Source organism: Paenarthrobacter sp. NPDC089675, from assembly GCF_044749185.1.
Lineage (GTDB): Bacteria > Actinomycetota > Actinomycetes > Actinomycetales > Micrococcaceae > Arthrobacter.
In genome coordinates this window covers 1-55797 of record NZ_JBIVHM010000009.1, presented here as the reverse complement: position 1 = coordinate 55797, position 55797 = coordinate 1, and the positions used below count along the sequence as shown (strand labels likewise).

55 protein-coding genes and 1 pseudogene (1 of these 56 only partly in view) are annotated in these 55797 nt (G+C 63.9%); 28 read left to right on the top strand and 28 right to left on the bottom strand.

Going from position 1 to position 55797, the window contains the following annotated elements:
• Positions 1-730 carry the 5' portion of a prephenate dehydratase gene (locus tag ACIPY2_RS17680; protein ID WP_400267702.1) on the bottom strand. The gene continues 128 nt to the left of window position 1, outside the view, so 730 of the gene's 858 nt are visible here — the first part of the coding sequence; it begins with the start codon at positions 728-730; its stop codon lies beyond the left edge, outside the window.
• Positions 731-885: 155 nt separating this feature from the next.
• The gene (locus tag ACIPY2_RS17675) at positions 886-2298 is read right to left on the bottom strand and encodes an aldehyde dehydrogenase family protein (RefSeq protein WP_400267815.1); all 1413 of its coding nucleotides are present in this window, start codon (positions 2296-2298) and stop codon (positions 886-888) included.
• 177 nt (positions 2299-2475) lie between these two features.
• On the opposite strand from ACIPY2_RS17675, the gene ACIPY2_RS17670 reads away from it, so the two are divergent.
• A complete protein-coding gene (locus ACIPY2_RS17670) occupies positions 2476-3111 on the top strand; it encodes a LysE family translocator (RefSeq protein WP_400267701.1) in 636 nt (211 codons plus the stop codon).
• Here the strand turns inward: ACIPY2_RS17670 and ACIPY2_RS17665 are convergent.
• From ACIPY2_RS17665 to ACIPY2_RS17655, 3 genes are all read right to left on the bottom strand, one after another.
• A complete protein-coding gene (locus ACIPY2_RS17665) occupies positions 3108-3599 on the bottom strand; it encodes a hypothetical protein (protein WP_400267700.1) in 492 nt (163 codons plus the stop codon). The genes ACIPY2_RS17670 and ACIPY2_RS17665 overlap by 4 nt on opposite strands.
• A 34-nt stretch (positions 3600-3633) precedes the next feature.
• Positions 3634-4317 (bottom strand): helix-turn-helix domain-containing protein, encoded by a 684-nt coding sequence (locus tag ACIPY2_RS17660; RefSeq protein WP_400267699.1) that lies wholly within the window; start codon positions 4315-4317, stop codon positions 3634-3636.
• Positions 4318-4437: 120 nt separating this feature from the next.
• A complete protein-coding gene (locus tag ACIPY2_RS17655; protein ID WP_400267698.1) occupies positions 4438-5028 on the bottom strand; it encodes a TetR/AcrR family transcriptional regulator in 591 nt (196 codons plus the stop codon).
• A 121-nt stretch (positions 5029-5149) separates the two neighbouring features.
• Between ACIPY2_RS17655 and ACIPY2_RS17650 the strand changes: the two genes are divergently transcribed.
• The 4 genes from ACIPY2_RS17650 to ACIPY2_RS17635 all read left to right on the top strand — a co-directional run bounded on the left by ACIPY2_RS17650 (position 5150) and on the right by ACIPY2_RS17635 (position 9707).
• Positions 5150-7096, top strand: a complete 1947-nt coding sequence (locus ACIPY2_RS17650; RefSeq protein ID WP_400267697.1) for a primary-amine oxidase — start codon at positions 5150-5152, stop codon at positions 7094-7096.
• 2 nt (positions 7097-7098) lie between these two features.
• A complete protein-coding gene (locus tag ACIPY2_RS17645; RefSeq protein ID WP_400267696.1) occupies positions 7099-7536 on the top strand; it encodes a hypothetical protein in 438 nt (145 codons plus the stop codon).
• Positions 7537-7624: 88 nt separating this feature from the next.
• Complete coding sequence (locus ACIPY2_RS17640; protein WP_400267695.1) at positions 7625-8920, top strand: APC family permease; 1296 nt, start codon at positions 7625-7627, stop codon at positions 8918-8920.
• Complete coding sequence (locus ACIPY2_RS17635; RefSeq protein WP_400267694.1) at positions 8895-9707, top strand: hypothetical protein; 813 nt, start codon at positions 8895-8897, stop codon at positions 9705-9707. The genes ACIPY2_RS17640 and ACIPY2_RS17635 overlap by 26 nt, the downstream gene beginning before the upstream one ends.
• Positions 9708-9800: 93 nt before the next feature.
• Here the strand turns inward: ACIPY2_RS17635 and ACIPY2_RS17630 are convergent, their stop codons facing one another.
• Positions 9801-10676 carry a sigma-70 family RNA polymerase sigma factor gene (locus ACIPY2_RS17630; protein WP_400267693.1) on the bottom strand — a complete coding sequence of 292 codons (876 nt, stop codon included), beginning with the start codon at positions 10674-10676 and terminating at the stop codon, positions 9801-9803.
• 17 nt (positions 10677-10693) lie between these two features.
• Positions 10694-11152, bottom strand: a complete 459-nt coding sequence (locus ACIPY2_RS17625; RefSeq protein ID WP_400267692.1) for a carboxymuconolactone decarboxylase family protein — start codon at positions 11150-11152, stop codon at positions 10694-10696.
• Positions 11153-11236: 84 nt separating this feature from the next.
• Between ACIPY2_RS17625 and ACIPY2_RS17620 the strand changes: the two genes are divergently transcribed.
• Positions 11237-12274 (top strand): zinc-dependent alcohol dehydrogenase family protein, encoded by a 1038-nt coding sequence (locus ACIPY2_RS17620; RefSeq protein WP_400267691.1) that lies wholly within the window; start codon positions 11237-11239, stop codon positions 12272-12274.
• Positions 12275-12304: 30 nt separating this feature from the next.
• On the opposite strand, the gene ACIPY2_RS17615 is transcribed toward ACIPY2_RS17620, so the two are convergent.
• Positions 12305-12928, bottom strand: a complete 624-nt coding sequence (locus ACIPY2_RS17615; protein ID WP_400267690.1) for a TetR/AcrR family transcriptional regulator — start codon at positions 12926-12928, stop codon at positions 12305-12307.
• 121 nt (positions 12929-13049) lie between these two features.
• Here ACIPY2_RS17615 and ACIPY2_RS17610 point away from each other — a divergent pair, with 121 nt between their 5' ends.
• From ACIPY2_RS17610 to ACIPY2_RS17595, 4 genes are read left to right on the top strand one after another with little or no spacing between them, the layout of a single operon-like run.
• Complete coding sequence (locus ACIPY2_RS17610; RefSeq protein WP_400267689.1) at positions 13050-13970, top strand: SDR family NAD(P)-dependent oxidoreductase; 921 nt, start codon at positions 13050-13052, stop codon at positions 13968-13970.
• A complete protein-coding gene (locus tag ACIPY2_RS17605; protein WP_400267688.1) occupies positions 13967-15154 on the top strand; it encodes an acetyl-CoA C-acyltransferase in 1188 nt (395 codons plus the stop codon). The genes ACIPY2_RS17610 and ACIPY2_RS17605 overlap by 4 nt, the downstream gene beginning before the upstream one ends.
• Before the next feature lie 55 nt (positions 15155-15209).
• The gene (locus tag ACIPY2_RS17600; protein ID WP_400267687.1) at positions 15210-16589 is read left to right on the top strand and encodes an MFS transporter; all 1380 of its coding nucleotides are present in this window, start codon (positions 15210-15212) and stop codon (positions 16587-16589) included.
• Between the two features lie 4 nt (positions 16590-16593).
• Positions 16594-18222 carry a long-chain fatty acid--CoA ligase gene (locus ACIPY2_RS17595; protein ID WP_400267686.1) on the top strand — a complete coding sequence of 543 codons (1629 nt, stop codon included), beginning with the start codon at positions 16594-16596 and terminating at the stop codon, positions 18220-18222.
• Positions 18223-18231: 9 nt separating this feature from the next.
• Here ACIPY2_RS17595 and ACIPY2_RS17590 read toward each other — a convergent pair whose 3' ends face one another.
• From ACIPY2_RS17590 to ACIPY2_RS17525, 14 genes are all read right to left on the bottom strand, one after another.
• On the bottom strand, positions 18232-19458 hold the full coding sequence (locus tag ACIPY2_RS17590; protein ID WP_400267685.1) for a pyridoxal phosphate-dependent aminotransferase: 1227 nt from the start codon (positions 19456-19458) through the stop codon (positions 18232-18234).
• A gap of 43 nt (positions 19459-19501) precedes the next feature.
• Positions 19502-20437 carry a PASTA domain-containing protein gene (locus ACIPY2_RS17585; RefSeq protein WP_400267684.1) on the bottom strand — a complete coding sequence of 312 codons (936 nt, stop codon included), beginning with the start codon at positions 20435-20437 and terminating at the stop codon, positions 19502-19504.
• A 36-nt stretch (positions 20438-20473) separates the two neighbouring features.
• Positions 20474-20950, bottom strand: coding sequence for a hypothetical protein (locus ACIPY2_RS17580; protein WP_400267683.1), 477 nt, complete (start codon positions 20948-20950; stop codon positions 20474-20476).
• On the bottom strand, positions 20943-21467 hold the full coding sequence (locus ACIPY2_RS17575; protein ID WP_400267682.1) for a phage tail protein: 525 nt from the start codon (positions 21465-21467) through the stop codon (positions 20943-20945). Before ACIPY2_RS17575 ends, ACIPY2_RS17580 begins: the two co-directional genes overlap by 8 nt.
• Entirely contained in the window at positions 21460-24069 is a 2610-nt protein-coding gene (locus ACIPY2_RS17570; RefSeq protein ID WP_400267681.1) for a baseplate J/gp47 family protein, read from the bottom strand. The genes ACIPY2_RS17575 and ACIPY2_RS17570 overlap by 8 nt, the downstream gene beginning before the upstream one ends.
• Complete coding sequence (locus tag ACIPY2_RS17565) at positions 24066-24500, bottom strand: GPW/gp25 family protein (protein WP_400267680.1); 435 nt, start codon at positions 24498-24500, stop codon at positions 24066-24068. Before ACIPY2_RS17565 ends, ACIPY2_RS17570 begins: the two co-directional genes overlap by 4 nt.
• A gap of 13 nt (positions 24501-24513) precedes the next feature.
• Positions 24514-24852: a hypothetical protein gene (locus tag ACIPY2_RS17560; protein WP_400267679.1), complete on the bottom strand. Its 339-nt coding sequence runs from the start codon at positions 24850-24852 to the stop codon at positions 24514-24516.
• Positions 24853-24859: 7 nt separating this feature from the next.
• Positions 24860-26380 carry a phage baseplate assembly protein V gene (locus ACIPY2_RS17555; RefSeq protein ID WP_400267678.1) on the bottom strand — a complete coding sequence of 507 codons (1521 nt, stop codon included), beginning with the start codon at positions 26378-26380 and terminating at the stop codon, positions 24860-24862.
• Positions 26377-27135: a hypothetical protein gene (locus ACIPY2_RS17550; RefSeq protein WP_400267677.1), complete on the bottom strand. Its 759-nt coding sequence runs from the start codon at positions 27133-27135 to the stop codon at positions 26377-26379. The genes ACIPY2_RS17555 and ACIPY2_RS17550 overlap by 4 nt, the downstream gene beginning before the upstream one ends.
• 1 nt (position 27136) lies before the next feature.
• Positions 27137-27292 (bottom strand): hypothetical protein, encoded by a 156-nt coding sequence (locus tag ACIPY2_RS17545; protein WP_400267676.1) that lies wholly within the window; start codon positions 27290-27292, stop codon positions 27137-27139.
• Between the two features lie 802 nt (positions 27293-28094).
• Entirely contained in the window at positions 28095-28574 is a 480-nt protein-coding gene (locus ACIPY2_RS17540) for a phage tail protein (protein ID WP_400267675.1), read from the bottom strand.
• Between the two features lies 1 nt (position 28575).
• Positions 28576-29847: a phage tail sheath family protein gene (locus ACIPY2_RS17535; protein ID WP_400267674.1), complete on the bottom strand. Its 1272-nt coding sequence runs from the start codon at positions 29845-29847 to the stop codon at positions 28576-28578.
• Positions 29848-29882: 35 nt separating this feature from the next.
• Positions 29883-30536 carry a hypothetical protein gene (locus tag ACIPY2_RS17530; RefSeq protein ID WP_400267673.1) on the bottom strand — a complete coding sequence of 218 codons (654 nt, stop codon included), beginning with the start codon at positions 30534-30536 and terminating at the stop codon, positions 29883-29885.
• A 218-nt stretch (positions 30537-30754) separates the two neighbouring features.
• Positions 30755-32335 carry an alkaline phosphatase D family protein gene (locus tag ACIPY2_RS17525; protein ID WP_400267672.1) on the bottom strand — a complete coding sequence of 527 codons (1581 nt, stop codon included), beginning with the start codon at positions 32333-32335 and terminating at the stop codon, positions 30755-30757.
• Positions 32336-32519: 184 nt separating this feature from the next.
• Between ACIPY2_RS17525 and ACIPY2_RS17520 the strand changes: the two genes are divergently transcribed.
• On the top strand, positions 32520-33578 hold the full coding sequence (locus tag ACIPY2_RS17520) for a YhcG family protein (protein WP_400267814.1): 1059 nt from the start codon (positions 32520-32522) through the stop codon (positions 33576-33578).
• Here ACIPY2_RS17520 and ACIPY2_RS17515 read toward each other — a convergent pair.
• Positions 33567-34499 carry an NAD-dependent epimerase/dehydratase family protein gene (locus ACIPY2_RS17515; protein ID WP_400267671.1) on the bottom strand — a complete coding sequence of 311 codons (933 nt, stop codon included), beginning with the start codon at positions 34497-34499 and terminating at the stop codon, positions 33567-33569. The genes ACIPY2_RS17520 and ACIPY2_RS17515 overlap by 12 nt on opposite strands.
• Positions 34500-34635: 136 nt before the next feature.
• On the opposite strand from ACIPY2_RS17515, the gene ACIPY2_RS17510 reads away from it, so the two are divergent.
• From ACIPY2_RS17510 to ACIPY2_RS17480, 7 genes are all read left to right on the top strand, one after another.
• Positions 34636-35355, top strand: a complete 720-nt coding sequence (locus ACIPY2_RS17510; RefSeq protein WP_400267670.1) for a TetR/AcrR family transcriptional regulator — start codon at positions 34636-34638, stop codon at positions 35353-35355.
• A gap of 22 nt (positions 35356-35377) precedes the next feature.
• Positions 35378-36178 carry an oxygenase MpaB family protein gene (locus ACIPY2_RS17505; RefSeq protein ID WP_400267669.1) on the top strand — a complete coding sequence of 267 codons (801 nt, stop codon included), beginning with the start codon at positions 35378-35380 and terminating at the stop codon, positions 36176-36178.
• Positions 36171-37064 (top strand): DUF817 domain-containing protein, encoded by an 894-nt coding sequence (locus ACIPY2_RS17500; RefSeq protein ID WP_400267668.1) that lies wholly within the window; start codon positions 36171-36173, stop codon positions 37062-37064. The genes ACIPY2_RS17505 and ACIPY2_RS17500 overlap by 8 nt, the downstream gene beginning before the upstream one ends.
• A 216-nt stretch (positions 37065-37280) precedes the next feature.
• Positions 37281-39146, top strand: a complete 1866-nt coding sequence (gene dnaK, locus ACIPY2_RS17495) for a molecular chaperone DnaK (RefSeq protein ID WP_400267667.1) — start codon at positions 37281-37283, stop codon at positions 39144-39146.
• Between the two features lie 2 nt (positions 39147-39148).
• Positions 39149-39820, top strand: coding sequence for a nucleotide exchange factor GrpE (locus ACIPY2_RS17490; RefSeq protein WP_400267666.1), 672 nt, complete (start codon positions 39149-39151; stop codon positions 39818-39820).
• Between the two features lie 106 nt (positions 39821-39926).
• Positions 39927-40901: a DnaJ C-terminal domain-containing protein gene (locus tag ACIPY2_RS17485; RefSeq protein ID WP_400267665.1), complete on the top strand. Its 975-nt coding sequence runs from the start codon at positions 39927-39929 to the stop codon at positions 40899-40901.
• Positions 40902-40911: 10 nt separating this feature from the next.
• Positions 40912-41349, top strand: coding sequence for a heat shock protein transcriptional repressor HspR (locus ACIPY2_RS17480; RefSeq protein ID WP_400267664.1), 438 nt, complete (start codon positions 40912-40914; stop codon positions 41347-41349).
• Here the strand turns inward: ACIPY2_RS17480 and ACIPY2_RS17475 are convergent.
• On the bottom strand, positions 41346-41729 hold the full coding sequence (locus tag ACIPY2_RS17475; protein ID WP_400267663.1) for a hypothetical protein: 384 nt from the start codon (positions 41727-41729) through the stop codon (positions 41346-41348). The two genes, ACIPY2_RS17480 and ACIPY2_RS17475, sit on opposite strands and share 4 nt — an antisense overlap.
• A gap of 274 nt (positions 41730-42003) precedes the next feature.
• Between ACIPY2_RS17475 and ACIPY2_RS17470 the strand changes: the two genes are divergently transcribed.
• A complete protein-coding gene (locus ACIPY2_RS17470) occupies positions 42004-42318 on the top strand; it encodes a DUF3040 domain-containing protein (RefSeq protein ID WP_400267662.1) in 315 nt (104 codons plus the stop codon).
• Here ACIPY2_RS17470 and ACIPY2_RS17465 read toward each other — a convergent pair.
• Together ACIPY2_RS17465 and ACIPY2_RS17460 are read right to left on the bottom strand one after the other, a co-directional pair.
• Positions 42263-42691 carry a hypothetical protein gene (locus ACIPY2_RS17465; RefSeq protein ID WP_400267661.1) on the bottom strand — a complete coding sequence of 143 codons (429 nt, stop codon included), beginning with the start codon at positions 42689-42691 and terminating at the stop codon, positions 42263-42265. The two genes, ACIPY2_RS17470 and ACIPY2_RS17465, sit on opposite strands and share 56 nt — an antisense overlap.
• 96 nt (positions 42692-42787) lie before the next feature.
• Entirely contained in the window at positions 42788-43438 is a 651-nt protein-coding gene (locus ACIPY2_RS17460) for a hypothetical protein (RefSeq protein ID WP_400267660.1), read from the bottom strand.
• A 125-nt stretch (positions 43439-43563) separates the two neighbouring features.
• On the opposite strand from ACIPY2_RS17460, the gene ACIPY2_RS17455 reads away from it, so the two are divergent.
• The 7 genes from ACIPY2_RS17455 (at position 43564) to ACIPY2_RS17425 (ending at position 48333) form a co-directional block, all read left to right on the top strand.
• Positions 43564-43908, top strand: coding sequence for a hypothetical protein (locus ACIPY2_RS17455; RefSeq protein ID WP_400267659.1), 345 nt, complete (start codon positions 43564-43566; stop codon positions 43906-43908).
• A gap of 210 nt (positions 43909-44118) precedes the next feature.
• Positions 44119-44919: a GNAT family N-acetyltransferase gene (locus ACIPY2_RS17450; protein ID WP_400267658.1), complete on the top strand. Its 801-nt coding sequence runs from the start codon at positions 44119-44121 to the stop codon at positions 44917-44919.
• A 187-nt stretch (positions 44920-45106) separates the two neighbouring features.
• The gene (locus ACIPY2_RS17445) at positions 45107-45772 is read left to right on the top strand and encodes a GntR family transcriptional regulator (protein WP_400267657.1); all 666 of its coding nucleotides are present in this window, start codon (positions 45107-45109) and stop codon (positions 45770-45772) included.
• Positions 45769-46944: an MFS transporter gene (locus ACIPY2_RS17440; protein WP_400267656.1), complete on the top strand. Its 1176-nt coding sequence runs from the start codon at positions 45769-45771 to the stop codon at positions 46942-46944. Before ACIPY2_RS17445 ends, ACIPY2_RS17440 begins: the two co-directional genes overlap by 4 nt.
• Positions 46945-46987: 43 nt before the next feature.
• On the top strand, positions 46988-47761 hold the full coding sequence (locus ACIPY2_RS17435; RefSeq protein WP_400267655.1) for a hypothetical protein: 774 nt from the start codon (positions 46988-46990) through the stop codon (positions 47759-47761).
• Between the two features lie 99 nt (positions 47762-47860).
• On the top strand, positions 47861-48166 hold the full coding sequence (locus ACIPY2_RS17430) for a hypothetical protein (RefSeq protein ID WP_400267654.1): 306 nt from the start codon (positions 47861-47863) through the stop codon (positions 48164-48166).
• On the top strand, positions 48163-48333 hold the full coding sequence (locus ACIPY2_RS17425) for a hypothetical protein (RefSeq protein WP_400267653.1): 171 nt from the start codon (positions 48163-48165) through the stop codon (positions 48331-48333). The genes ACIPY2_RS17430 and ACIPY2_RS17425 overlap by 4 nt, the downstream gene beginning before the upstream one ends.
• An 863-nt stretch (positions 48334-49196) precedes the next feature.
• On the opposite strand, the pseudogene ACIPY2_RS17420 reads toward ACIPY2_RS17425, so the two are convergent.
• Positions 49197-49925, bottom strand: a pseudogene (locus tag ACIPY2_RS17420) (FG-GAP repeat domain-containing protein); the annotation flags it as partial.
• A 145-nt stretch (positions 49926-50070) separates the two neighbouring features.
• Positions 50071-53472: an SNF2-related protein gene (locus ACIPY2_RS17415; RefSeq protein ID WP_400267652.1), complete on the bottom strand. Its 3402-nt coding sequence runs from the start codon at positions 53470-53472 to the stop codon at positions 50071-50073.
• A gap of 165 nt (positions 53473-53637) precedes the next feature.
• Between ACIPY2_RS17415 and ACIPY2_RS17410 the strand changes: the two genes are divergently transcribed.
• Positions 53638-54486, top strand: a complete 849-nt coding sequence (locus tag ACIPY2_RS17410; protein ID WP_400267651.1) for a hypothetical protein — start codon at positions 53638-53640, stop codon at positions 54484-54486.
• Positions 54487-54643: 157 nt separating this feature from the next.
• Entirely contained in the window at positions 54644-55591 is a 948-nt protein-coding gene (locus tag ACIPY2_RS17405; protein ID WP_400267650.1) for a hypothetical protein, read from the top strand.
• The last annotated feature ends 206 nt before the right edge of the window (positions 55592-55797 follow it).

Below are 55797 nucleotides of genomic sequence, written 5' to 3'. Positions count from 1 at the left end.
CCACATCGGAGATGAACATCGTGGCGGCGAACTCGTTGCCCACCATGTAGCTCTCCAACCGGGTCATGTTGAGCCCATTGGTGGCGAATCCACCCAGTGCCTTATAGAGGGCCGAGGGGACGTTCCGGACGCGGAACACGAATGTGGTGATGGCGGGCCCGGGCAGTTCTTCCTTGGAGGGCAGAGCTTGTTCCCGCGCCAGGACCACGAACCGGGTTGTGTTGGTGGGATCATCCTCGACGCCGGAGGCCAGGACGTCGAGTCCGTACAGGCCGGCCGCCAGCGGTGGAGCGAGTGAGAGCTTGCGGGGATCGTTCCAGTCCCTGACTTCGCGGGCAGACCCTGCGGTGTCCCCGGCGATCACGGGCTTCAGGCCGGCCTCGCGGATGATGCGTCGGCATTGGCCCAATGCATGGATGTGGCTGTGGACTTCGGTAGCGCCCTCGATGGTGCTGCCCGGGATGCCCAGGAGGTCGAAGCGGATCGGGAGGAAGTATTCGCCAACGATCTGCAGGTTCGATTGGGGAAGAAGGATGTGGATGTCCGCCACGCGTCCGGCGATGGAGTTCTCGATGGGGATCATCGCAAGGTCCACGGCGCCGGTGGAGACGAGTTCAAAGGCGTCCTCGAAGCTGGCGCAGGGCACGCTTTCGAGTTCGGGGAACATTTCCTTGCATGCGAGGTCCGAGTTGGCTCCGGGCTCGCCTTGGTACGCGATCTTTTGGGACATGGTGCTCATGGTTTCATGCGGGGCGTATGGCTGCGCAAAAGCGTCCACCGTATGGCCAACGCCGTGGTTGGCGCCCAAGTAGGGGACAGATAACGCTGCTACGAGGGCTCGTAACGACGTAATCTGTCCCCCAGTTGGGTGACGCGGGGGCGGGGTCAGCCGTTGATGATCTGCGGAACACCCAGGTGCTTGAGGCCTTCGGCGCCGAATTCCAGCCCGTAGCCGGACTGCTTCGCGCCACCGAAGGGCACTCGGGGGTCCACGGCGCCGTGTTTGTTGATCCACACCGTTCCGGCCTGGATGCGGGCTGCGACTTCGCGGGCGGCGGCCGGGTCGGAGGACCAGACTGAGGCGCCGAGTCCGACGTCGAGCGCGTTCGCCTTGGCGACGGCCTCATCAACGGTGCTGTACTTGATGATCGGCAAGGCCGGGCCGAACTGTTCCTCGGCGACGAGCGGGTTGTCGTTGTCGATGTCCGCCACGAGGGTGGTCGGGTAGAAGTTACCGGGCCGGTCGGCGTCAGGGTTGCCGCCCAACAGGATCCGGGCGCCGGATTCGCGGGCGGCGTCAACCAGGCGGGCGACGATGTCGTACTGCTGGCGGTTCTGCAACGGGCCAAGGACGTTGTTTTCGTCCAGCCCGTTGCCCATCGGCATTGCGGAGGCCACTGCAGTGAGCTCGGTGCACACGGCCTCGTACTGGGACTCGTGGACGTAGAGGCGCTTGAGGGCGGCGCAGGTCTGGCCCGTGTTGATGAAGGCGCCCCAGAACAGGCCCTCGGCGATGGCTTTCGGATCCGAATCGGGCAGGACGATGCCGGCGTCGTTCCCACCGAGTTCCAGCGTGAGCCGCTTGACGGTGTCCGCGGAGGAACGGATGATCGCCTTGCCCGTGGCGGTGGAGCCGGTGAACATGACCTTGCCGATGGCCTCATGTTCCGCCAACCGGGCCCCGACGTCGCGCCCGCCGGACACTACAGTGAGCAGGCCCTCGGGAAGTTCCTGGTTGATGATGGAGATCAGCGCGAGCACGGACAACGGCGTGTATTCGGAGGGCTTGACCACTACGGAGTTGCCCATCCGCAGGGCCGGGGCGATCTGCCAGACGGTGATCATCATGGGCCAGTTCCAGGGGCCAATGGCGCCCACGACGCCGATCGGCCGGTAGTGCAGTTCGGCTCGGGTTTCGCCGTCGTCAACTACCACTTCGGGTTCCAGCGGAGTGCCGGCGGTAGCGCGCAGCCACGCGGCGCAGGCGCCGACTTCGAAGCGGGCGTTCGGGCCGTTCAGCGGCTTGCCTTGCTCGCGGGAGAGCAGTTGGGCGAGTTCTTCGGCGGAGCGTTCGACGGCGTCGGCTGCTTTCAGGAGCGCAGCGGACCGGGCCTTGTGGCCCGAGGCAGCCCACTCGGGTTGTGCGGCGGCAGCAGCGGCGATGGCGGCTTCGAGGTCCTCGACGGTGTGGACCGGGGCCTCGCCGACGGCTTCACCCGTGGCGGGATCGAAAATGGTGCGGCTGTTCTGGCCGGGGGCTGCGGTGATCGAGGCCAGCAGGGCGTCGTAAGTCTCCATTGGTACTCCGCTCAGGTAGTAAGTCTTGGCGGCCGGTGAGGCGCGCGGCGATGTCTCCAGTGTGGTTGGCGTCACGTGGGGTGGTCTTGTCATTGGACGAACAAGCCTTGACGGCAAGCGAACGCTTTAGGTTCCCTTGGCTTTCACTACCCGCCGGTATGCCCGACAATCGGTCTTGTGACTCTCGCTTCCCTCGCTGCTTTCGCCGGTCTTTGCCTTATCCTCTCCGTGACTCCCGGCCCGGACACTTTCCTGGTGCTGCGCATTGCGTTGAACAGACCTTCAGCGGGAATTGCCGCGGCTGCCGGTTCCGCGGGTGCGGCGATTGTGTGGGCCGCGCTGGTGGGAGTGGGCCTGGCTGCGATCCTGGAGCAGTCGGCGGAGTTGTTCCGCTGGATCAAGATCGCCGGCGGGTTGTACTTGCTGTACTTGGGTGTGTCTTCGTTCATCAAGTCCCGACGCGCTGCGAAGGCAGAGGCGTCTTCCGCAGAAGCACCCCTGCCCTACAGCAGGCTCTCTGCGCTTGGTGCCGGAGCCCTGTCCACGCTCCTCAATCCAAAGGTGGGCTTGTTCTATCTGGCCGTGGTCCCGCAGTTCATCCCGCACGGTGGCGACACGATGGGCACCTCGTTGATCCTTGGTGTGGTGGTGGCTGTGATCGCCTTCGCGTATCTTTCGATGATCGCCGTCGTGGCCTTCAAAGCGATGCGGTGGTTGAAGAAGCCCAAGGTGAGCACGGTCGTCGAACGTACATCCAGCGGAATTATTGCGGGACTGGGCGTTGGAGTGGTGGCGTCGGGGGCTACGAGCTAGCTCAACGAGAGACGCAGACGTTCCACTCCCTCGGCACCTTCAGGCACCCGGTCGATAAGCCCCGGTTCATTGGCGAGGCGCCCCAACATATTTGCAAGGTGGTCCCGTTCAGCCGGCTTGTAAGTCACTCCGCGAAGGTCGGACGCCCGGACAACAGAGGCCAAGGTAAGGAAATCGTCGATGTGCCGCTGCCTGCCGGGGTCGTTGATGATGGTCAGCGCTGCGGCCTTACCGATGAGGCTGCCCATGAGCGTAGGCCGGATGACGCTGCCGGTCGCTGATCCTGCCTGAACGGCAACGGTCTCCGAACGCTCGAGCGCTTGCTGGCTGGCTGGTGCAGCAATTGTGGTCCCACCCGTAACGCCGCGTCCTTCGTAGCCCGCACGGTCGGAGCTCCTCGCTCCACGGCGTGCAGGAAGACGGCCTGGCCGCCGACCAAGACCCAGCCGTCGGGCATGGAGCCATGGATTTCGAAGACCGCCTGCCATGCTTCCTTTTGTTCGGGGGGGCATCGCCGGGAGCTCAATGGGCATGAATGCTCCCAAGGATTTCGCGTGCGGCCTGTTGTTCGCGGACGCCGGGCCGCTCTGCAAGGTCTGCCGCCACAGCAAGTGGTGGAAGTTCGTCAGGGATTTGATCAGCTGCCCTAAGAATGACATTGGGTCTCTTGCCGGAGGCCGGTTCAACCAGGAACCAGTCCTTGACGACGCTCTCTAGTTGGTCGCGTCGCACGTAGGCCTCCAACTCTGAGTTTGCCAGCAGACCGGACCGGGGGTGTGAAACCCCGGAGGGGTGGACTCGTTTGTCTTCACGAAGCTCGGCTATATCTGCCGGGTTGGAGGTGAACTCGAACTTTTCTGCGCGATTGGCGAGCCATGCAGCGAGGAGGTACTGGGGATCGAGAGAGTCCTGGAGCCGCCTGATCCGTTCGTTGAGGCGATGCCTTTCGATGGGTGAGAGCCCGGAGTATGCAAGGACAGAGCGCGGGCCTTCGTCCCACAATGAGGACATGAGCAACCAGGCGCTTCGCTCGGAAAGCGGGCGGCCCGCAGGTCTCCCCGGGCGGTATTGCGCGGCGTCGGCTTCCTCAACTATCCAGCGTCCACCGACCCGTTGCCCGCGTATGCGTCCGGAATTGACGAGATGGCGTGCTCGGCTCTCGTTCACATGGAGGCGGCTGGCCAATTCGGGGATGCTTAGCGCCATTTCATAATGGTAGCGGTATCGCTATGAATATGTAATGCCTCTCGGTGCAGCTTGTGGAAATTACACATTCATAGCGCTTCCGCTAGGAATGTGTAATCGAGCGCATGGGCCGCCGTTGCCTCACCCGGCCAGCAGCGCCAGATAGTTGTCCAGCTGGCCTTCAAGGTCCTGCGAAAAATGCTCTGCCGGCGATAGTGCTGCCACGATTTGGGCGCCCAGCATCATGTTGAGCAAGTGATCGGCGACGGCGGCATCCGCCAGTGGGGTAGCGATCTCGCCGGCCGCCCGGGCTGCTGCCGTGTGGGCGGTAATGGTGGTGTGCCATTGGCTCATGGATTCGCTGTGAAGGGCCGCCATGTCGGCATCGTTGAGTGCTTTTTGCCAGAACGGGATCACGATCCGGGCTTCATTGACGCGTTCCTCGTCCAGCGGGAGTACCTCGGTACAGAAGGCCCGCAGTGCGGCGAGTCCCGAGAGCCCCTCCGTCACGAGCGCGATGCGCTGGTTGGTCCGGTTGAACACGTGCCCGAACGCGGACGTGAGCAGGAGGTCCTTGGTGGGGAAGTAGGGCTTGAGGGCGCCGTTGGCAAAGCCGGCTTCCTCGGCAATTTCGCGCATGGTTGCGCCCTCCATGCCAAGCCGCGCGATGATCCGCCAGGTTGCGTCCACCAGTTCGAGGCGTCGCTGATCGTGATCGACAATCTTTGGCACGGAGGGGGCTCCCGGAAAATAATCGGCGGACAGGTCTTGTGACCCATCTTACGTTTTGGTTATTCTCTACAGCAATAGAAAATAAACCCCGACCCTCCACGATCCCGGACAAGAGGCAACCATGACGCCCACAGCAACTGATGTTTCCGCCCAATACGGCCTTGCCACCGCTGAAGAGATCACCACGGTGCAAGGCATCCTGCAGGCCTCCGGACACCTCGGGGACGCCAAGCGGATCGCTTACCTCGGCCTGGTGGATCCGTCCCGCAACACCTCCGCCGAGGTAGACCGCAGGTTCCGGGTGTTCATCCACGACATTTCCGGAGGCGCCCCCAAGGACGTACTCGTTTCCGCCACCCGCGGCGAGATCCTGTCCGCCGTCGAGCTTGATACCAAGGTCTCCGGCGAGCTGCCGGTCCTCGAGGAAGAGTTCGAGGTAGTCGAGACGCTACTGGCGACCGATGAGCGCTGGCTCGCCGCCCTGGCTGCGCGGAACTTGGCCGTGGAAAAGGTCCGCGTAGCACCGCTTTCCGCCGGGGTCTTTGAGTACGAGGAAGAGCGCGGACGCCGGATCCTCCGTGGGCTGGCGTTTGTCCAGGACTTCCCGGAAGACAGCGCCTGGGCCCACCCGGTCGACGGCCTGGTGGCCTACGTGGACGTGGTGAACAAGGAAGTCACCCAGGTCATCGACCTTGGCGTCATGCCGATCCCCGCCGAGCACGGAAACTACACCGACCCCGAGCTGACGGGGCCGCTCCGCGAAACCCAGAAGCCCATCAGCATCACCCAGCCCGAAGGCCCGAGTTTCAGTGTTACCGGCGGCAACCACGTCGAGTGGGAGAAGTGGAGTGTGGATGTCGGCTTCGATGTCCGCGAAGGAGTCGTCCTCCACAACCTGGCCTTCCAGGATGGGGGCAAGAAGCGGCCCATCATTAACCGGGCCTCGATCGCCGAAATGGTGGTCCCCTACGGTGATCCCTCGCCGATCCGGTCGTGGCAGAACTACTTCGATACCGGCGAATACCTCGTGGGCCAGTACGCCAACTCCCTGGAACTTGGCTGCGACTGCCTAGGGGACATCACCTACCTCAGCCCCGTGATCAGCGACGCATTCGGCAACCCCCGGGAGATCCGCAACGGCATCTGCATGCACGAGGAAGACTGGGGCATCCTCTCCAAACACTCGGACCTGTGGACGGGCATCAACTACACCCGCCGCAACCGCCGCTTGGTGATCTCCTTCTTCACCACCATCGGCAACTACGACTACGGCTTCTACTGGTACCTCTACCTGGACGGCACCATCGAGTTCGAAGCCAAGGCGACCGGCATCGTCTTTACCTCCGCGTTCCCGGAAGGCGGCTCGGACAACATCTCCCAACTGGCTCCGGGCTTGGGGGCACCCTTCCATCAGCACCTGTTCAGCGCCCGCCTGGACATGGCCATCGATGGCTTCACCAACCGGGTCGAAGAAGAGGACGTGTTCCGTCAGGCCATGGGTCCGGGCAACGAGCGCGGCAACGCGTTCTCCCGGAAGCGCACTGTCCTGACCAGGGAGTCCGAAGGTACCCGCGAAGCCGACGCGAAGGTTGGACGGACCTGGATCATCTCCAACCCGGAGTCGAAGAACCGCCTGGGCGAACCCGTCGGCTACAAGCTCCACGCCGAGAACCAGCCCACGCTCCTGGCCGACCCAGGCTCCTCCATCGCGAAACGCGCAGCCTTCGCCACCAAGGATGTCTGGGTCACCCGCTACGCGGACGACGAGCGGTACCCCACCGGCGACTTCGTGAACCAGCATTCCGGCGGCGCGGGACTCCCGGCCTACGTGGCCCAGGACCGTGACATCGACGGCCAGGACATCGTCCTGTGGCACACCTTCGGCCTGACCCACTTCCCGCGCGTGGAGGACTGGCCGATCATGCCCGTGGATACGGTCGGCTTCAAACTGCGTCCCGAAGGATTCTTCGACCGGAGCCCGGTGCTGGACGTGCCAGCAAATACCTCCGGACCGAACTGCCACGCCGCCGCCTCGGAAACCGGGTCTGACGCCGGGCACTGCCACTAGCCGTGGCGATCATTGCAGGGCGGGTCCGCGCCAACGGACCCGTCCTCCATCCCCGGATCTGCGCGGCCCTGACGGCCGTCTCCTGCGTGACTCACATCTGGCTCGCCGCCTCCGGCCACCACGAAGCCTGGATCGGTGCGCTGATGATTGCCCTCGCGGCGGTGTGCGTCCCCTGCACCGGACACATTTGGCGCCACAGCCCCGTCGGCGCGCTCCACCAGGTCACCGGCTCGGCCCTTGCCATGGTCGCCCTGCACGCTGTCCTGCTGCTCGGCGCGGGTGGTGCGGGACACGCGCACGGCGGCAGGCCGGCGTCGGGCGCTGTTGACACAAGTGGGGCAGCGCAACTGCTGCTGGTGATCGGCTTGGAAATCACGACGGCGTTGCTCGCCGCCACGCTGGTAGCCCGGCTCCGGCGTCGCGCGGCTGCGGCGAACTGACGAAGGACCGGAAGTTCGGCAGAATATTGCTGCTGGAAGGCAGTTTCCCCGCTTGTTGGCCCTACTCCGAACAGTGTTCAGTATGTAGGTGAGCAAAGCTGTCAGTAGTTCGGGCCTTGGGTTGTTCAGGGCGACCGGCATATATGTAGGCGCCATCCTGGGTTCGGGAGTGCTGGTCCTCCCGGCAATCGCCGCGCAGGTGGCCGGTCCGGCGTCGTTATTGGCATGGGCGCTCTTGCTCGTGTTCTGTACACCGGTGGCCTTCAGCTTCGCCGAAATGTCCCGGCAACAGCCCGACGCCGGTGGGATCGCGACGTTCGTGACCCGCGCCTTCGGAAGGCGGGCCTCAGTGGTGGCTGGCTACCTCTTCTACTTCGCCATTCCGTTCGGGGCGCCCGCGACGGCCGTGATCGGCGGGGACTACATCGCCCACGCGCTGGGCGGCGGACGGGAGACGGCGCTGATTGCGGCGGGGCTGATACTTGCGGCAGGTTTCCTGAGCAACGCGGTGGGGATCCGTGTCTCAAGCAAGCTGCAGCTGGGGCTGATGGTCCTGCTGGTGGCGCTCCTGGCCTTGGCCGTCGGGGTTGCGGCTCCGTACGCCAAGGCTGAGAACTTCACGCCGTTTGCCCCACACGGCTATTGGGCAGTGGGAGGCGCGGCGAGCCTGCTGTTCTTCTGCTTCGCAGGGTGGGAGGCCGTGACGCACTTGGCCGGGGAGTTCCGCAACCCCGAGCGCGACCTGAAGCGGGCAACGTGGCTGACGCTCGTGGTCGTCGGCGTGATCTACATCGGCCTGGTGGCGGCGTGCGTGGCAGTCCTTGGTTCCGGCCTCGCGGGAAGCAACGTCCCGGTCGCCGAATTGCTGGCCAAGGGGCTCGGGCCGGCGGCCGCTCCAGTGACCGCCGTGGCTGCGGCGGTTCTGACGTTTGGGCCGCTGAACACTTTTGTTGCCGGTGCCAGCAAGCTCGGGGCCCGCTTGGCGTCCGACGGCGTGCTGCCGCGGGCATTGGCGCGTGGCGCCGGGCCGGGGGAGGTCCCCTCGGTGAGCCTCGGAGTCCTGGGAGTGTTGGCGTCAATCTCCTTTGTTCTGGCTGCGACCGGGCTGCTGAGCATGGAGTTCCAGATCGGAGCGGCCTCGGCATGCTTCACCGCTGTGACGGCCTTTGGCTTGGCGGCCGGGGTGGTCCTGCTCCGCCGGGGAACTCCGGCGTGGTACGGGGTGATCGTGGCGGCGGTGGTGATGCTGGTGGTGCTCGTGTTCAGCGGCTGGGCACTGCTGGTCCCGGCCGGTCTGGGAGTGACGGCGTTGGTGGCAGGGCGCTTGTATTTGAAACCCCCGGTGCCACAATTGACGCATGGCCGCAGCGTGGTCAATTCGTGAAGGGTTCCGCAGCGGGCCGGATTCCGATGCCCTGCGTCGTCCCTTCTTCATAGCGGCCGTCGTCGTCTTCGCCCTGGTAGTCCTGGTGGAGGTGGGCATGTCGCTGGTACTCGGCCAAACCGCCGTCGAGCCTGTGTCCGCCGGAGATGCCAACAAACTGGGCGTTCCGCTTGATGTATTCCTCAAGACGCAGAAAGCCGATGCCGATCCTCCGGGTGCGGGCATCGGCTTTCTGGCGTTCCTGGATGGATTGTTGCTGTTCACGGTGGTGATGCTGGGGCTCAGCCTCATGATGGACCTGCGGACGTACGGACGGGTGCAGGGGATTGCGACGCTGATCGTGACCCTGCTGTGGGTGATCGCGGCGTTCCTGACGGCCATGCTCGCGTTGGCCAAGCTGTTCCTGATGATCGGGCTGTTCGTCGCCACGCCGTTCGGGACTCTGGCGTACTTGGCATTGTGGGGGAGCTTTCCGAAAGGGCAGGCCGCGGCGATCCTTGGGTTGTTGCTGCTGCTGAAGATTGTGTTCGCGGTGCTGCTGATCCTGAGCCAGCCGAAGTTCCTCAAAGTCACGGGGCTGGTGGTGCTCCTGGTGGTCTCCGTGCTGCTCCAAGTGATCCTCGGCGCGATTCACGGATTCCTGCCGGGACCGCTGGTGTCCATCGGGGACCAGTTCTGGGCTGTGGTGACTGTGGTGGTGGCGCTGGTGTGGGCGCTGATCATGCTGATCGGGTCCATCCCGGCGATCATCAATGCACTGCGGGTCAGTGGCTCGGCGGGGGATTAGTTCCCGCCTACCCGACGAGTTCGCGGGAAGCCTGCCTGTTCGCACGGAAGCTTCCCTGCGAGCGGGCAGCTTTCCCGCGGTTTCGCGGCCAACTCAGAGCGAGACCCGCGTCAACTTGTCCGGATTGGAGATCTGCCGCAACCCGCGGATGCTGCCGTCAGGGGCGCCGTCGAGCACCAAGACGTCGGCCCTGCCTGAATGCCTGAGCACCACCGCCGGTCCGCCGTTGACGTTGATGAGGTCCGCGGTAACAGGGTGCACGGCGGCAGCCTTGCCGAAGATGCTGGCGAAGAAACGGGCGATCCTGGCGGCGCCGAACAACGGGTTCATGGCGCTCTTGACCTTGCCCCCGCCGTCTGCCCACAGAACAGCATCCCGGTCCAACATGGCCACGACTGTCTCGATCTCACCGTTCTCAATCGCACGCACCAGCTTCTCCAAGGCCGCACGGTCCTTGGCCCGAGGGGCCGGCGCGTCCGGATCGATGTCCAATCGGCGTTCGGAGCGCGAAATCATCTGCCGGACCGCAGCCGGGGTCTTCTCGAGGATCTCGGCGATTTCCGGCGCCGACATCCCGAAGGCACGGTGCAGCACCAGGGCCGCCCGCGCCTCGGGAGCCAGTTGCTCGGCAAGATGCAGCAAGGTCAGGGACAGGAGCTCTCGGTTGGCCAGTGTCTCCTCGGGCAGCAGGGATGTGTCCACCGGTTCGGGCAGCCAAGGCCCGGTGTAGTCCTCCCTCAGCGCCGCGAGTTGGCGAACCCTGTCCACGGACCGGCGGACACACACCGTGGTCAACCAGGCCGGCCACGAGTCCACGCCGGAACGCCTCTCCTGCCGGACGGCGTCAATGGCCACTTCAGAAACCACGTCCTCGGCATGGCCAAAGTCACCGAGCATCCGGTACGCGATGCCCAGTAGCCGGTTCCGTTCGCTTTGCCACGCCGCCGTTGCTGACACCGCAAGAGTCATGCCCACCACGCTACCCCTCAGGCAACCGGGTTCTTCTCATCCACCGGCGGTTCCATTTGTGTGCTCACGGCAATCCGGTTCCAGACATTGATCGTGGAGATGGCCAGGATCAGGGCGCCCATTTGGCCGTCGTCGAAGTGGGTTGCGGCAGCGTTCCAGATCTCGTCGGTGACAGTGTCCGGTCCGAGCTGCGTGACGGCATCCGTCAGTGCCAGCACGGCTTGCTCCCGGGCGTCGAAGAACACCTTCGAGTGCTGCCAAGCGGCAACGGCATGAAGTTTGCGGGACGGGATGCCGCGCTTGGCGCCCTCGGTTGCGTGCATGTCAACGCAGAAACCGCAGCCGTTGAGGATGGAAGCGCGGAGCTTGATGAGTTCGTAAAGTTCGGGGTCCACCGACTTGCGGGCGTAGCCTTCCAAACCGATGACTGCGGCGTAACCGAGCTTGTTGCTGCGGCCCATGTTGATGCGTGGCATTGCGTCTCCTTCTTCGAAGTGGTGCCTTACAGCAGGTATGTCGGACGGGAGTCCGGAAGTGTGACACCTTGTAGAGTCGAGGACGTGCGAGCAGTGATCTTTGACGAAGTCCGTGGCCAGCCCGAGGTAAGGGACGTTCCGGTTCCCGAAGCACCGGTGGGCGGAGTAGTGGTGCAGGTTCTTGCCACAGGCATGTGCCGCAGCGACTGGCATGCTTGGGCCGGACATGACGACATCGCCCTGCCCCACGTCCCCGGCCACGAGCTCGCCGGGGTGATTGCCGCCGTCGGGCATGGCGTGCGGAACTGGAAGGTGGGCGACCGTGTGACCGTTCCCTTCGTGTGCGGTTGCGGAAAATGCGAATGGTGCCTTGCCGGCGATGCCCAAGTGTGCCCCGCCCAGGAGCAGCCCGGCTTCACCCATTGGGGTTCGTTCGCCGAGTACGTGGCCCTGCACGCCGCCGACAGCAACCTGGTTGCCCTTCCGGACAACGTGGAATTCACGACGGCGGCAAGCCTCGGCTGCCGCTTTGCCACCGCGTACCGCGCACTCGCTGCCCGGGCACAGGTCCATGCAGGGGAATGGGTGACTGTTGTGGGCGTGGGGGGTGTTGGGTTGAGCGCTGTGATGATCGGCAAGGCCATGGGTGCCCGCGTTGTTGCCGTGGACAGGAATCCCGAGGCGTTGGCCGTTGCTGCCCGCCTCGGCGCTGAACACACCGTGCTTGCGGATGGCTCGGACATTCCGGAAGCCGTCAACCGCCTGACCGACGGTGGCAGCCATGTGGCGATTGACGCCGTCGGAAGTGAACAGACCTGCGCCGACGCGATCCTGAGCCTCCGCAGGCGTGGGCGGCACGTCCAAATCGGCTTGTTGCCCTCCATCGACGGCAACCCCCAGGTGCCCATGTCCCGCGTGATCGGCTGGGAACTGGACCTCCTGGGGAGCCACGGAATGGCCGCCGTCGACTATCCGGGCATGATGGCGCTCATCGAACAGGGTGCGCTGCAGCCGCAATTGCTGATCGAGCGGACCATCGGGCTTGAGGAAGCCGCAGAGTTGCTGCCCACCTTTGATACAGCGACGGTTGCGGGCATGACCATGATCGACCCGGCGCTTTAGTCCCGGTGAGTTCTGCACCTGGCGGTCGCGTCAGGGGGCGGCGACTCCACCGAGGATGAGGTCAACCACGTCCCCGGCCAGGGCACGGATGCCCTCCGCGTGCTGTTTCTCCTGCTCGCGGTACCAGACATCGACGGCGTTGAGGCTGCTCAGCAGAACACGCGTGGCAAGGGGTGGATCGAGCTTACGGAGCGATCCGTCGGTGACGCCTTCTTCCACCACGCGACGGAATAGGAGCTCGTAGTCTTTCCTGAGCTGGTTGAGGTTCACCAGGGCTTCACGCTGACCCACTGTGAGCGACTCCGAAGACTGGTCCCGCACCCCTTGATGCACCACGTGGTGGTAGTCCACGTCCTCCATCAGGTTGATCACGTGGGCGGTCGCCATGCGCTTGAGCCGCTCAAGCCCGGATCCGGGTGAATCGGCCAAGGGTTCCACGACTGCCTTCACCTTGTGCATGCCGAGCTCGTACGCCGCCAGGAAGATGTCGAACTTCGACCGGAAGTGATAGTAGACCAGGCCTTTGGTGGCCCCTACCGCCATGGCGATGTCGTCGATCGTCGTCTTCGCGAATCCCCTGCGTGCGAACGCCGAAGCGGCCGCATCCAGGACTCGCGCCCTGATGCCGGGGTCGGTGTCGGCAGTACTGGTCACTTATCCTCCATCACGCGTTGGTCCCAAACATCATGCCATCGCTTCTCCTCGGTCCCTTGACGCTGCTGTGATCTCCACAACATAATACTGAGTAGTATGTTGGACTACGAAGGAGACATCTGTGGGCATCGACTTCCGCGGGCAAGTGGCGATCATCACCGGAGCTGGTGCTGGGCTGGGGCGGGCACACGCATTGGCCTTGGCGGAGCGGGGGGTCAAGGTTGCCATTAACGACGTCGGCGGGCCGGCAGGTGACCCCGCCAGCCAGTCCGCTGCCGCCGGGGTTGCGCAGGAGATCCAGGATGCAGGCGGCGAGGCCATGGTGGCACTGTGCGACGTCTCGGACGAAAAGGCTGTCGCCGGGATGGTTGCCCAGGTCATCGACGCGTGGGGGCGCGTGGACATCCTCATCAACAACGCAGGCATCCTGCGGGACAAGTCCTTCGCGAAGTCGGACCTCCAGGCATTCCGCACAGTAATGGATGTCCATCTGATGGGGTCGGTGAACTGCTCCCACGCCGTCTGGCGGCACATGGTCGAGCAGGGGTACGGGCGGATCCTCATGACCACATCGGCTTCCGGTATTTATGGCAATTTCGGGCAGGCCAACTACGGCGCGGCCAAATCAGCCGTTGTTGGGTTGATGAATGTTCTGGCGATCGAGGGGGAGAAGAAAGGCATCCGGGTCAACTCCCTCGCCCCCACCGCGGCGACGCAAATGACCGAAGACCTGCTTGAACCCCATGAGCTTGCACTGTTGGCGCCTGAAGCCGTGGCTCCCGGAGCAGTGTTCATGGTCTCCCCCGAGGCTCCGACCAAGACCATCCTCGCGGCGGGCGCGGGAGTGTTCGCCGTTGCACGGATGGAGGAATCGGGCGGTGTCTACCTGCCGGAGGGCCTGCGGACCCCCGAACAGATTGCCCTTGAATGGTCACGGGTGAGCGACATGTCCGCTTCCGTAGTCACCCAAAGCGCTTTTGAACAGACGCGCCGCTACATCGCAATCGCCCGGCGTGACGCTGATGCTGAGGCAATGCTGTGAGGGAAGCAGTAGTCGTTTCGACGGCGAGAACGCCCATTGGCCGTGCGTACAAGGGAACGCTGGCTTCCACTACCGGTCCCGCGCTGGCCGCCCACGCCATTGCAGCCGCCGTCGAGCGTGCAGGCGTGGAACCCGAGGAGGTCGAGGACGTCGTTCTCGGGTGCGCCATGCAGGAAGGCAGCACGGGATTCAACGTTGCCCGGCAATCCGTGCTCCGTGCCGGGCTCCCCGATTCCGTACCGGCCATGACCATCGACAGGCAGTGCGCCTCGGGTCTGATGGCAGTGGCAACAGCGGCCAAGCAGATCGTTGCGGACGGTATGTCCATTGCGGTTGGGGGCGGCGTTGAGTCCATTTCGCTGGTCCAGAACGAGCACCAGAACCGATACCTCGCCCAGGATCCGTGGTTGCTGGAGCGTCGCCCGTCCATGTATCTGTCCATGCTTGAGACGGCGGAAATCGTCGCTGAGCGCTACGGGATCGGCCGGGACGCGCAAGACGGGTTCGCCCTGCTGTCCCAGCAACGGACTGCAATCGCGCAAGCCTCCGGCCTTTTCGACGACGAAATCGTTCCGTTCACTGTTTCGGCAGCCGGGCAGGGCGGTGACGTGGGGGAGGGCATCACCTTGGCCCGCGACGAGGGCAACCGTCCCTCCACCACCAAGGAGGGACTGGCATCCCTGCGCCCGGTGCTTGCCGATGGCCAGGCATCCCGCTCGTCGACGGTCACGGCCGGGAACGCCTCCCAGCTTTCCGACGGCGCTGCAGCCTTGGTCCTTATGGAGGCCGGCGCCGCGCGCAGCCGCGGGATTGAACCTCTCGGCATCTACCGTGGCATGGCGGTGGCCGGCTGCGAGCCTGGTGAAATGGGCATCGGGCCGGTCTTCGCGATCCCCAAGCTCCTCCGGGAACAGGGGCTGCGGGTAGGGGACATAGACCTGTGGGAACTCAATGAGGCGTTCGCCTCGCAGGCCCTCTATTGCCGGGACCGGTTGGGGATTGACCCCGACCGGATGAACGTCAACGGAGGAGCCATCTCCATCGGCCACCCCTACGGAATGACCGGTGCCCGGATGGTGGGCCATGCCCTCCTGGAGGGTCGCCGCAGAGGCGCGCGCTACGCCGTCGTGACCATGTGCGTCGGCGGCGGAATGGGAGCCGCCGGTCTGTTCGAGATCTGCTGACCTCCCACCCTTTCAAGGCACAACCAAGACCACTCCGAGCGAGGATCAAGGCACCATGACCGAACCATCTCTGCGTACCGACGTCGTTCACGCACGAGCTACCCGCAAGGCAATGTTGAAGCTGATTCCACTGCTTTGCGTTGTGTACTTCATGTCCTACGTTGACAGGACCAACGTTTCCCTGGCCAAAACCCACCTTGAGGCAGATATAGGACTAAGCGCCGCCGCCTACAGGTTAGGGGCGGGTATCTTCTTCATCAGCTACGCGTTCCTCGAAGTTCCGAGCAACCTGATCATGTACCGTGTGGGGCCGCGGGCGTGGATCACCAGGATCGCGTTGACCTGGGGTGCAATTTCCGCCCTCATGATGTTCGTGCAGGGAGAGGCATCCTTCTACATCCTGCGGTTCATCCTGGGTGCCGCGGAGGCTGGACTGTTTCCTGCATTGGCTTACATGGTGACTGTCTGGTTCGCGCAGAACCAGCGTGCCAGCGTCATGGGATTCATCTACCTCGCACCGACAATCGCCCTCATCATCGGCGGCCCTGCGGGCGGGGCCCTGATGGAACTGGACTCCCTGTTCGGCCTGCACGGTTGGCAATGGATGTTCATGATCGAGGGCCTGCTCACGATGGTCGTTGGCGTCGTTGTGTGGTTCAAGTTGCCGTCGACACCCCAGCAAGCTCGCTGGTTGACCGCGGACGAAGCCGACAGCCTGTCCCGTCATGCCGGTAAGCCGAACGAGCAGGACCACCGCATCCGGGGAAACCTGCGCAGGGCCTTTGGCCGGCCTTTCATTGTGATCATTGCCCTTGTCTACTTCCTGAACCAGGTAAGCAGCGTTGGATTGGTGTTCAACATCCCGGCGATCATTGAGTCCATGCACGTGAAGAGTCCGTTCATGATCGGGTTGATCTCCGGGAGTGTCGGGATCGGCGCGACGATCGGCGTCCTGCTCATCCCAAGGCTTTTCCGACGATCGAACAAAGAGGCTGCCTGGGTCGGCTTCATGGCGCTGGGTACCCTCGCCACAGCTGTTGCCTACGTCCTCGTTGAGCCCCCAGTGGCCAGGGTGGTGCTCATCGCGCTCGGAGCCGTCTTCATCTTCGGTACGTTGCCGGTGTTCTGGTCCATCGCCATGGCCCGTATGTCCGGGATTGTGGCCGCTGCCGGCTTGGCGTTCATCAATACGATCGGGCTGATCGGAGGATTCGTCGGTCCCTACCTCTTCGGTGTGGCCGAGACGGCGACGGGGGATCCGGCGACCGGCTTCTTCATCATCATTGCCGCATCCGGGATCTCCGTAGCCCTCACCCCGGTTCTCACGTGGGCGCTGAAGCGCGAGGACCGTGGCTCGGCGATGACGGCCGATCCGGACAGGGAACGCAGGGCCTTGTCATCCCACGGGCTCATGGATTCACGGCAGGAAGGCTGACACGATGCACGGACTGATGCAGGACCACCCCCTTGCCACGCCCATGCTGGTGGACCGCCTCGAAGGAGCATTCGCCGACAAAACAGTGGTCACGGCCGGATTCGATGACCGTCGGTCTGCGAACTATGGCGAAGTGGCGCAGCGGATCAGGAAGCTGGCTGGTGCCTTGGACGCATTAGGCGTACCGGCATCGGCCCGGGTTGCCACCCTCGGGTGGAACACCCAGCGTCATTTTGAGTTGTACCTCGCGGTGCCCAGTTCGGGCAGGGTGCTCCATACGATCAACCACCGCCTGGCGCCCGCCGACATTCAGTACATCATCAACGATGCCGCGGACGACGTCCTCTTCGTGGACCGCTCCTTGCTCGACGTCCTGTGGCCGATCGCAGAGAACCTGCCCACGCTTCGACACATCGTGGTCATGGACGACTGTGACAAGCCGTCGGTGCCCCAAGACCCTCGCATCCTGGACTACGATTCGATCCTTGAGCAGGCCCCCGGCGTCGTGTCTTTCGACGTCCCTGACGAACGAACAGCCGCAGCACTCTGCTACACCTCAGGAACAACAGGCCGCCCCAAGGGGGTGCTGTACGATCACCGCTCCATCATCCTGCATGCCATGTCCCTGCTGTTCGCTGACGTCTTCGCCCTCGGCGCGGGGGACGTGGTGATGCCGATCGTTCCCATGTTTCATGCGAACGCGTGGGGACTTCCCTATGCCGCGGCCATGTGCGGGGCTTCCCTCGTCCTGCCGGGCCGGGCCACGGCGCCGGAAAAGCTGGCCGGACTGATGGAACAGGAACAGGTCACGGTCTCCGCTGCCGTGACCACGGTGTGGAAGAGCCTGTTGCCGCATCTGCAAGGGCGGGATCTGTCCAAACTGCGGCGACTGGCCAACGGTGGCAGTCCGTTGCCCGTTGAGTTGGCCCGTCAGTATCTCAAGGAATTGAATGTGCCGCTTGTTGGAACCTGGGGGATGACGGAAGCAAGTCCTCTGCTCACGTCAGCGCGGACGCCGGCCAAACGGGAGCAGGCGGCCAGGAACGAAACCGAAGACAAGGCGCTGGCCCTGATGTGCGCTCCGGGCCATCCCAGCCCCTTGGTCAAGCTGCGTGTCGTTCGGCCGGACGGAACGGTTGCCCCACACGACGGCAAGGAAACGGGCGAGCTGCAGGTGTGCGGCGCCACGGTCGCCGGAGGATACTTCGGTGCATCGGACGGATCGGAAGTTTTTACTTCCGATGGATGGCTGAAGACGGGCGATGTGGGGATCATCGATCCGGATGGCTGCGTCCATGTTGTGGATCGCCTCAAGGATCTGATCAAGTCCGGCGGAGAATGGATCGGCTCTACGGAGTTGGAGAACGCCATCCTCAGCCACCCCGAGGTGTGGGAGGCCGCCGTCGTCGCTTTGCCTGACGAGAAGTGGGGCGAGCGACCGGTGGCCTACGTTTCTCCCCGCCAGAACGCCGTTCTCACAGCAGAATCCATCCAGTCGCACCTCGAGGGCAAGGTAGCGAAGTGGTGGATTCCGGAACGTGTGGTCATCATTTCCGAGATTCCCAAGACGTCGACCGGGAAGATCGCCAAGAGGACGCTCCGGGAGTCCGTTACGGGCGGGGACGTGCTGTAGCGGGCCCGGTCAGTCCGCCGGGCGGTTCCGGTACGCCGCAAGGAAGTGTGAGATCCGGCGAACAGCTTCCTCGATGTCCCGGACGTTCGGCAGGATCACGAACCGGAAGTGGTCAGGCGTGGGCCAGTTGAAGGCTGTTCCGTGTGAGACCAGGATCTTCTGTTCCTGGAGGAGCTGGAGGACGAACTTCTCGTCGGACTCGATGGGGTAGATCTCAGGGTCCAGTCGCGGGAACAGGTACATGGCGCCGGCAGCCGGGACACAGGACACGCCGGGGATTTCGGTCAGCAATTTCCACGCGAGGTCTCTTTGTTCGCGCAGGCGGCCGCCGGGCTTGATGAGGTCTTCGATGCTTTGGTACCCGCCCAGGCAGGTTTGGATCGCGTGCTGCGCCGGGACGTTGGAACAAAGGCGCAGCGATGCCAGGAGTTCCAGCGATTCCCGGTAGGCGGCAGTGGCGGCCAGGGGACCCGTCACGGCAACCCACCCCGCGCGGTAGCCAGGCATCCGGTAGGCCTTGGAAAGCCCGCTGAACGTCAGCACGCAGATATCGTCCGCGATGGAGGCTGTGTGGATGTGGGGAGCGTCGACGTAGCGGATCTTCTCGTAGATCTCGTCCGAGAACAGCACGAGGTCATGCTTGCGTGCCAGGGCCGCGAACTGGTCCAGGATGTGCCGCGGGTACACGGCGCCGGTGGGATTGTTCGGGTTGATGATGACGATACCGCGAGTGCGCGGGGTGATCTTGGCTTCGACGTCGGCCATGTTCGGCCACCAGTTCTCCTCCTCGTCGCAGAGGTAGTGCACGGCCTTGCCGCCCGTGAGCGTTACGGTTGCCGTCCACAGTGGGTAGTCCGGGGCGGGGACCAGGATCTCGTCGCCGTTTTCCATGAACGCCTGGAGGGTCATGGAGATGAGCTCGCTGACACCGTTTCCGATGAAGATGTCCTCGACGCCGATGTTCATGAGCCCACGGGTCTGGTAGTACTGCGAGATCGCGGTCCGGGCGGAGAAGATGCCCTTCGAGTCGCTGTAGCCCTGCGCACCCCGGATGTGGTGGATCATGTCCACCACCACGGATTCCGGCGCTTCCAGCCCGAACGGTGCTGTATCCCCGAGGTTCATCTTGAGGATGCGGTGTCCCTCGGCTTCCATGGCCTTGGCCGCCTGGAGGATGGGGCCACGGAGCTCATACCGGACGTTCTGGAGTTTGCTGGAGTGCTGCATCGGACGCATGGTTGATCTTTTCACGTCATGCGGCCCGGCGTATAAACCCGTCTCACGGTTGCAGCCTTTGCACGCAGAACTGTGGGTTGGTCTTGCAGATGTTGAACGGCGGATCCACGATGATTCCCGTACGTGGCTCGGTCCGAACCAGCACCAGGGCGTTGACGTTGACCTTGGAACCGATGTCCGGATTGACACCCACCACCACGCAGGGCCGGAACAATGGCTCAAAAGCGGACGACGTACAGGTGGAGCCCTGGGTGAAGTCGAGTTGGATCCTGGCACTCTGGAACGCAGCTTTTGCGTCCTCGATCCTCTTACCCAGGACGTCTGGCACGGTGGGCCGCGCAGGTGTGGCGATTTGGAGGTTAATTGTGCTGCCGCGGCCTGCTTTTTCTCCGCCCGCAGGGGTCTGGGTCACCACGGTTCCTTCTGTTTCGGCGCTTTCCGTCGGGTTGGTTGAGACTTTGAAACCGGCGTCGGTTAGGACCTTGACCGCTTCGGCCTCCGGCTTGGTCTTCACGTCCGGGACATTGGCGTCCTTGAAGATGAAGAACAGGATCGCGCCGATGATCGCCAGGAGCACCACGCCGCCGATGATCACCCACAACCACGGGAATGGCCGGGTGGGCTTGGGTGCTTCTGCCGCGGGCACGTTGAGCGTGACCACGTGGGCCTGGTCGGCGTAGTCCTCCGGTGCGTCATCAGCTGAGTAGGCGATCAGTTTCACGGGGTAGCTGCCCGCCGCCGCTCCTGCGGTATCGAAGTTGACCACGTACTGCTCGGTGGCTCCGGGGGCGATGGTCCGGAGCGGGTTGGGGATGGTGGTGTACGTTTTCGACGGCGGATTGGTCACCTGCCCGGGGAAGGCGCCGAGGACCACTCTTTCCGGACCCGGGGATCCGTTGGTCACGGAAGCGGTGAGCGTTCCTTTGCCGTCCTTGAGGATCACGTCGGGGGAGCTCAACGTCATGGTGATGGTGGTCATTGTTCGGCTCCTCTTGTCCGGGCGGATACTTCCATCTCAGCCTCCGGCTTCCTGCATCAGCAGCAGGCATGCACCCAGGGCCCGGCACGTGATGCCGAGTTGCCCGCCCGAGGTGCCAAAGGTGAGGTCCACGGTTTTGCCGGGTCCGGAGTCCTGCTCGGCCCGGGTCCCCTGAATGAAGAGGGAAACAGTAACGGGCTGTTGCGGAACCAGGGTGGCACGCTTGGTGGGTGGTCCGAAGTAGAACAAGCCGCCGCCGAACTCCTTCACTTGGAGCACGCAGGCTCCGGTCACCACCAACTGCGCGTCGGATACCGAGCAGGTGCCGCCCACCACGGAAAGGTCCGCCGCTCCGAGCCGGCCTCCCTTTGCCGCCCCCGAGAACCCGGCCTGCCAGTCACCGGCCGCGCCGTTGTTCCCGCCACCGCAGCTCACCCCGAAGACCAGCACCAGTACTGCGATCAACCCGCAGGCCGCCACCACGATGATCGGGGTCCGGTTTTGCTTATTCATTGGGTGCACCGGGCAGTACTACAAGTTCGTCCGTCACATGCGCCGGCTTCACGCCTTTCACGATCCTGCGAACCAGTTCCAGTTGCCCTTCTGCGTCCGCGGGAACCAGCACCTTGATGTGGAACGCGCCGGGAACGGATTCGACGCCGAACCCGGGCACCCCCGTGGCCAGATGCAGGAAGCGGGTGAGCCCGTCTTCCGTGCCGCGGCGGGCGGACAGTTGGGCCGCCGCAGCGATCAGGTCCCGTTGCCTGGCGATGGGGATGGTGCCGCTGCGGGAGCTCTCGGGCCCGGGCAGCGTCAGCCAGTCCAGGTCCACCCAGCGGGAAAGGAACGGAATCAACGACGCCGGAGCGCGCCGTGGATCGGGGACGGTGTGGAGGCGATCCAGAAGTTCCCGGACAGGGGCGTGCATATCTTCCGCGACGGCGAGCAGTGCCTGCATGGGCGGGCTCGTTTCCGCGGCCACTTGGAAGACTTCGGGCAGCACGCGGAGGAGCTTGGAATCCTCAGCCATTCCCGTGCACCACCTCGATCCTGTGGTCACCCGAGCAGAACAACCAGGTGTCCGGCAGGGTCACCACGTCCTCAACCACCCTGCGCGTGCAACTTTCCCAGGAAGCCGCGCTGTCCTTGCTCCGGTACACGCCTTTGGGCCCGGCCGCCAAGACCAAGGCGACCCCGTCGGGCAGGACAGCTCCGGAGACCGAGCGCACAGGCTCGAACCTGGTCCGGTCCCGCAGCGGCAGATTGCAGTTCACGTCCGGAACGCTCCACTGCGCCGAGGCCTGGCCCAGCTGAAAGCGGAGGACCCCGCCACTTTGGGTAGCGGCGTAGGCGGCATCGCCCATCACGTGTACGCCCCAGCAGCTCCCGCCCGTCCAGCCGGCGCTGAACTCCTCCCAGGAGTTCATGAACTGCTCGTCGAAGTCCGTACGGCCCAGTTCGTCGATCTTGAGCCGGAGGCATCCCGTTCCGGTGCCTTCCGGCACGGCGCGGCCGAGCCACACATAGCTGGTACCGCCGTCGTACTGGACCGTCAGGCAGCGGATGTCCTCACCGGCCGCCTTGACTTGCTTAAAGCTTCCGGCGGTTCCGGAGTCGGGCGATAACCACACGCCGGCCGAAGCCTCGGCTGCGACCACCACACCCGTGCGGCCCCGGATGTCCACCAGGGCGTCCACTGCGTAAAACCCGCGATCCGGCTGGCCGGCGTCCACCACGTTCTGGATCGGGATGGCCCCTTCGGTGACGGGCAGTTCGTAAAGCCCGCGTTCGCCGGCGAGCAGGAGCAACGGCTCACCCTGGCGGTCCACCCAGCACAGATCCGCGACGACGAATCCCAATTCGGCGCTCTTGCGCCAGGATTCGCCAAGGTCGTTGCTGATGTAGATCCGCGAACCCGCCCCGGTGACAGTACTGACGGCCACCATGCCCGGATGCTTTTCGGGGCCCGCCCTGCCCGGCGCGGGTGAGCGGAAGGGCGCGATGGCACGGACGGTTTCTTCGGCTTCACCCGAGCCGGTGCTGAATTCGGCGCATGCTTCCCACCCATCGGCCGCGTTGGTGGTGCGGAACAGCATGCCGTCCTGCGCCACGAACCACGTGTTGTCCTGTCCTTCCGCCTGCACCAACCCAACAGCGTCGGTGTCCGGGACTTTGTCCACTTCCAGCCGGACCCGGTCCACGTACTGCACCCCGGGTTCGGCCTCTTCCATGGCGCGGTAGAGGTTCGAGACACGCAGGGGTTTGCCGAACCCCGAACCGTACGAGGACGCATCCTGAGCCAGCGGACTGATGCCTTCAGACAGGCGGCCCACGATCCGGGACTTCACGGCCTCGGCGTCCTCATCGGGACGAACCACGATCCGCGCGTCGACCAGCACCTGCTTGTAGAGGCCCCAGCGCACTACAGGCTCGGCGCCAACCGTGGACCGCCTGCGCAGGTATTGTTCCACGTCAGACCGCACTTGGTCACGGGCTTGGGCGTCAAGGTCGGCTGCCCTCACGGCCTTCTTCGGGTCGGCGTCCGCTGCGGGAACGAACGGGACCAGGACCACCTCCACCTCACCCGGCCTGGCGAAGGCCCACAGGTCCTTGCGGGTGAAGGCACGCGCGCGTGCGACGCCACCATGCCGGCGTGCCAGCACCTCGTAATCGCGGACCGTCACGGCACGGTCCCGCGCTTGGAAGTCCTGCGGTGCGCGCCTCAGGGCATTCTGCAACGACTCCCCGTCGCGACCTCCCGTTGCCGGCTCCGGGTTGGTGACTTTAGCGCCTTGCACCGGTGATCTCAGCACGGTCAACTGGCCCGCGCCAACGTTTCCGGCCGCACCGCCGCCGCTCCGGTACCAGGCCCGCACTTCCGCGCCGGCACCCGGAACCGCTGTAGGTGTCCGGGCTGCGGATTCTTCGTCCCACCAAGCGAACATCACGACGCCGGCACTCCGGTCGATCCGCACCGGCACCTCCCCAGGAGCAGCGTCCGCGAATGCTTCCACTTCCTGGCAATAGCGGAACGCCTTGCCGTCCACCAGCACCGCCTCGCCGCTGCTGAGCCGCGTCCCGGGAGGAACCTCGACGGCGATTGCCAGGCCTGCGCCCGAAACGATCGGCGCGTTCGGGATCACGAAGCTCTGGCCGGGCCGGCCGGTACCGGAACCGATCAGGACGGCGTCGTACATGGTGACATCGGCTGCGGGGACCACAACGCTGCCCTGGCCGGGCGCGAGTGTCCCGGCCGCCGTCGTCGTGAATACCGGCTGGGGTGTTCCCGGAACGCCGGGTGGACAGCTGACCTGGGTACCGCGGGGAATGTGGATTTCCTGGTCCGAGTTGGCCGATGTCCGGCCGAATTCCAGGTTGGTTTCCGCGCAGCTCGGCGGATAAAGCGAGGTGCCCAGCAGGTTCAGGTACACGGCGTAGAGCTTGTCCGGCACACGGTTCACCCGGTACATCAGCGTGTCCGTGAGGTAGGCGAAGGCTTCCACGATGGTGATTCCGGGATCGTGGACGGACAGGTCCGTCCATTCCGGGGCGATCTGCTGGATGCGTTCGCGGGCACCGGCCACCAAGTCCGCGAAGTTCCGGTCGTCCAGGTTGGGGACAGGAATGCTCATGCTGCGCCTCCTGACTCAACCGGCAAGCCGATGATGATTTCGTCCTCCAACCGGGACGTCCGGACCCGGTACTTCAACCTGACTTCGAGTATCTCGGGGCTCTCGGCGGACCGTGCGGCATCCAGGGACAGCACCGTGATCCTGCGCTCCCACTGTTCCACGGCCTTGGCCACGTAGTGGATGGCAAGCCCGGCCGTGGTGTCGTCTGCAGGGGCGAATGCGAGGCGGAAGAGGTGGCAGCCGTACGTCGGGCGGTTGACGCGCTCGCCCGGCCGGGTGCTGAGCAGGAGCAAGAGGGCCTGCCTGACCGAGGCGGCGTCCGTGACTGTCGCGAGCCTGCCCGCAGCCGTGATCCTCAGCCCGGGCAGCCCGGCGGTGGCGTCGAAGTCCGGGTGGATGAAAGCCACGGACTTGTAGCGCGGGGCGCTCACGGTGTTCTTCCTGTCATGAGCCCGCCTCCACGAACGTCTGGCCCGGCCGGCGGACGTTGTATTTCACCGCACCCGGAGGAGTTCCGTCCGTGAAACCCTCAACCGTGTCCAGGCACACTGCTTTGCCGCCGATGGTGACGAACGTGGAATACCCCTTGGTCACGGGCAAGGTCTTGTTGCAGGGCTTGATGTTGATGCCGACATTCGGGCACATGCTGATGTCCCGGCCCTGTGGATCCGTGGCTACCAGGATTGCCGACTCTTTGATGCGGACCCATTCCTGGGAGGGAACGTTTTCTACTTTGCCGTCGTGGCCGCAGCGGAGGATTGCTTCCTTGACGAGGACCTTCATGGTGTCTTCAGGCCTCCTCGAAGTCGACGGTTTTCGCGCGGATTTTCATGGCCTTGCCTGGCGCTTCAAGCACCAGGTCGGTAGCTGCCGTGATGCGGAGTTTGTCCGGTCCCAGTTCCACCGAGGAACCGTGGCCGTCCATGAAGCTGATGGTGCGGGCACCGCCGTCGAGCATCACTTGCTGGCCACCCGCGGTCCGGAAGGTAAAGCGGCTGTCCCGGGGTGTGTTGACGCCATGGTCCGGCGGCTGCTCGCTGCCGTACAGGCCGCCCAGGATGATGGCCTGCGCGGGGTCGCTCGCGGGGAGCAGGACCAGGACGTTGTCGCCCGGCGCCGGTGGGACCACCAGGCCCTTATCCGGCCCTGCAGCTGCCATGAGCACGGGAGCCCATGCTGTTTGCAGGTCCGGATACGCGGGTAGCCGGACCTGTGCCCGAGCCCTCGCTTCCGGGTCCTCCGTGTCCACTACGATCCCGAGGGTGAAGACGTCGGGCTTCCGTTCGGGTACTGGCATGGGAGGACGCGTGGTGATGGTGGTTTCGTATCCTGTGCCGTCCAAGCGGTGCGCGGCACTCGCGATCAGGTAGGTGCCCTCGATATTCGCTGCAACGCCGTTAATCCTGATCCGCCCGCCAGCCCTCAACTTCGGATCCCCTTCGGCCACGAAAACGCCCGTGACTTGGCCGGCGATCCGTACGTCCAACTCCGCGCGGGCCAGTTGGCCTGCGAGCGCAGTGCTGTCGAGGAGTTCGTTGTCCCTGCTGAATTCACCGCCTGCGCCTACACTCGCGAGGCCCGGGTCTGCCATGGCCTGGGCCTTGGCGTCGCTGCTGCTGGTGCTTGCCTGGTGGATGGAGGCATCCTCGGCACGCCAGCCGTTGCTTGCTGCGCTGGCGTAGGCGGGTTCCTGGCTGAGTTCGATCTCGGCCGAGTGGAGCGTGGAGCCGAGCGTCAGTTCGAGTGGTTCGCCTTCGCCGTCGAGCCCAGTGAGCCTGAGGGTGCCGTCGTGGACCACGGGATAGGCGCCAACGCGGGCGCTCTGTTCCACCAGGAGGCTGAGGTCCGTACGGGCACATTGATAGACGTGCCCCAAGTGCTCGCCGCCGCCCACCACGTTCAGTCCTGTCCCGTCGCACAGTGTCTTGGCCAGTGCCGCGAGGTCCGTATCGGCGTGGAGCCGGGTGTACTGGCGTTTCCTCAGCCGATGCAGGGCGTCGTAGGCCCGGATGCGGATCTCCTGGCCGAGGTCGGCCCCGTAGCTGTACTCCACCACCGTGACCTCACCCGCGAAGAGCGCCGTACGTTGGCCACCAAGTTCCACCCGGAGGGCATCGCCGGGCGCGGGGTCCACTCCGCCCCGGGCTGCGGCTGTCCGGCCCGGCCCCGGACGCCAACTGATGAGGCATTGGGCAGGCCTCGCCAGGGAACTGAGCACGTTGACCGACACGATGGCCGCTGTTTCGGCCGTGGTGAGCCTGCGCCTGCCAAGTGTGACGATGAGTTCCGGGAGGCCCTGGAGTTGCCTCATGGCGCTTCACCCACGGGTGGGACGGCCAGCGGGCCATTGAAGTGGGCCGGGTCATCGATGTTGTTGTACTCAAGGAGCAGCTTCCAGAGAAGGGGCGTGCCGAAGGCTTCCACGGACAGTCGTCCCAGCTCAGCCGGTGGCACCTCGGGAAGAAGCTCACCGCCGTCGGGCATCAACGCCTCCCGGTCGGTGCTGCCGTCACCCGTCACCGGAAGGGTATCCACAGGCGGAGCCGTGAGGTCCACGGCCGGCAGGCGCCGGGCGAGTTCGTAGTTCTCGCCACCCTCTTCATCCGCGGCCTGGCCCACCCTGACAAAGACCATCCGCATCCACGAGCGCAGGGGCGAACCATCCGGTGCAAAACGATCGAAGCGCTCAGCAACTTCGGTCACCACGCCCGGGACGTTCCATGCGCGGCCCCAGACAAACCGGACCGACGGCGGCCGACGTTGCCGCTCCACTTCGGCGCTGTTTTCCGCGAGCGCCCAGAGGGGGCGGGTCATCTGCCGCACGTCCTGCACATGGAGCGACGCCGGCGCGAGGTCGACGTCGAACAGGAGATCCAGCCGCAGTTCGGTGTGGCCGCCGCCGGTGAAGAGGAGGGGATCGTCCGCGAGCCCGGTGCCGCTGAGCTTTCCGCCTGCACTCCTGCGCGGTTCAACGCCCGCGGTCCGCTGCATGACCACGGTCTCGGGATTGAGCAAACAACCAAGGTGTTCCCCGGTGTCCTCGATCAGGAAGGCGACCCGTTCCATGTCACAGCGCTCCGTGCTCCCGGGCCAGCCGTGCCTGGCGGGCTATGGCCTGGGTGACGGCGCTCGCAGGGTTGGCCTGGGCCGGGGTGGTCCTTGCTACGAGTTCCGGCCAAACCCCTGGGCGGCCGGGCGCCGGAGTGTGGTTTTCGGTGGGCACGCTGCGTTGTGGGGCCTGCTCTGCGCTCTTTGGTGGCTCGTTGGGGCGCAGAGCGGGCCTGGCAACGGGTGGGTTTGTGGGTGCTTGTACGTGAACTGATTGTGTGGCCTGCTCTGCGTTCCATGGAGGAGATATGGGACGTAATTTGGGCCTCTCAATGGGCCTCTCAATGGGCCTCTCAGTGCGTGGGTCGGAAGGTGCTTCCAGGATGCTCGCGGCGCCTGGGCGGGCGGGAGTGCGCAGCTTTAAAACAGGAGTGCGATGCGGGGCCTGCTCTGCGCCTTCTGCGTGCTCAGAAGCACGTACATCGGGCCTCGCAACCGCCTGGCCCGCCGTGGGCTCACCCTCTGGGGCCTGCTCTGCGCTCTTTGTTGGCTCGTTGGGGCGTAGAGCGGGCCTGGCAACGGGTGGGTTTGGAGGTGGTTCGTAGGTGGTGGGCTTATGTGGTGCTTCTCTGTGGGCCGGTGTGCGAAGCCTGAGGGCAAGCGCAACGGGTTGCTCGGCGGTGGGCTCAACTTGCGGGGCCTGCTTTGCGCGCCATGGACGCGTCAAAGCACGCAGAGCGGGCCTCGCAACGAGGTTGGGAGCTGCGAGCTTGGGAGCCACGCGCTTGGGAGCAGCGGGAGGGACCAGCCCGGCCTCCCGAAGCATGGCAACCCAATGCGCAGGTGCGCCGTCGAGATCGAAGCCGCGGGCCGCCGTCGGGCTTTCCAAACCGGCGACGTCGGCCCCGCGGGCCGGATCGACCCATGCGGCCACCCGGCGAAGCCGCCCAGCCAGGGCACTGCGCCAGGGAATGCCCTTAAGCGACCGGAGCGCGGGCATCGTCGAGCTCCAGGCGGTCGTAGGCGATGCTGAGGGTCTCAATGGCGAGATCCTTGCCCATGGCGTCAAGGGGTGCGCCGAACCAGTCGCACGGCCACGCCCCCAGAAGGTTCCAGCGGCGTACTTCGGTGGAACCGGCGTCGTTGAGCATCGCGATGGAGACGTTCCTCCGCTCTACGGTCCCATTGACGGCTTTGAAGAGCCATTGCAGCATTTCGGTGGAGTCCGTGAGGCCGTACTTCAGCGTGACCGGTGTGTACTCCACTTGCCCGGGGATCACCCGGACGGTGCTGTTTTCGCCGCCGGACCGGTAGAGGATGCGGCCGATCTTGAGCCCGAGGCCCTCCACCTTGGTGAAGTGGCCCTGGACGACGCCCTGGATGACGAGCTTGAAGTTGTAGGCCCTGTACGGGTCCACCACGTTGCCCGGCTGTGCTGCAGGTGTTGGGGTGCTCATGTCAGGCTCCTGCGTTTTCCGTCTGGCTGGTGTTGTCCGCCGATTGCATCAGTTTGAAGATCACGAACTCAGCCGGCTTCACCGGGGCGATGCCGATCAGCGTGACCACTTGCCCGGCATCGCGGACTTCGGGAGGGTTGGTTTCTTCGTCGCACTTCACGAAGAACGCCTGTTGAGGGGTAGTGCCCAGCAAAGCACCGTCACGCCACACGTTGGTCAGGAACGCCCCGATGTCCCGGCGGATCGACTTCCACAGCGTGTGGTCGTTGGGTTCGAACACCACCCACCGTGTCCCGTCCGCCACGGATTCCTTGATCATGTTGGTCAGCCTGCGCACGTTCACGTACCTGTATTCGCTGGCTTCGGGCGCTTTGGTCCGCGCGCCCCATACCCGGATACCCTCGCCCGGGAAGTAGCGGATGCAATTCACGCCCGCCGGGTTCAGGACTTCCTGCTCACCTCGGCTCACGCGCCGCACCAAGTCGATGGCGCCCTGGATCGGCTCGTTCGCCGGGGCCTTGTGGACGCCGCGCGTCGCGTCGACGCGAGCCCATACCCCCGCGATATGGCCCGACGGCGGTTGGGTCACCTTTTTCCCGGAAACGGGGTCGATCATCACGATCCAGGGGAAGTACAGCGCGGTGTATCCGCCGGGAGACTGCGGGGCCCCCAAGTCCTGTTGGTCCGAGGCCTCGGTCGAACCCTTCTTCGTCGAGCCGGACCCGGAAGCTGACCCGGACCCCGAAGCTGAGGACCCGGAATCCGCGCCCTCCGGAACCCCGGACGTAGCAGCCCGGGTGAGCGAGCCGACGTCGTCCACTTTCTCAACGGTGTCCATGATCGCCATACGGTCCTGACGCAGCGGGTGTTCCACGTGTTCCTGCAGCGCAGCGTACGCTTCCGCGGTGGCGTAGCCGGGGGCAGCGACCATGGAGATGTCGTCCACTGCCTCGAACAGGGTGAGTCCGTTGGGCGCCGAAGCCGTCCCGGTCAGGCTGCCTCCTGCTCCTACGTTGACCACGTAACAACGGCTTCCTCCGTTCGAGAAGAAGCCGTAAACAGCGTTGGAAAGGGGCGTCCCCTCGGCCGCGTTGCCCACGTATTGGTCCACGAACTGGGTCCAGTTGTCCAGCACACGGACTTCACCTACCAACGCGTCGTTGTCCGGGGCTACGCCCACAAAACCGGCGATACTTGTGCTGACCTGTCCGATGGCGCGCGCGCCGCTGGGCACTTCCTGTACATAAACGCCTGGCGCCTGATAGTTCGCCATGGTGCGCTCCCTTTCCTGCCCGCAAACAGGCGGGCTCAGGTCCACCGGATGATGACCGGCAGGCTGCTGGTGCTGGCCGAGACTTCCCGTTCAGTGCCGCGTACTGCCACGGCAAAGTGCTGGAGTTCGTCCGCCGAGGCCAGGACCTCGAAGTGGCCGGTCGCATCGCTGACGACGGCGGTGGCGGAGGAATGGGCGTGGATGTAGGCGTCGGGGATGCCTTTGTTGTGGACGTCCACCAAGCGTCCATGGATGCGCCGGGCAACTCCGGTCTTGGCGATGAGTGGCTCCAGGACAGGCGGTCCGGAGGGTTCTTCGAAGCGGAGCGCTACCGGTATGCGGACCAGGAAACCTAATCCGTCGCGGATGCTCTGCTCGTATTCGCCGGGCCGGTATTCGCTGCTGGAGACGATTGAGTACTGGCTGTGGCGTTCCACCGAGAGGAGGAGTTGTTCCATGTTGTCGAGTTGCTCGGGTCCGTGGCATTCCACGGCAACGCGCAACTCCAAGTCCAGGACCGGACCGTCGCGGCGGGAGCGGCCTACCCGGTTAAGCGCGACGGCGTGGACGGTGACCGGAACGTCCGCCGGGGTATCCGCGCCGTTGGGGGAGCCGTCGTCGTACCTGACGCGTTGGGGAGCGACGGCGTCGGAAAGGACGCCGAGAAGGTCGGACAGTGACGATCGCACATAGCCCACGGCAGAACCCCAGCTTTAAGGTGATCCACAAACGTAACTGGGAATAGGTTACTCCCGCTGTTGCCCGTAGTCACTGGGGAAACAGGGATAACTCCATTCGATTGAAGACGGCCCAACTGGGGGACAGCAACCGTTCCACTGAGCCGTCAATGGAGCAGGTGCTGTCCCCCAGTTGGGAGGTCCCCCAGTTGGGAGGTCCCCCGGACGGGTTAGGCCAGGCCGGGTACGCCGTCGTTGATGGTGAAGGACTTATTCGTGCTGACCGGTGCCCCCGGTTTGGTGACGTAGTCCAGCACCCGGAAGTCCGCGGTCATGGCGTCCTTGGTGATGCGGGTGTTCACGTAGCCGCGGTTGTCGTTGTAGAACTTCAGGTGCGGGTTCCATACCATGGTCGGGTCCGTGGTGGAACCTGTTCCGTCGCCTGTGGAGGTGATGGACGAGCACACCAGTTCCGAGCCCACCACGGGCGAGGCCAGATCCTTGTAGTCCACCTTGAGGTCGGTGGCCCAGTGGCGGTGGACGTCGCCGGTAAGTACGACGGCGTTGCGCACCTTCGCGTCCAGCCAACCTTGGGTGATGCGGCGGCGGGAGGCGGCATATCCGTCCCAGCCATCCATGGAGACATCGTCGATCTCGGGGGCTTTGTCGCGGTCCCGTTCGGCGAAGAAGACCTGCTGGCCAAGGATGTCCCACCGCTGGGTGGAGGTCCGGAATCCGTCCAGCAGCCACTGTTCCTGTTCGGCTCCGGTGATGGTGCGGTTCTCGTCCAGGCGCTCGGCCACGTTCTTCCGCCAGCCGTCTCCGGCGAGCTGGTCGTCGCGGTACTGTCGGGTGTCCATCATGTGGAAGTTGGCGAGCTGGCCCCACTGGATGGTGCGGTAGATCTTCATGTCGAAGCCTGCCGGGAGCGACGACGGACGCAGCGGCATGTTCTCGTAGTAGGCCTGGAATGCCGCGGCGCGACGTTGCCGGAAGTGCTCGGTGGTGTCGTTGAGCTGGGCAGGCTCGCTATTCTCCGGAATGTCGTTTGCCCAGTTGTTGTCCACTTCGTGGTCGTCCCATACAACCAACCAGGGCGCTATTGCGTGTGCGGCCTGCAGGTCGGTATCGGCTTTGTACTGGGCGTGACGCTGGCGGTAGGTCGCCAGCGAGACCGTCTCCGGCCCCTCGTGGTCGCGTGGGTTGCCACCCGCAATCACATAGCTGCCCTTCTTGTATTCGTAGAGGTAGTCGCCCAGGTGGAGCACCAGGTCGGGGTGGTCTTCTGCGAGGCGGGAGTACGCGGTGAAGTAGCCGTGCTCGTACTGGGCGCAACTGGCAAAGGCCATGGCCAGCGCAGCCGGCGTTTCTCGCGGCGCTGGGCTGGTGAGGGTGCGTCCGACGGTACTGAAGTGTCGGCCGGTGCGGAAGCGGTAGAAGTACTCGCGACCTGGCTTGAGGCCTTTGAGCTCGACGTGCACTGAGTGGGCGGTTTCGATCCGGGCATGCTCGACGCCGCGGGTTACAACCCGGCGCATGGCCTGGTCTTCGGCCACTTCCCAAGCGACGGCGACGTTGCGTGAGGGCATCCCGCCCAGGCCATCCTCGGCGACGGGGTTCAAAGCGAGGCGGGTCCAGATGACGAAGCCGTCGGGCCACGGCTCGCCCGACGCGATGCCGAGGGTGAATGGATCGGTGCGGAGACCGGCGTCGTCCGCTGTTGAAACGGCCATCGCGCTGACGGGGACAGCGGCAACCAAGCCGGCGCCCAGGCCGGCGGAAATGAGGGATCTGCGGGTGATGTTTTCCATGCGCTCGACGCTAAGGAAGCTTAGTTGACAGACGTCGAGGGTGGTGTGAATGGGTGGTTAATTGTGTGACAAGAGCGGTTAATCACGGGACCCGTGCGATTCCCCATGGCCTGGAAGCTCCGGGTCGGCCATGAATGTCAGTGCCTGATGTGAGGCTCAACCCATGGAAGTGAATCCCAAAGTCATGACCGACTCGCGCGGTCTGTCCTTGCCTGAGGGCTACACAGATCTTGTGACCACGCTCAAGGAACGCGTCCGGTCCGCGCGTCTAACAGCCCGTCGAACTGTCAACACACAACTGATCGAGCTGTATTGGTCGATCGGAAAGACGGTTTTGGAACGCCAACAGGTGGAGCAATGGGGGACCGGAGTCATGGGGCGCCTGGCTGACGACCTGCGGGCCGAGTTCCCTGACATGAAGGGCCTGTCCAGACGCAACCTCTTCTACATGCGGGCCTTTGCCGCTGCTTGGCCCGACCCAATTGTGCAACAAGCTGTTGCACAATTGCCGTGGGGCCACATCACAGTCCTCCTGGATAAGGCCGAGCACCAACGTCAAAGAGATTCGTACGCCGCCGCGGCCGTTGAGCACGGGTGGTCCCGTAACGTCCTCCTGAACATGATCATGAACAGGACCCTGGAAAGGACTGGCGCAGCGCCGTCGAATTTTGTCCAACAGCTTGTTGGACCAGATTCCGAGTTGGCCCAACAAGTCGCAAAGGACCCGTACAACTTCGAATTTCTCGGCCTGTCCGGAGAGGTTGCCGAGCGCGACTTGGAACTTGCCCTGACCCGCCGGATCACCGAGACCCTGCGGGAACTCGGACCAGGTTTTTCGTTCGTCGGCCGACAGGTGCACTTTGACGTTGACGGCGACGATTACTACGTCGACATGCTGTTCTTCCACATGGACCAGAACCGATATGTCGTCATCGAACTCAAGACCGGAAAGTTCCAGCCGGAGTACGCCGGTAAGCTGAACTTCTATGTGGCCCTCGTTGATGACATGCTGCGCAGGGAGCATCACAACGAAACCATCGGCATTCTTATCTGCGGCACCAAGAACGACCGCAGCGTCCGGTACAGCCTCGGCCGCTCCACCTCGCCCATGGCAGTCGCCGCCTACACCTATGACAAACTCCCCGCTGCCGAACAACGAGCGCTACCTAACGAAGGGCACCTCGTCGCAGCCCTCGACTGGGCCGAACCCGATGACGATGCAGATGAGCTGTCAATCCCGTGATGCCACGCGGCCCTGCCACCACGCCACCGTTGCCGCCGCTGCTTCCTGCAGGGGAGTCGGTTCCAGGCCCAGCAACCGTTGGCTCTCGATCGAGTCCATGACGAACGGGCGCTCGAATTGGTACAGCATCTCCACCAGTTCGCGCATGTCCGTGGAAAAGACACCGGCGAGGCGCATCACCCACCCTGGTACGGCAGTGACCTTGGGATTCCGCACTCCGGCCGCCATGGCGTACGCGCCGGCCAGTTCGCGCTGGGTCATCGCCGGTCCCGTCGGCGCATGCAGCACACGGTTCCACAGCTCGGGCTTTTGCGCTGCTGCAATCATCGCCGCAGCAAGGTCCGGGACGTACGTAAACGAATGTGGCTGGTCCGCACTGCCCAGTACCTGCACGGTTTTCCCGCCGAGCACCAGGGGAACCACGCGTTCGCCTGCGTGCGCCATGAGAACCCGGGGCCCAAAGAAGTCGCCCGCCACCATACTGACCGCGTTGGCCGCGTGCGCCGCCCGCGCTTTCAGCAGCTCCGTCCGGACGCCACGCTTGCCGCCCGTCGCCCCGCGCGGTCCGGCCTCGGTCATGATGCGGTCGGGCTCGCTGTAGGAGTAGAGGCTTTCAGGAAATACGACGACGGCGCCCGCGGCCGCCGCTGCATCCATCACCACGCGCTCGGCCTGGGGGAGTTCGGCGGCCCAGTCGACTGCCCGGTATTTGGATCCGTGGATGCAGTGGAAGACGGCTTCTGCTCCGGTCACGGCGTCGGCCAACTGGGCGGCCTTCGAGGCATCCACCCGCATCCGTTGAATGAGCGGGTGTTCGGGGCCGCTTCCTGAGCGCGTCAGGACGCGGACGTCGTGGCCTTGGGCTGCGAGTTGTTCAGCGACGGTCCAACCGACTGGTCCTGCTCCGGTAACGACGTACATGGGATTCTCTTTTCTGGAGTGCCTGATAGAACGAGAGCACTGCTCTCTCAATTCCAGAATCCACTCTGCAGTTTCAAAAGTCAAGAGCACTGCTCTCAATGGTTTACGCTGCTCTCATTTGTGAGAAGCTGTTCCTATGCCGCCAACAGCCGAAGCAAAGCCACCTACGCCCAGGGAGCGGGCACGCGCCCAGACCATTGCCGACATTGTCCGGCTGGGACGTGAACACTTGGCAGTCCATGGCGCAGCGGCCCTTTCCCTCCGCGCCGTTGCCCGCGATCTCGGCGTCGTGTCGTCCGCTGTGTACCGCTACGTGGAGAATCGCGACGAACTCCTGACCCTTCTCCTTATTGACGCCTATAACGAACTCGGCGATGAGGTGGACGGGGCCGTCGACGCCGTGGACGGCCAAGACTTCGCCGGGCAATTCCGGGCACTCGGGAACGCCGTTCGGAACTGGGCGCTTCGAGAGCCAGCCAGTTACGCGCTCCTGTTCGGCAGCCCCGTCCCCGGGTACCAAGCCCCTGGCGAGCGGACCACCGGTCCCGGCACCCGGGTCATAGTGCGCCTCGTGGGGATTTTCGACGGCGCGTACCGGGCCGGCGCGATGGATGCGGAGGTGGGTCCCGACGTCGTTATTCCTCCCAAGCTTGCCGGGGACCTGGCGAGTATCCGCGCGGAGATGGGGCTCGCTGCACCGGATGCGTCGCTCGCGCGGGGCGTGCTGGTGTGGACGTCGTTGTTCGGGGCTGTCAGTTTTGAGGTGTTTGGGCAGTACGGTGCTGACACGTTTGCCGCGCGCGAAGAGCTCTTTGGGCATCAGCTTTCCGTGCTGCAGAAAGTCGCCGGGCTGTAAAGGGCGGAAGTAGAGTATTCGGATGGCTCGTGGACTGGCTGACATCGGGGCGGAGGGCGTTCTGCTCGCCGGTGCCGGGCGCGCCATTCTCCTGCAAATCGCCGATCCCCGGGTGGGTCATGGCGTGGCGGACCACAGTAATTTCGTTGACCGTCCGCAGGATCGGCTCAAGGCCACGCTGACCTACGTCTACGCCATTGTTTACGGCTCCGAGGAGCAGGTCACGGCGGTTCGCCGCGCAGTCAATCGCGCCCACGCGCCCGTCCGTCGCACGGCCGACGGGACGTCCAGCGGCTACAGCGCTTTCGACGCCTCCTCGCAACTGTGGGTTGTGGCCACGTTGTACAACACGGCACTCACTGTCTACGAGCAGGTCCATGGAACGCTCGACGACGAGACCGCGGACCTGATGTACCGGGACTATGCGCGGATTGGGACAGCGCTGCAGCTGCCTGCGGACATGTGGCCGGTGGATCGGGCGGCGTTCGCCCAGTACTGGAACGAGCAGTTGGCGGTTCTGCGGCCGGACGAGAAGGCACGAAAGATCGCCCGGGACTTGCTCTATCCGGTGGGCGGTCCTGCCCTCATGCGGCTGGTAATGCCGGTGGCCCGGTTCCTGACGGTTGGCCTGTTGCCCGACCACCTCCGGCAAGGATTCGGCTTCGACTGGACGCCGGTGCATGCCCGGCGCTTCGACAGGACCATGCGGGTAGTGGGTCGGGTGTATCCCCGGTTGCCGCAGCGGATCCGGCACTGGCCTCGGGACTACTGCCTGAGTACCTTGAAGCCGACCCCGCTCCGGGACGCTGTGCCGCATGCGTAATTCCACCTCGGTTGAGCGGTCCATTGATGCCGTCGCCCACCGCTACCTGGACCGCTCTGCCGGACGACTGCGCGCCGGGCTCACGGAGTTCGTAGTCTTCGGCCTGAAGCAGGCATGGGCCTGCGTTTTCGGGGCCTCCCTGTTGGCCGTAATCATCGGTGTGCGTCTGTGGTACCCCTCCGAGGCGGACCTGGCTAGCAACGACTTCCTGACCCTCGCGGCCGTGGCAATCCAAGTGCTGATGGTTGTCTTCCGGCTGGAGACCTTACGCGAGCTTCGCGTGATCGTCCTGTTCCATGTGGTGGGGACGGTCATGGAGCTGTTCAAAACCGATGTTGGCTCCTGGTCCTATGAGGCGGACGGCATCCTCCGCATAGGCGCGGTTCCGCTGTTCAGTGGCTTCATGTACGCGGCCGTGGGCTCCTACATGGTGCGGGTGTTCCGGCTGTTCGACCTCCGCTTCGACCGCTACCCACGCCGTTGGATCACGGCCCTTGTGGCGGCCGGGATCTACCTCAATTTCTTCTCGCACCACTACATCTTCGACTTCCGCTGGGTGCTGCTGGCCGCCGTCGTCCTTGTTTACGGCAGGTGCGTGATGCATTACCGGGTGTTCCGCAAGCGGTTCCGCATGCCCATCCTGGTTTCGTTCCTGCTGGTGGCGCTGTTTATTTGGTTCGCGGAGAACATCGGCACATGGTCCCGTGCGTGGCTCTACCCGAACCAGTTGAATGGGTGGCAGGCTGTCTCGATCGACAAGCTGCTGGCGTGGTTCCTGCTGATGATCATCTCAGTGGTGCTTGTGGCGTGGGTGTACAAGCCCGAGCCACCTGAGAGGCGTCAGCCCAGCAGTCTGCCAGTTCACGCTGAGCGAAACCAGCCCTAAATTCCGCGTGATTCCGGGCCTTCTGCCTACCAAGGAAGCAAACTTGAGCGTACTTGACTCAACTTTGGATTGACATCGTTCCGAGGCTGAGTACAGTTGAGTGCAGAACGCTCAACTAGCCGATTGTTGAGTGGGCTCCCGAACCAGCAACCGCTCCAGCGGAGAGTGCTGGCGGGCGCAATCTTCAACATCGGTCATTGAAAGGAAAAACAAGATATGTCACGTGCAGTAGGTATCGACCTCGGAACAACCAACTCCGTGGTCTCTGTTCTTGAAGGTGGCGAGCCCACCGTCATCGCCAACGCAGAAGGCGGCCGCACCACGCCGTCCGTCGTCGCGTTCTCCAAGTCCGGCGAGGTCCTGGTTGGCGAGATCGCCAAGCGCCAGGCCGTCAACAACATCGATCGCACCATCGCCTCCGTCAAGCGCCACATGGGCACCGACTGGACCGTCGCCATCGATGACAAGAAGTACACGCCGCAGGAAATTTCCGCGCGTATCCTCATGAAGCTTAAGAACGACGCCGAGAGCTACTTGGGCGAAAAGGTCACCGACGCTGTGATCACCGTCCCGGCTTACTTCAACGACGCCGAGCGCCAGTCCACCAAGGAAGCCGGCGAAATCGCAGGCCTCAACGTCCTCCGCATCGTCAACGAGCCCACCGCGGCCGCCCTGGCCTACGGTTTGGACAAGGGCAAGGAAGACGAACTCATCCTGGTCTTCGACCTCGGTGGCGGTACCTTCGACGTCTCCCTCCTCGAGGTTGGCAAGGACGAAGACAACTTCTCCACCATCCAGGTCCGCGCAACCGCCGGTGACAACCGCCTCGGTGGCGACGACTGGGACAACCGCATCGTCGAATGGCTCCTGAGCCAGCTCAAGGTCAAGGGCATCGACCTCTCCAAGGACAAGATCGCCCTGCAGCGCCTCCGCGAAGCTGCCGAGCAGGCCAAGAAGGAACTTTCCTCCTCGACCAGCACCAACATCTCCCTCCAGTACCTGTCCGTCACCCCCGACGGCCCGGTCCACCTGGACGAGCAGCTGACCCGTGCCAAATTCCAGGACCTCACCAAGGACCTCCTGGACCGCACCAAGAAGCCGTTCCACGACGTCATCGCTGAAGCCGGCATCAAGGTTTCCGACATCGACCACATCGTCCTCGTCGGTGGCTCCACCCGTATGCCTGCTGTCTCCGAGCTCGTCAAGGAACTCGCCGGCGGCAAGGAGCCCAACAAGGGCGTCAACCCGGACGAAGTCGTGGCCGTTGGTGCTGCACTGCAGGCCGGTGTCCTCAAGGGTGAGCGCAAGGACGTTCTCCTCATCGACGTCACGCCGCTGTCCCTCGGTATCGAAACCAAGGGTGGCGTCATGACGCACCTCATCGAGCGCAACACGGCCATCCCCACCAAGCGTTCGGAGACCTTCACCACCGCTGATGACAACCAGCCGTCCGTGGCCATCCAGGTCTTCCAGGGCGAGCGTGAATTTACCCGCGACAACAAGCCGCTGGGCACGTTCGAACTGACGGGCATCGCTCCGGCGCCGCGTGGTGTTCCGCAGGTTGAGGTCACCTTCGACATCGACGCCAACGGCATCGTCCACGTGTCCGCCAAGGACAAGGGCACCGGCAAGGAACAGTCCATGACCATCACCGGTGGCACGGCACTGTCCAAGGACGACATCGACCGCATGGTCCGCGAAGCCGAAGAGCACGCCGCTGAGGACAAGGCCCGCCGCGAAGCTACGGATACCCGTAACTCCGCTGAGCAGCTCGCCTACTCGGTGGAGAAGCTGATCGCCGACAACGACGACAAGCTGCCCGAAGAGGTCAAGACTGAGGTCAAGGCCGACGTCGACTCCCTCAAGTCCGCGCTGGAAGGCACCGACGACGCCGCCGTGAAGACGGCGTTCGAGAAGCTCCAGGCTTCCCAGACCAAGCTCGGCGAGGCCATCTACTCGCAGGCCTCCGCAGCTGACGCTCCGGGTGCCGGTGCTGAAGGTGCTCCTGCTGGTGACAAGGCTGCCAACGACGAAGACATCGTTGACGCCGAAATCATCGACGAAGACGAAGCGAAGAAGTAGCCATGCCTCATCACGGCAACGAAGCAGAGCACTCTGACGAGCGCGGCGCCAACGAGGGATCGGGCCAGCAGAAGCCGGTTATCCGGGACAACCGCAAGGTTGACCCGGAGACCGGGGCCGCCCGCCACCCCCAGGGCGAAGCGGGTGTCGAAGGCAACGCTGCTCCGACGGACGGCGACGCCCTCTCCCAGGCTGAGGAAATCCTCAACGGGGTAGAGGTGCCGGCTGAAGAGTCGGTGGCCCCCGGTGCGGCAGCCGAAGCTCAGGCAGCGGAGCTCCGCAACGACCTCCTGCGCCTCCAGGCTGAGTACGTCAACTACCGCAAGCGCGTCGAGCGCGACCGCGCCGTAGCAGGGGAGATGGCCGTCATCGGCGTCCTGAACTCCCTGCTTCCGGTACTGGACGACGTCGACGCTGCCCGCCAGCACGGTGACCTCGAAGACGGCCCCTTCGCCGCCATCGCCACCAAGCTGGAGAACGCGCTCAAGACGTACGGACTGGAACGCATCGCGGACACTGGTGTCGAGTTCGACCCCACCATCCACGAAGCACTCATCCAGCAGCCCGGCGAGGACATCCAGGTTGACACTGTCAGCCAGGTGCTGCGCTCCGGATACCGCTCAGGCGAGCGTGTCCTCCGCGCAGCCCAGGTGATCGTCGCGGTTCCCGCTTAAGGTGAGTTAGTCGCAGCGCGAAGTGGAATATGGGCCTCAGGAGTGGCTTCGGGGGCCCATATTCCACGTAGCGCAAACGCAACAACAGATGTGAAAGGAAACGCTCTTGGCCAGCCAGGACTGGGTTGAAAAGGATTTTTACGCGATCCTTGGTGTTGCCAAGGACGCGTCCGACGCTGACATCAAGAAGGCTTACCGCAAGCTTGCCCGGCAGTACCATCCGGATACCAACGCCGGGGATGCTGCTGCGGAGAAGCGGTTCAAGGACATTTCCGAGGCTTACTCGGTGTTGTCGAGTCCTGAGGACCGGCAGCAGTATGACGCCATCCGTGCCATGGGTGGCGGCGCACGGTTTGCTCCGGGCGCAGGACGTGGCGGTGCAGGAACCAACGGCGGGTTCGAGGACCTGTTCGGCGGCCTGTTCGGCGGCGGTGCCGGGGCTCGTCAACCGCAGGGCGGCGGTATTCCGCCTGAGTTCGCTGACCTGTTCGGCGGCGGTTTTGGCGGAGGCCCCACGGGCTTCCAGCGCGCACCGCAGAAGGGCTCGGACCGCACCGCGTCCACCACGATCTCGTTCGCGGGTTCCATCAAGGGCACCACGGTGAGCCTTCGTGAAAGCAACGGGAACGTCATCGACGTCAAGATTCCGGCGGGAATCAAGGACGGCCAGAAGGTCCGCCAGCGCGGCAAAGGCAACGTTGGCCCGGCCGGGAACGGCGACCTCATCATCACGGTCAACGTGAAACCCCACGATTTCTTCCAGCGCGACGGCGACAACATCCGCGTCCACGTACCCGTGACGTTCGCGGAAGCGGCGCTCGGCGCCACCATTGAAGTTCCAACGCTCGACGGCGACACCGTCAAGTTGCGTGTCCCGGCGGGCACCCCTGCTGGCCGCACTTTGCGTGTGAAGGGCCGGGGGGTGAAGACATCGAAGGCGACCGGCGACCTGCTGGTGACCATCGACGTCGCTGTTCCCCAAAACCTGAACAAGGAAGCAGAGGAAGCGGTGAAGGCGTTCGCTGCCGCCACCTCGGACGCCAATCCGCGTCACGACCTGGCCGCGAAGGCCCGGTTGTAAGGAGAGGGTCATGGCAATCGACGTCAACCAGCCGATCTTCGTCATCTCCGTCGCCGCGGAGCTTGCCGACATGCATCCGCAGACGTTGCGCCAGTACGACCGGCTGGGCATCGTCTCGCCCAGCCGCGCGCCGGGCAAATCCCGGCGCTATTCGCAGAACGATGTCAACAAGCTGCGGGAGGTCCAGCGCCTGTCACAGTCGGGCGTTTCCCTGGAGGGCATCAAGCGGATCCTGGACCTCGAAAACCAAGTAGCCGCCCTGCAATACAGGGTGGCGGAACTGACCGAGGAACTGTCACGACGCCGGACGCCGGTGGACGCGAGGATCTTCGCAGCGGGAGCCGCCGGAGACGTGGTGAGCCTCGCCCGGGGCCAGCGACCGCGCGGAAGGTCCCAGGCCGTCGTCGTATGGCGTCCGCGGCAGGGTGAGAACCAGAACCTGGGCTAAACAGCCGGCCCGCGGCGGTCCCACCGGACCACTACCTTGGCCGCACCCTGTTCGGTCCGCTCCACCTCGGTCACGATCTCGGACTCAGCAGCGCCCATCCCGCGGATCTGCTGCTTGTACTCCTCGATATGGGCTGCGAGGGACTCTTCGGTCCATTCGCCCGGCCGCATGCGCGTGGAAATTTCCACGGGCTCGGTGGGAACTACCAGCTCCTGGGGCTGGACGTCATTCGGGACGCTGTCCGTTCGGCGTACAGGTTTTCCCTCGGGAGCCAGTATCCGCCAAGCAAAAGCGCCTCCGGCGATACCCGCCAAGAGGCCTGCGAAGATCAACCAAGCCGCGCGGCCGCGCTGGGGGCGCGCGTCGACTCCTGGCTTCACTCGGTTCGATATTTTTGCAGATCGTCGTGCCATGGGAAGAATCGCCTTCCAGTTGGTTTGCCGTACGTCATGCCGGGGTGCCTTCCTAGCTTGTCACAGTATCGCCGCACCTGCGGGTGGTTGACCGTAGCGGGGCCAAGGAAGCGAGCCTGTGGCTACTCTGCACAAACCGTCAGATAATGAAGGCAGGGCACGGCAAGCAGGGTACGTGCAGAGGGATGAGCGGTGGACGCCGAAGTGCGCCGTGGAACTCGTGGGATGAGGAATGATTCCGATGTCGTTATCGGAGGAAGAGCGCAGAAGCCTCGAAGAGCTCGAGCGTGGCCTTGCCGCGACGGATCCCGATCTGGATTTGCAGTTGAAGTCCGGCCGGCTGCGGGGGACCGCAGCCCGGATGGTCATCGGCGGCCTGGTGTTGCTTGTTGGCTTCGCACTGGTAATCGCCGGAATCATTACCCAGATCCTGATAGTGGGTGTTGCCGGGTTCCTTGTTGCCGGAGGAGGCGCTTACCTGCTCCTGAGCAGACTGGTGCTTAGGCGCCGTCTTCGCCGGTACGGGCAGGACGGTCCGGATTCTCCGGGTGGCTGACGGGAGCGGGTTCGCCGGAGGGAACCATCTTCCGCCAGGCCAGCACCGCTCCGGCAATAAGTCCAACCGCCGCGATCAGAGCCACCCAGGCCGCGCCACCGGAACGGCTTTTCGGCGAGCTGCGCCGAAGCGCCCGGGTTGCCCGTTTCACTGCCGCCTCGGCTGACCGCCGGGCCCTTTTTGCCGTCTTCCGGTTCCCCGTCAGTGTCAGCATCACTCCCTGCACCACCGAAGGAACATCTGCATGGTTGATGCGGGACAACGCCCATCTGATGACGGCATCAGTCTGAGACGAGGTTCCCTCCGCTGCGTACCTGACCCAGTCCGCAGCAAGGTCCTGGACTGCGGGAACGATTGTTTTAGCTGTGTACATGGTGACTCCCGGCGGAGTAGATGACTTCGCTTGCCAGCCTACGCCGCCGGGATCGTCGCGAACAGCTCGCCCGGAACGAGTCAGCCCGGAACCAAATCAGTCCCGGATTACCGAGGCCAGCTCCACCGGCTGCTCCAACCCGGACCACGAGCCCTGCAGCGTGAGTTCAGCGTGGAGCTCCGGCGCAGCGGCCGTGTTGACGGCGGCATCGGCGGCCACATCCACAACCCGGTTCACCTTCAGGCGGAGCCCGCCGGCGTGGATGATGGTGACGCCGCTGCCCGATACAGGTGCTGAAGCGCTCAAGGCGGGAACTTCGCCGTCGGGCGTTCCGCTGCCCGTGACCGTGACGCTGCTGGGCCGGGGCTCCGACTCGCCCTCCACCAGCAAGCTCGCTTCTTTTTGGCCGGTGAGGATCGCCGTGGCCAGCGCTTTCACGTACACGGGATCGGCGCAGGCGTCGTAGACCCAGCGCTTTCCGAGTACGGAGTGTTCCATGGTGCCGATGAGCCATTCGTGGGCGCCGCCCAGCTCGTGGCCCCGGTAGCTCAGGGGGACTTGGTAGATGCGGTCACCTGCGGCAACCACGTGGGTCTCAATACCGACCTCGCCGGCGGGATCGTCGAACCGGTAGGCGCCGATGAGCTCCGGTTCGCCGTCCTGGATGAACCACGGCTGCGTGGGCAGGTAGTCAGCGATGAGTTCAAGCTTGGTGGGGGACAGGGTTGCTTTATGAATGATCGCCATGTCCCCCAGCCTAGGGCAGCTTGAAGACCCGAAGGACATTGGACGTCCGCATCACGGCGCAACCGTGCAGCTTGCTGCCTGAAACGCCCTTTACAATCGAAGGGACGTCGACCATTGAGGGAATCATGAAGAAACTCACCACTGTCCTGATCGCTGCCGGGCTGCTCGCCTCGGCTTCCGCTTGTTCAGCACCGCAGCTGACCACCGCGCAGACCTGCGACAGGATGGCCGCCGCCGCTTCCGGGCTCACCCAGAACAACAACAAGACGGCAAGCAACCGTGTAGCCAACGCCATCCGTCCCATCGAGGGCGTCGCTTCCGACGAGATGAAGCCGGTGGTGACCTCCATCCTGGCGTTGCTCGATGAGCAGGCGAAGGAAAACCCGGATGAAGCAAAGCTCGGGGACCTGACCACCGCATACCAGGAAGCCGGCACCAAGTACGGCCAGCTCTGCAACGGCGGCCAGTAGCACTTTCAGGACGCTCTCTCACCTACCACCCCTGAAACGCGATCGCTCTCTCGTTAAGTGAGAGAGCGATCGGCTGGAGGGGCGGTTTGGTGAGAGAGCGTTTTTGCTTTCTCGTCAGGAGTCCAGCACCTTGAAATGACGGGGTCGAGGGTGGCCGAACATGGCATGAACCAGCAGAATTTTCGGTGTCGCTGCGGGTAGGCTCTCGGAATGACCCAGCCTGACATCAAAGCCCGCCTTCTTGCTGCCTACGATGAGCAGCTCCGCACCGACGCGGAGACTCCGAGCGCCCTCACGGTGGCCGAGCGCGGACCACTCCGCCTGGTGACGTTCCTGGGTGGACGCGGTTTCATCACGTACCGGGACCTGGACGGAGCCGATCAAGAGGGAGTCCGACGGCTTGTCTCGGAGGCCATGGCCTACTTTGAGGGCCTGCCTGAAATCACCAAGGTGGAATGGAAGACCCGGGGGCACGACCACGCCCCACGGCTCCATGAAACACTCCTGGAGCACGGCTTCACGGCGGATGCGCCGGAGTCGATCATGATCGGCAAAGCCCGGGCGCTCAGCGCGGACGTGCCATTGCCTGACGGCGTGACGCTGCGCCGTGTGGTTGACGAACCTGACGTCCGGGCCATGAGTGCCATGCAGGATGAGGTCTTCGGCGAGCCCGTCTCGGACGAGATGGCCGGTGCCCTTCTTCGCCGGCTTTCGCTCGATGACGCCATGGAACTGTGGGTTGCCGAGTCCGGCGGTGTCATCATCAGTGCCGGCCGACTGGAACCCGTACCCGGCACCGACTTTGCCGGCATCTGGGGCGGTGCTACCCGCCCGGAATGGAGGGGCCGCGGGATCTATCGGGCCCTGACGGCCCGCCGTGCCCAGTCGGCGTTGGCGCACGGCAAGACGTTGATTAACAGCGACTCCACCGAGTTTTCCCGCCCAATCCTCGAGCGATCCGGTCTGGTCAAGGTGTCCACCACTACGCCCTACCGTTGGTCGCGGAGCTGACCGACCCAGATGCTACGTCCGACCAGCCGGAACAGGACCCAGGAATCCTCCGGAAGGTCGTTTCATACCCCAAATGAATAAGCGGTCCCTTACTGGACGCAGCATGCGTTCTGGGTCCGTCTTGCGACGGACGTAAACAGCCTGTATAGATGTATACAAGTACACGCACCCAGACCTTGGCGGCAGCATGGCAGCATCACAACCCCGGAACACCGGCGCTCACCTCGTTTACACGGAGCTGAAACGGCAGATCCTGGACCTTGAACTCAAGCCAGGCACACGGATCTACGAACCCGCAATGGCAACGTCACTGCAGGTCAGCCGGACGCCGCTGCGCGAAGCGATCCGCCGGTTGATTTCCGAGAGCCTCCTGGAGCAACAGCCCACCGGGGGGGTGCTGGTTCCGCTGCTCGATGAGACGGCAATCTCCGAGCTCTACGACGTGCGGGCGGCCTTGGAATCCCTCATGGCGCGTGAAGCATGTGCCCGCGCTACAGAGGCCGACATTGACAAGCTGCAGGGAATCCTTGAGCGCAACGCTGCCATGGTGGGCTTCGCGGACGAGGCCATGAAGTACGGCGTCTCCCTCCACGCCACCATTGCCTCGATCGCGGGAAACTCCTGGGCCCTGCGTTTCCACGGGCAGATCGCCAGCCAGGTGGAACGCTACCGATACTTCACCAACAACTCGCCGGAACGCCGGGAAGAGGCACTCGCAGATCATCGCTTGTTGGTGGCAGCCATGGCGACAAAAGACGCAGAACGCGCGGCGAAGATCGCGTTCGAGCACGTCATGGGAGCCCGGGACGAGACACTGCGCATGATCTCGGACAAAGGCCTCGACGTCGAATGATCGGCGAACTCGGGCGGCGATCGTCCTCGGCACTCCTTCTCCATTCGGCGTTGATCCAGGCCGTGACGTTCCTTGTCCGGCCGGCCGCCACGTACCGCGCCCTCGAACTCGACGTCCCCGCCTTTGCCCTCGGCGTCCTCGCGGCCAGCTACGCCGTCTTTCCGTTGCTGCTTGCCCTGCCGATCGGCAATCTGGTGGACCGCTTGGGTGAGCGTCGGCTCATGGCTGCTGGGTCCGCCGTCGTGCTTCTTTGCTCAACGTTCCTGCTGTTCTGGGGGACGTCCGTTGGGGCGCTGATCACCGGAACAGCACTGCTCGGTGCCGGGCAGCTGGCCTGTGTTGTGGGGCAGCAGGCGGTGGTCGCGAACAACGCGGCTTCTTCCCGACTCGACTCCGCGTTCGGTTACCTGACGTTCGCTGCCTCGTTGGGCCAAGCGCTGGGACCGCTTGCCATTTCCGTTGTCGGCGGTGCGTCCGTTCGTCCGGACACCCAGGCGATCTTCATCCTTGCCGTTGCCATGGGCCTGGTCCTTTTTGGCACGACTTTCTTGATCTCTTCGCGTGTAAGCAGCGGTCGACGTGCCTCCCGGTCCGCCGAACCACAGAGGGGCAGCGCTTTCGCCTTGCTCCGGGCGCCCGGGGTTGCCCGTGCTTTGGCCACCAGTGCCACCGTGTTGGCCGTGGTGGATCTGACGGTCGTCTACCTGCCCGCTTTGGGCGCTGAGCGAGGCATCACCGCCGCCACCGTTGGCCTCATGCTGACCGTCCGGGCCGTGTTCTCCATGGTCTCCCGCATAGGTTTGGGCAGTGTTTCCCGCAAACTGGGGCGGATGAAGCTGCTAGTCCTCAGCCTGGCTGTTTCCACAGTGTCCCTGGCCGTTGCCGCGATTCCGATGCCGGAATGGCTGTTGTTTGTTGTCATGGCCTTCCTTGGCCTCGGTTTGGGAATTGGCCAACCGCTCACCATGTCCTGGCTCTCCGCGCAGGCGCCTCCAGGTCAACGCGGGCGGGCTCTTGCACTGCGGTTGGCCGGAAACAGGGTTGGCCAAGTGATCCTGCCGAGTGCCATTGGCGTGGTGGCTGTTGGTTTGGGTGCGGCCGGAGTCTTCCTGGCCTCTGCCGTTGCTGTTGGCGGGACGATGCTGATGCTGCGGGGCGTGCGGCTGGACTGAGGCGTCCGAAGGGGCGGCGAGATAGCTGTATAGACTGCGGAAAATGTTGTTGGAAGTCGGGGCCAAACGAAAAGTGGCTGAGTCCGGATCGTCGTCCGTTCGGTTCGGTGAAGAACCCAAGCAGCCGGGACAGTGGGCCGGGAGGCGGCTGCTCTGGAATGGAGACAAGGCTGCGTTCAACCTCTCTTTCTGGTGCGGAACCTGTCCGTTGGTTTTCGAACGCCTGGAAGGCGCCACGGATACAGTTTCCATCCCCGAGGTGCAAGGCCAATTGAAGTTTGGGGTTGATGGCATCGACCACGCCGTACTTAGTGCGTTCGAATCAGTTCTTCCGGCGGGGTCCTACATTCCCCTGTTGCTCGAAGTGCAGCCGGAACTGGTGTATCCGGGGAAGCCAGGAGACTACTTCAGTGAAGAGCAAGTAGATACCTGGGGCCTTTCAGGTTTTTGGGGCGTGCCCGAGCATCCGCGCACCCCGTACTACCGCACATGGCAGGCCCCCGTTGATGCAAGGGCTCATGCATTCGAGTTCGTTGTGCCTATGGTCCCACCAACATGGAATGACAACGGCCGGGTGGCGGAGTACTCTGCCATACTGGCAGATGTCTCGACACCGACTGCAGTGGCTGTTTCAGTTCTTGATGTCTGCCAGCCGGCTATGGACAACGGTGCGGACTATTACGCTCACTGGGGTCTTGTGCATTTCCTCTTGGACGGTCATCACAAAATGCAGGCCGCCGCGGAATCCGGCCGGCCACTGCGCCTGTTATCGTTGCTCCGCGCGAATCCTCCGGCACCTCGAAGGGCCTCACAGTAGGGAGGGTCTTCACGTTCAACTCCTACAACGCTGTGCATCCGTCATTTTCCGCGGGCTCCCCTCACCGCTAATTAGGCAGACATGGAGGGGGCCTTTGCCATGGAAAAGAGCACGGTTTTCCGGATGATGGATCCGGAGGCGCTGTCGGCGCGGTACAACAAAGCCTGGGAGTACTTCCTGCCCGGTGACGAAGTCGATATCGACTTTGCGGGGGGGGGGGGGGTAATGGCTGGTGTGGTACAGGACGTCATGCCTGACGGAACTGGTCTTTGGATCTACGTCAATGGAGTTGGCAGGCGACTGTTCGGCGCCGAGGAAGGCGTAGAAATCAGGGTGGTTCGGAAGGTCCCCCGCCCAGACATCACCGCCAACACAAACTCGAAAGACGAATGGAGGCTCTTTTGAAATTACACATCTTGGCGGCGGCGGTCGCACTGGTAATCGGCGGCGCCGGGGCCATTATCTCCAACCCCGCGGTTGGCGTTGCAATGGGTATCTCGGTGTTCGCCGGTGGCTTGGCAGATGCGAAACGCCGTCAACGACTGTCAACCGGCCGCAATGCTGCGCCTTGACACTTTTACGCATATTGAGGTTCGATTGACGTAGCCCACCTCCTGCTGGGGGGTTGGGAAGTTAAAGCCAGGATCCCCGCCGGTTGACGGGACCTGGCTTTCGCGTTTGTTGAGTCGGATCAGATGATGTGTCGGCTGATGTGGCCCCGGAACATTCTGAGCCATGTGGCATCTCCCGCTTCAGCGTCGCCCATGGCGCCAAGAACCTGATCGGGTATCCAGAGCATCGGTTCTTCTGAAGGAAGTTGAATCTCGACTCGGAGTGACTCAGGCATAACTCTTCGACCTCGCAACTTATCGACGAGGTGCATGTCGCGTGCGTTGAGAGATCGCGTGCGGGACTCAAGGAAGACTGACGTGACGCCTAATGCGCCCAGCTTCCGAGAACAGCCTTTCCATGCATTTGGCTCGGGCCCGTTCTTGTCGCCGGGGTTCAAGAGGCGCTGCCACGACGACGATGTGAGCTGCGTCCAGCGCTCCCAAGAGATCAATGGACAGTTTCTTCGCCCGGGTGTCCATGTCCCTCCAATGCAGCTTTGGGCCGTCAGTCAGGATGGATCGCAAATCATCCCGTGCAACGCCACAACGCGATGGGTCAGCCACGGCCGCGCCAAGCATGTACATGGGTTCTTTGACGTTCACAGTTCGCATGCTTTCGTCCACCCAGGCATGCAGTTCAAATGAAACCTCTGCCTGTCTGATCATTGTCACCTAGGGCTCATTAGCTCGAATGTTGCTGAATGAGAGCAGTCTATTACTACTAAGCGGTGAGTCCCGGGATCTAAGGTCGCGGACGCGATGCAGGCGTCCGACGTAAACGTGACGGCGGCCTCCCAAATCCGGGAGACCGCCGTCGAACGTTTCTAGAGGATTGCTGTCATGGCGTCCCAGCCCCAGCCCACCGCGAATCGCGGCATCCAGCCGCCCCTGCCGTCGCCGGGGTAGTGCCACAGGACACCCTCGGTGTCACGGGCCAGGAGATCCGCGGTCCCGTCCGGTGCGAAGTTGCTGTTGAAGTCGCCCGGAGCAACGACGGCGGTCATGGAGTTCCAGCCCGAGCCCACCTGGACGCGGGGGAGCCAACCGGAGGAGCCGTTGCCGGGGTAGAGCCACAAAGTACCCGCGGTGTCGGTGGCAATGACGTCGTGCTTGCCGTCGCCGTTGAAGTCGCCCGGGCCCACGATCGAGGTCATGACGTTCCATCCGGCGCCCACCTGGACGCGGGGGAGCCAGCCGGAGGAGCCGTTGCCGGGGTAGAGCCACAGGACACCGGAAGAGTCCCTGGCCAGAATGTCGTGTTTGCCGTCGCCGTTGAAGTCGCCCGGGCCCACGATCGAGGTCATGACGTTCCATCCGGCGCCCACCTGGACGCGTGGGTACCACTCGCCGTAGCCATTGCCCGGGTAAAGCCAGAGCACACCGGCCGCGTCGCGGGCCAACACGTCGGGTTTGCCGTCGCCATTCAAATCACCGGGTGCCACCAGGGACGTCATGGCATTCCAGCCCGAGCCAACCTGACCGCGCGGAGAGAACTGGCCGCCCGATTTCCCTGGATACAGCCAAAGGGTTCCCGCGGCGTCCCGGGCCAGCGTGTCAGCAGCGCCGCGGCCGCGGCCTGCTTGGGATTTCTTAAGATTTCATGCTTCGAAAACGGCAGGTCGGTCACTGCAGTTCCCCCTACTATGTGCCAGCGACCACATTTCCTGGGCCGGAGGAGAGTCTACAGCCACTTCGGTCCTACTCCGCGAACAGCGCCGCCAGGTCCTCCGCCGTCAACGAACCGCCAGCCAACGCGTCGCCTTCCATCACATCCGCGAACAGTTGCGACTTCTTGGCCTTCAACGCCATGACCTTTTCCTCGATGGTGTCTTTTGCGACCAGTCGATAAACCATCACGTTCCGGGCCTGCCCGATCCGGTGTGTCCGGTCCACGGCCTGGGCCTCGGACGCGGGGTTCCACCAAGGGTCCAGCAGGAACACGTAGTCGGCCTCGGTCAGGTTGAGGCCGAAACCGCCGGCCTTCAGCGAGATCAGGAAGACGGGCGCCGAGCCGTTCTTGAATTCGCTGACAACCTCGCCTCGGTTGCGGGTGCTGCCATCGAGGTAGCAATACTCGATTCCCTCGGCATCCATCCGCTCGCGGACCTTGCCCAGGAACCCGGTGAACTGGCTGAAGATCAGGGTTCGGTGCCCCTCGGAGATGATGTCCTCAAGCTGCTCAAACAGGACGTCAAGCTTGGACGAGCGCACCGCGGACAACGACGAGTCCACCAGCGACACGTCCAGGCTTAGCTGCCGCAGCAAGGTCAAGGACTGGAAGATCGTGAAGCGGTTCTTGTTGACGTCGTCGATCAGGCCGAGGATTTTCTGCCGCTCACGCTGCAGGTGGGTTTGGTAGACCTTCTGGTGGCGCGGGTTGAGGACCACCTCGAGGACCTGCTCCTGTTTGGGCGGCAGGTCTTTGATGACTTGTTCTTTGGTGCGGCGCATCATGAGCGGACGGACACGACGGCGGAGCTTGCCCAGCTGCGCGGAGTCACCATTCTTTTCCACGGGCTTTTGGTAGTTTTCGGCGAACCTCTTGGGGCTCGGGAACAGTCCGGGAGCGACGATCGACGTCAGCGCCCAGAACTCCATCAGGTTGTTTTCCAAGGGTGTGCCTGTGATTGCCAGTTTGAAGCGGGCAGGCAGTTTCCGCGCACATTGGTACGCCTTGGACTGGTGGTTCTTCACGAACTGCGCTTCATCGAGCATGAGCCCCGCCCACTGGAAATAGGCGTAGGCCTCGTAGTCGATGCGGAACAGCGCATAGGAGGTAATAACGACGTCGGCCCCCGCCATCGCTTCGGACGGCAACAGGCCACTCTTGGCGAAAGTCTCCGAGACCGTTCGCACCACCAAGCCTGGAGCAAACCGCTGCGCTTCCAGGGCCCAGTTGCTCACCACGCTGGTAGGAGCAACAACCAGGAACGGGGCCCTGTCATTGCCGCTGGACACGGCCAGCTCCTTCGCAGCGCAGATCAGCGCAAGAGCCTGCACGGTCTTGCCCAGGCCCATGTCGTCGGCCAGGACCCCGCCAAGGCTGTGCTTGTAGAGGAAGCTGAGCCAGTTGAACCCTTCCAGCTGGTACGGACGCAGCTCAGCGTTAAGGCCGGCCGGCAGCGGCAGCCCGGTCACGCCGTCGTCGAGCAATCCACCGACCGACTCACGCCACGCGGCTGCCTGCTCGTCCACGATTCCAAGCTGCGCCAGCTCGTCCCAGAGCCCCACCTGGAAGCGGCTGATCTGCAACGTGCCGTCTTTGTTGTCAGGGTTGTCCTGCAGCGAGCGGGCCTCGTCGATGAGTTCGCGGAGCTGGTGGAGTTCGGGAAGGTCCAGGGAGAAGTGGGCGCCGCTGGGCAGGAGCATGCGGGTTTGACCGGCGGCCAAGGCGGAGAAGACCGCCGCGAAGGAGACCGGTTCCCCCTCGAGGGTGATCACGATTCCGAGGTCGAACCAGTCGCCGCTCGCAGTTTCCTTGGTGGAAATCGAGACAACCGGCGCTTCCTCGGCCTCCCGGTAATCGGCGATGTCACCGGAGGTTTCAACCACGACGTCGGGAAGTTGCCTGAGTGCGGGCAGTACCTCTTCGGTGAACGCGAGGGTGTCCAGGCCGGCGAGTTCGGCTGTGGCGGTGAGCCGGGGTGCACCCCAGCCACCTGTTGAGGACTCCGCGAGGGCGGGGACGATCTCCCACGGGTGTCCCAGCGATTCGAGGATTCGGGCTTCCGCAGCGTCGTCCCGGTAGCCGCGATCTTCCGGGTGCCGCCACAGCGGTTGGGCAGTCACGAGGGTGCCCGAAGTGTAGTGCCACTCCCAGTGCAGCCGGACTTTGTGGTCGTTGCCGTAATTGGCCAACAGGGACAACGTGGGCACGGCCAGGGTGGGGAGCTCGACCGATTCGTCGGCGGCTTGCACCGGCGTCGACTGACGCAGCTTCGGGTAGAACGACGTCAGGAAGCGGCTCTCGTCCTCGGCTGGAATCCGCAGCGTGGAACCCTCAGTGACGAAGTCCAGCAACTCATCGCTGATGCTTCCTTCGATGGGTGCCAGGGCGATGAGGTTGTTCTGCGGGGCCACACCGGGCAGCGCCTCCGAACCGGAATGCGTGAAGAAGATCCCGTTGGCGGGCTTTCCGAGGAACCCCACGGATCCGGCATCGACCTCTTCCCCGCCCACCGTTACCGACGGCGAAAGCTGCAGGCCGCCGTCGGGCTTTCCGCCGTTGGCTTCCGGCCTTGCCAGGCTGAGTCCGACGACGGCGGGCCGGGACTCGATACGGACGGGCTCGCTTCCTGCGGCGTGAATGAGCGGAATGCCCACCTTCTTGGTTTCATAAAGGAGAGCCCAGAGGTTCTTCCCGGCGAAGTCGTTCAGGCTCAGCCACATGGCGCCGGCTGGTTGTTGCCGTCCGTTGGGGGTGCCGTGGGCGGCGAGGAACGTTTGGAGCCACTCGACCTGTGTCTCGTTGAACTCCCGGCGGAAACTGACGTAGCTGAGGTTGTTCCACGAGATGTCGCCACGGATCCATTTGCCCTTGGCGCCCATCATCATGGGGCGTACCTTGAGCTGCCGGACGCTGCGAACCGGGTCTCTTCGCCCTGTGTAGGAGAAGTGTGCGGCCGGTTCCTCCACCTCGAACTGGAGCGCGAGCTGGATTCCTGCGGGGCTCGGGGTTGCGCCGGGCTTTGTGATCAGCCTGTTGAGGGCGAGTTCCCAGGCCGGCCGGGCAGCGGCTTGCCCGGGGCGGGCGGTCTGCATACCCGGAGCCTGGGCCAACAGCTGCGCACGGATGGACGGGTGGTCCTCAGCCGTGAAAAGGAGGGCTGCCACGTGCTTGCAGTCCTTGCGGACCGGGCAGCTGCAAATGCCCACCGTGCAGCTCCAGCCGCTTGGCTTGCGGACCAGTTTTGCCGACGTCGAATATGGCTGCGGGGAGTTGCCGCGGACCTTGCCCAGAAGCAGTCCCGTAGCCGCATCGAAGGTAATCCCCGTGACACGGCTGCCCATGGCATAGGCCAATCCGGCCGCGAGGGAGCGGTCGTTGATGGCAGGTGTTTGTATGGCCAGTTCCCAATTGTCATCGGGGTGGGACGGCATGCAGGCGGCTACTTTCGGCAGGAGGTTATCTGCTCAATCTTAGTCAGCCCGGAGCGGCCCCCAAACTTCGCCCACCGTTAACCTCCACCTCGTTTGCGGCGCCATTCCCACGCGTACGTTGAAGATGTCCGGAGCACCACCAGCTTTCAGCAGTGAGGATTTCCCATGACTACCAACGAGTACCCCGTCGTCCTGAACAAGGCAGCCTTCGAAGCCGGCAATGGGGACGTTGTGGATTCCAACGTCAATGTAGTGAATGAGATGTACGCAGAACTCCTCAACAGCGACGAGATCGCACCGGCCGCCCTCAACAGCTACTTTGTTGACTTCTACCTGACGCAGGCACTCGCCGGTGGCTTCGCGCAGTACGTGTTCACCGTTCCTGAGCGCGAGGACGTGGACGCGTTCGTCCGTGCCGGGCTTGAGGGCATGGGTGCTGCACGGCACCTGGAGCTCTTCAACCGCACGGCCGCCGCTTTCGATGCCTTGAGTGAAGACGAAGCCGAGGCCTACCTCGACGGCGAACTCGATGAGTCGGAACCTGCTTCGGCATCGGTGGCTCTGTTGGATGAACTCGATGGTGAGTTCGAGGCACTCCTTGAGGAAGAGGACATCGTGGACCTCAACGCGGCATACCTTCGCAGCCAGCCGGAACTCCTGGTCCTCAATGACGAAGACCTCGAGGCCCACATCGCCGAACGTGTTGCCCTCATCCCGGATCTCGACGAACGCCAGGCCGAGGCGAAGGAAGAAGCACTCGCCAACGCCCCGGAGTTCGAGGTCATCATCCGCGAATTGTGCGACGTCGCCGGGTACACCCTGGAGAAGATCACCATGGGCGACCCCAACTACCAGCACGACGGCGAAACCATCCTGGCGTGGCACTTCTCCACCGACCACGGCGACTTCATCATGATCGAAGACGAGGACGAGGCCTTCATGATCCACCCGGAGACCAAGGAAATCATCGCGGCAGTGGAGTTCGAGGAGTCGGACGAGTTCGTGGAGGCCTAGCCTTCCGTGCTGTCTTCGCTGGGTTCGCGGGAACACTGCATGTTCTTAGGGAAGTTTCCGGACGGTTGGCATGATTCCCGCGAATCCGGCGAACGGCTGTCCACATAGCACTGCCACGGCCTTCTTCGGGTCGTTGACTGTTGGCGATGCTGGGTCGATGAGCACACTTTCAAGCCCATCCACATCGCCCAAACGCCGTGAACTCCCCGCCCTTGGAAACATGTGGCGGACCGAGCAGTTGCTTCGCATGGGTCACAACAGTCGAAGCATCAAAGCCTTGCTGGACGCCGGTCAAATCCATCGGCTGAGATACGGGTGCTACGTCAGGGCGAGCCGATGGGACGCGTTGGGTCCGAGCCAGCGTGCACTGCAACGAATTGCTGCCCACGCCCACGGCACTTTAACAACGTCCACAGGGGCCTTTGCCTATAGCCACCTCTCCGCGGCACGACTCCATGGCTTGTTTCTGTGGGGTGTCAACGACAAGGTCCATGTGTTGCACCCTGTCCGCCCCTCCGCTGACCGTTGGGGAAAGGACGTGCAGGCCCACACGGAGGCTTTGCCCGAGGACGAGGTCAGCACGGTCCGGGGCTTGAGGGCCACAACGCTTGAGCGGACGGTTTCCGACTGTGCTCGGATGCTCAGTTATCCCAAGGCCCTGGTCATCGTGGATCACGGGTTGCGGTTGGGCGCCAACCGGGCCCTGGTTGAAGAACTGGCCGACGCCTCTGCGGGCAAACGGGGTGTCCGGATTCTGCGCAAGGCTCTGGAGAACGCTGATGTTCGCGCAGAATCGGCCGGTGAGACGCTGACGCGGGAACTCATGCAGCGCCTGCGCATCAGGCTCCCCGAGCCGCAGTTCAAGGTGCGAACCAGGCTGGGCGAGCACCGGATGGACTTCGCCTGGGAGGAGGAGAAGCTCGCGCTGGAGTTTGACGGGCGGACCAAATACTTCGACTACAAACCCACGGAGGAGGTCATCTTTCAGGAGAGGCGCCGCGAGAAGGCCCTCATGGAAGATGGCTGGCGCTTTATTCGGATCGAGTGGAAGGACTTGTTCCAGGAACACGCTTTCAAAGAACGCATTCTCCGGGCGCTCAGATGATGGCGACTGCGCTCAGTTCGCGGGAACCCTCCTAATCGCATGGAAATTCGGTATATATCAAGCTGTTTGTGACAGCTGGGTGGTTTTTCTGTGGTTGATTCCGGCGGTGGCTGGTATTCCTGGCGCGGTGGGTCTGCGGTGGTATCTGTGAGGGTTGCGGGCGTAGCAGGCATCGAGGGTTTGTTGTCGTTGCCTGCGCGCTTGTT

Coding starts and splice junctions, on each gene's coding strand:
- ACIPY2_RS17675 (WP_400267815.1), bottom strand. CDS start 2,298: ATGGAGACTTACGACGCCCTGCTGGCCTCGATCACCGCAGCCCCCGGC.
- ACIPY2_RS17665 (WP_400267700.1), bottom strand. CDS start 3,599: ATGGCAGGCGGTCTTCGAAATCCATGGCTCCATGCCCGACGGCTGGGT.
- ACIPY2_RS17660 (WP_400267699.1), bottom strand. CDS start 4,317: ATGGCGCTAAGCATCCCCGAATTGGCCAGCCGCCTCCATGTGAACGAG.
- ACIPY2_RS17650 (WP_400267697.1), top strand. CDS start 5,150: ATGACGCCCACAGCAACTGATGTTTCCGCCCAATACGGCCTTGCCACC.
- ACIPY2_RS17635 (WP_400267694.1), top strand. CDS start 8,895: ATGGCCGCAGCGTGGTCAATTCGTGAAGGGTTCCGCAGCGGGCCGGAT.
- ACIPY2_RS17630 (WP_400267693.1), bottom strand. CDS start 10,676: ATGACTCTTGCGGTGTCAGCAACGGCGGCGTGGCAAAGCGAACGGAAC.
- ACIPY2_RS17625 (WP_400267692.1), bottom strand. CDS start 11,152: ATGCCACGCATCAACATGGGCCGCAGCAACAAGCTCGGTTACGCCGCA.
- ACIPY2_RS17600 (WP_400267687.1), top strand. CDS start 15,210: ATGACCGAACCATCTCTGCGTACCGACGTCGTTCACGCACGAGCTACC.
- ACIPY2_RS17595 (WP_400267686.1), top strand. CDS start 16,594: ATGCACGGACTGATGCAGGACCACCCCCTTGCCACGCCCATGCTGGTG.
- ACIPY2_RS17590 (WP_400267685.1), bottom strand. CDS start 19,458: ATGCGTCCGATGCAGCACTCCAGCAAACTCCAGAACGTCCGGTATGAG.
- ACIPY2_RS17585 (WP_400267684.1), bottom strand. CDS start 20,437: ATGACCACCATCACCATGACGTTGAGCTCCCCCGACGTGATCCTCAAG.
- ACIPY2_RS17580 (WP_400267683.1), bottom strand. CDS start 20,950: ATGAATAAGCAAAACCGGACCCCGATCATCGTGGTGGCGGCCTGCGGG.
- ACIPY2_RS17575 (WP_400267682.1), bottom strand. CDS start 21,467: ATGGCTGAGGATTCCAAGCTCCTCCGCGTGCTGCCCGAAGTCTTCCAA.
- ACIPY2_RS17570 (WP_400267681.1), bottom strand. CDS start 24,069: ATGAGCATTCCTGTCCCCAACCTGGACGACCGGAACTTCGCGGACTTG.
- ACIPY2_RS17560 (WP_400267679.1), bottom strand. CDS start 24,852: ATGAAGGTCCTCGTCAAGGAAGCAATCCTCCGCTGCGGCCACGACGGC.
- ACIPY2_RS17555 (WP_400267678.1), bottom strand. CDS start 26,380: ATGAGGCAACTCCAGGGCCTCCCGGAACTCATCGTCACACTTGGCAGG.
- ACIPY2_RS17550 (WP_400267677.1), bottom strand. CDS start 27,135: ATGGAACGGGTCGCCTTCCTGATCGAGGACACCGGGGAACACCTTGGT.
- ACIPY2_RS17540 (WP_400267675.1), bottom strand. CDS start 28,574: ATGAGCACCCCAACACCTGCAGCACAGCCGGGCAACGTGGTGGACCCG.
- ACIPY2_RS17535 (WP_400267674.1), bottom strand. CDS start 29,847: ATGGCGAACTATCAGGCGCCAGGCGTTTATGTACAGGAAGTGCCCAGC.
- ACIPY2_RS17525 (WP_400267672.1), bottom strand. CDS start 32,335: ATGGAAAACATCACCCGCAGATCCCTCATTTCCGCCGGCCTGGGCGCC.
- ACIPY2_RS17520 (WP_400267814.1), top strand. CDS start 32,520: ATGACCGACTCGCGCGGTCTGTCCTTGCCTGAGGGCTACACAGATCTT.
- ACIPY2_RS17515 (WP_400267671.1), bottom strand. CDS start 34,499: ATGTACGTCGTTACCGGAGCAGGACCAGTCGGTTGGACCGTCGCTGAA.
- ACIPY2_RS17510 (WP_400267670.1), top strand. CDS start 34,636: ATGCCGCCAACAGCCGAAGCAAAGCCACCTACGCCCAGGGAGCGGGCA.
- ACIPY2_RS17505 (WP_400267669.1), top strand. CDS start 35,378: ATGGCTCGTGGACTGGCTGACATCGGGGCGGAGGGCGTTCTGCTCGCC.
- ACIPY2_RS17500 (WP_400267668.1), top strand. CDS start 36,171: ATGCGTAATTCCACCTCGGTTGAGCGGTCCATTGATGCCGTCGCCCAC.
- dnaK (WP_400267667.1), top strand. CDS start 37,281: ATGTCACGTGCAGTAGGTATCGACCTCGGAACAACCAACTCCGTGGTC.
- ACIPY2_RS17490 (WP_400267666.1), top strand. CDS start 39,149: ATGCCTCATCACGGCAACGAAGCAGAGCACTCTGACGAGCGCGGCGCC.
- ACIPY2_RS17480 (WP_400267664.1), top strand. CDS start 40,912: ATGGCAATCGACGTCAACCAGCCGATCTTCGTCATCTCCGTCGCCGCG.
- ACIPY2_RS17470 (WP_400267662.1), top strand. CDS start 42,004: ATGTCGTTATCGGAGGAAGAGCGCAGAAGCCTCGAAGAGCTCGAGCGT.
- ACIPY2_RS17465 (WP_400267661.1), bottom strand. CDS start 42,691: ATGTACACAGCTAAAACAATCGTTCCCGCAGTCCAGGACCTTGCTGCG.
- ACIPY2_RS17460 (WP_400267660.1), bottom strand. CDS start 43,438: ATGGCGATCATTCATAAAGCAACCCTGTCCCCCACCAAGCTTGAACTC.
- ACIPY2_RS17455 (WP_400267659.1), top strand. CDS start 43,564: ATGAAGAAACTCACCACTGTCCTGATCGCTGCCGGGCTGCTCGCCTCG.
- ACIPY2_RS17450 (WP_400267658.1), top strand. CDS start 44,119: ATGACCCAGCCTGACATCAAAGCCCGCCTTCTTGCTGCCTACGATGAG.
- ACIPY2_RS17445 (WP_400267657.1), top strand. CDS start 45,107: ATGGCAGCATCACAACCCCGGAACACCGGCGCTCACCTCGTTTACACG.
- ACIPY2_RS17440 (WP_400267656.1), top strand. CDS start 45,769: ATGATCGGCGAACTCGGGCGGCGATCGTCCTCGGCACTCCTTCTCCAT.
- ACIPY2_RS17435 (WP_400267655.1), top strand. CDS start 46,988: ATGTTGTTGGAAGTCGGGGCCAAACGAAAAGTGGCTGAGTCCGGATCG.
- ACIPY2_RS17430 (WP_400267654.1), top strand. CDS start 47,861: ATGGAAAAGAGCACGGTTTTCCGGATGATGGATCCGGAGGCGCTGTCG.
- ACIPY2_RS17415 (WP_400267652.1), bottom strand. CDS start 53,472: ATGCCGTCCCACCCCGATGACAATTGGGAACTGGCCATACAAACACCT.
- ACIPY2_RS17410 (WP_400267651.1), top strand. CDS start 53,638: ATGACTACCAACGAGTACCCCGTCGTCCTGAACAAGGCAGCCTTCGAA.
- ACIPY2_RS17405 (WP_400267650.1), top strand. CDS start 54,644: ATGAGCACACTTTCAAGCCCATCCACATCGCCCAAACGCCGTGAACTC.